This window comes from Methylosinus sp. RM1, assembly GCF_011378635.1.
In the GTDB taxonomy this organism is placed as follows: Bacteria; Pseudomonadota; Alphaproteobacteria; order Rhizobiales; family Beijerinckiaceae; genus Methylosinus; species Methylosinus sporium.
Genome location: NZ_WOVC01000025.1, coordinates 1 through 56,378, shown reverse-complemented (window position 1 = coordinate 56,378; position 56,378 = coordinate 1). Strand labels below are relative to the sequence as shown.

The 56,378-nt window shown below is 62.7% G+C and carries 55 protein-coding genes and 1 pseudogene (1 of these 56 running past the window's edge); 18 read left to right on the top strand and 38 right to left on the bottom strand.

The genetic code is table 11. From position 1 onward, the window contains the following. The 26 genes from FMZ75_RS15790 to FMZ75_RS15665 all read right to left on the bottom strand — a co-directional run. Positions 1-920, bottom strand: partial view of a hypothetical protein gene (locus FMZ75_RS15790; protein WP_166144104.1) — the 5' portion only. The gene continues 433 nt to the left of window position 1, outside the view; 920 of the gene's 1,353 nt are visible here — the first part of the coding sequence; its start codon is at positions 918-920; the stop codon falls past the left edge of the window. Positions 921-946: 26 nt separating this feature from the next. After that, entirely contained in the window at positions 947-1,567 is a 621-nt protein-coding gene (prfH, locus tag FMZ75_RS15785; protein WP_142863964.1) for a peptide chain release factor H, read from the bottom strand. Further along, positions 1,564-2,703: an RNA ligase RtcB family protein gene (locus FMZ75_RS15780; RefSeq protein ID WP_142863963.1), complete on the bottom strand. Its 1,140-nt coding sequence runs from the start codon at positions 2,701-2,703 to the stop codon at positions 1,564-1,566. The genes prfH and FMZ75_RS15780 overlap by 4 nt, the downstream gene beginning before the upstream one ends. A gap of 354 nt (positions 2,704-3,057) precedes the next feature. After that, the gene (locus tag FMZ75_RS15775; RefSeq protein ID WP_142863962.1) at positions 3,058-3,756 is read right to left on the bottom strand and encodes a TIGR02117 family protein; all 699 of its coding nucleotides are present in this window, start codon (positions 3,754-3,756) and stop codon (positions 3,058-3,060) included. A 193-nt stretch (positions 3,757-3,949) separates the two neighbouring features. After that, a complete protein-coding gene (locus FMZ75_RS15770; protein WP_142863961.1) occupies positions 3,950-4,546 on the bottom strand; it encodes a phospholipase D-like domain-containing protein in 597 nt (198 codons plus the stop codon). Between the two features lie 43 nt (positions 4,547-4,589). After that, positions 4,590-5,120 (bottom strand): DUF2726 domain-containing protein, encoded by a 531-nt coding sequence (locus FMZ75_RS15765; protein ID WP_142863960.1) that lies wholly within the window; start codon positions 5,118-5,120, stop codon positions 4,590-4,592. An 8-nt stretch (positions 5,121-5,128) separates the two neighbouring features. Beyond that, positions 5,129-7,447 (bottom strand): type IV secretory system conjugative DNA transfer family protein, encoded by a 2,319-nt coding sequence (locus FMZ75_RS15760; protein WP_166144102.1) that lies wholly within the window; start codon positions 7,445-7,447, stop codon positions 5,129-5,131. Positions 7,448-7,475: 28 nt separating this feature from the next. Next, positions 7,476-7,895, bottom strand: a complete 420-nt coding sequence (locus FMZ75_RS15755) for a hypothetical protein (RefSeq protein WP_166144101.1) — start codon at positions 7,893-7,895, stop codon at positions 7,476-7,478. Between the two features lie 61 nt (positions 7,896-7,956). Continuing rightward, a complete protein-coding gene (locus tag FMZ75_RS15750; protein WP_166144100.1) occupies positions 7,957-9,090 on the bottom strand; it encodes a hypothetical protein in 1,134 nt (377 codons plus the stop codon). Next, positions 9,090-9,620, bottom strand: coding sequence for a lytic transglycosylase domain-containing protein (locus tag FMZ75_RS15745; RefSeq protein WP_166144099.1), 531 nt, complete (start codon positions 9,618-9,620; stop codon positions 9,090-9,092). Before FMZ75_RS15745 ends, FMZ75_RS15750 begins: the two co-directional genes overlap by 1 nt. Further along, positions 9,617-10,015: a hypothetical protein gene (locus FMZ75_RS15740; RefSeq protein ID WP_166144098.1), complete on the bottom strand. Its 399-nt coding sequence runs from the start codon at positions 10,013-10,015 to the stop codon at positions 9,617-9,619. Before FMZ75_RS15740 ends, FMZ75_RS15745 begins: the two co-directional genes overlap by 4 nt. Then, entirely contained in the window at positions 10,012-10,260 is a 249-nt protein-coding gene (gene icmT / locus FMZ75_RS15735) for an IcmT/TraK family protein (RefSeq protein ID WP_159729461.1), read from the bottom strand. The genes FMZ75_RS15740 and icmT overlap by 4 nt, the downstream gene beginning before the upstream one ends. Next, a complete protein-coding gene (locus FMZ75_RS15730) occupies positions 10,260-11,420 on the bottom strand; it encodes a type IV pilus twitching motility protein PilT (RefSeq protein ID WP_161915307.1) in 1,161 nt (386 codons plus the stop codon). The genes icmT and FMZ75_RS15730 overlap by 1 nt, the downstream gene beginning before the upstream one ends. Positions 11,421-11,433: 13 nt before the next feature. Further along, entirely contained in the window at positions 11,434-12,393 is a 960-nt protein-coding gene (locus FMZ75_RS15725; protein ID WP_161915306.1) for a type IV secretion system DotC family protein, read from the bottom strand. Continuing rightward, entirely contained in the window at positions 12,386-12,853 is a 468-nt protein-coding gene (locus FMZ75_RS15720; protein ID WP_166144097.1) for a DotD/TraH family lipoprotein, read from the bottom strand. Before FMZ75_RS15720 ends, FMZ75_RS15725 begins: the two co-directional genes overlap by 8 nt. Before the next feature lie 330 nt (positions 12,854-13,183). Further along, the gene (locus FMZ75_RS15715; RefSeq protein ID WP_166144096.1) at positions 13,184-16,237 is read right to left on the bottom strand and encodes an ATP-binding protein; all 3,054 of its coding nucleotides are present in this window, start codon (positions 16,235-16,237) and stop codon (positions 13,184-13,186) included. 3 nt (positions 16,238-16,240) lie between these two features. Beyond that, complete coding sequence (locus tag FMZ75_RS15710) at positions 16,241-16,750, bottom strand: hypothetical protein (protein ID WP_166144095.1); 510 nt, start codon at positions 16,748-16,750, stop codon at positions 16,241-16,243. Between the two features lie 247 nt (positions 16,751-16,997). Further along, entirely contained in the window at positions 16,998-17,408 is a 411-nt protein-coding gene (locus tag FMZ75_RS15705) for a hypothetical protein (RefSeq protein WP_142864704.1), read from the bottom strand. A 240-nt stretch (positions 17,409-17,648) separates the two neighbouring features. Further along, complete coding sequence (locus tag FMZ75_RS15700) at positions 17,649-17,999, bottom strand: hypothetical protein (RefSeq protein WP_166144094.1); 351 nt, start codon at positions 17,997-17,999, stop codon at positions 17,649-17,651. Between the two features lie 54 nt (positions 18,000-18,053). Next, positions 18,054-18,590: a hypothetical protein gene (locus FMZ75_RS15695; protein ID WP_166144093.1), complete on the bottom strand. Its 537-nt coding sequence runs from the start codon at positions 18,588-18,590 to the stop codon at positions 18,054-18,056. Positions 18,591-18,629: 39 nt separating this feature from the next. Next, the gene (locus FMZ75_RS15690) at positions 18,630-20,072 is read right to left on the bottom strand and encodes a hypothetical protein (protein WP_166144092.1); all 1,443 of its coding nucleotides are present in this window, start codon (positions 20,070-20,072) and stop codon (positions 18,630-18,632) included. Positions 20,073-20,082: 10 nt separating this feature from the next. Further along, positions 20,083-21,408, bottom strand: coding sequence for a DotG/IcmE/VirB10 family protein (locus tag FMZ75_RS15685; RefSeq protein WP_166144091.1), 1,326 nt, complete (start codon positions 21,406-21,408; stop codon positions 20,083-20,085). Then, positions 21,409-22,365: a DotH/IcmK family type IV secretion protein gene (locus FMZ75_RS15680; RefSeq protein WP_166144090.1), complete on the bottom strand. Its 957-nt coding sequence runs from the start codon at positions 22,363-22,365 to the stop codon at positions 21,409-21,411. Positions 22,366-22,381: 16 nt separating this feature from the next. Further along, the gene (locus FMZ75_RS15675; protein ID WP_142864553.1) at positions 22,382-23,008 is read right to left on the bottom strand and encodes a DotI/IcmL/TraM family protein; all 627 of its coding nucleotides are present in this window, start codon (positions 23,006-23,008) and stop codon (positions 22,382-22,384) included. A 295-nt stretch (positions 23,009-23,303) separates the two neighbouring features. Beyond that, positions 23,304-24,632 (bottom strand): hypothetical protein, encoded by a 1,329-nt coding sequence (locus FMZ75_RS15670; protein WP_166144089.1) that lies wholly within the window; start codon positions 24,630-24,632, stop codon positions 23,304-23,306. Positions 24,633-24,706: 74 nt separating this feature from the next. Then, positions 24,707-25,156, bottom strand: a complete 450-nt coding sequence (locus FMZ75_RS15665; protein WP_166144087.1) for a helix-turn-helix domain-containing protein — start codon at positions 25,154-25,156, stop codon at positions 24,707-24,709. Between the two features lie 641 nt (positions 25,157-25,797). Here FMZ75_RS15665 and FMZ75_RS15660 point away from each other — a divergent pair. The 7 genes from FMZ75_RS15660 (at position 25,798) to FMZ75_RS15630 (ending at position 33,560) form a co-directional block, all read left to right on the top strand. Then, a complete protein-coding gene (locus FMZ75_RS15660; RefSeq protein WP_166144085.1) occupies positions 25,798-26,286 on the top strand; it encodes a hypothetical protein in 489 nt (162 codons plus the stop codon). After that, positions 26,283-26,834, top strand: coding sequence for a hypothetical protein (locus tag FMZ75_RS15655; protein WP_166144083.1), 552 nt, complete (start codon positions 26,283-26,285; stop codon positions 26,832-26,834). Before FMZ75_RS15660 ends, FMZ75_RS15655 begins: the two co-directional genes overlap by 4 nt. Positions 26,835-26,846: 12 nt before the next feature. Further along, positions 26,847-28,055, top strand: coding sequence for a hypothetical protein (locus tag FMZ75_RS15650; protein ID WP_166144081.1), 1,209 nt, complete (start codon positions 26,847-26,849; stop codon positions 28,053-28,055). Between the two features lie 260 nt (positions 28,056-28,315). Then, positions 28,316-30,187, top strand: coding sequence for a hypothetical protein (locus FMZ75_RS15645; RefSeq protein WP_207783468.1), 1,872 nt, complete (start codon positions 28,316-28,318; stop codon positions 30,185-30,187). 55 nt (positions 30,188-30,242) lie between these two features. After that, a complete protein-coding gene (locus FMZ75_RS15640) occupies positions 30,243-32,630 on the top strand; it encodes a DotA/TraY family protein (RefSeq protein WP_166144077.1) in 2,388 nt (795 codons plus the stop codon). Between the two features lies 1 nt (position 32,631). After that, the gene (locus FMZ75_RS15635; RefSeq protein WP_166144075.1) at positions 32,632-33,183 is read left to right on the top strand and encodes a hypothetical protein; all 552 of its coding nucleotides are present in this window, start codon (positions 32,632-32,634) and stop codon (positions 33,181-33,183) included. 68 nt (positions 33,184-33,251) lie between these two features. Further along, entirely contained in the window at positions 33,252-33,560 is a 309-nt protein-coding gene (locus FMZ75_RS15630) for a hypothetical protein (RefSeq protein ID WP_166144073.1), read from the top strand. Positions 33,561-33,796: 236 nt separating this feature from the next. Here FMZ75_RS15630 and FMZ75_RS15625 read toward each other — a convergent pair whose 3' ends face one another. The 4 genes from FMZ75_RS15625 to FMZ75_RS21945 all read right to left on the bottom strand — a co-directional run bounded on the left by FMZ75_RS15625 (position 33,797) and on the right by FMZ75_RS21945 (position 36,300). Then, positions 33,797-34,345, bottom strand: a complete 549-nt coding sequence (locus FMZ75_RS15625) for a hypothetical protein (protein ID WP_166144071.1) — start codon at positions 34,343-34,345, stop codon at positions 33,797-33,799. After that, positions 34,332-35,450 (bottom strand): hypothetical protein, encoded by a 1,119-nt coding sequence (locus FMZ75_RS15620; RefSeq protein ID WP_166144069.1) that lies wholly within the window; start codon positions 35,448-35,450, stop codon positions 34,332-34,334. The genes FMZ75_RS15625 and FMZ75_RS15620 overlap by 14 nt, the downstream gene beginning before the upstream one ends. 62 nt (positions 35,451-35,512) lie before the next feature. Continuing rightward, a complete protein-coding gene (locus tag FMZ75_RS15615; RefSeq protein WP_142864541.1) occupies positions 35,513-35,944 on the bottom strand; it encodes a hypothetical protein in 432 nt (143 codons plus the stop codon). A 230-nt stretch (positions 35,945-36,174) separates the two neighbouring features. Beyond that, a complete protein-coding gene (locus tag FMZ75_RS21945) occupies positions 36,175-36,300 on the bottom strand; it encodes a hypothetical protein (RefSeq protein WP_255461820.1) in 126 nt (41 codons plus the stop codon). 184 nt (positions 36,301-36,484) lie between these two features. Here FMZ75_RS21945 and FMZ75_RS21360 point away from each other — a divergent pair, with 184 nt between their 5' ends. Further along, positions 36,485-37,231, top strand: coding sequence for a DUF1186 domain-containing protein (locus FMZ75_RS21360; RefSeq protein ID WP_207783467.1), 747 nt, complete (start codon positions 36,485-36,487; stop codon positions 37,229-37,231). A 396-nt stretch (positions 37,232-37,627) separates the two neighbouring features. Beyond that, positions 37,628-38,935 carry a plasmid replication protein RepC gene (repC, locus tag FMZ75_RS15605; RefSeq protein ID WP_166144111.1) on the top strand — a complete coding sequence of 436 codons (1,308 nt, stop codon included), beginning with the start codon at positions 37,628-37,630 and terminating at the stop codon, positions 38,933-38,935. A gap of 208 nt (positions 38,936-39,143) precedes the next feature. Here repC and FMZ75_RS15600 read toward each other — a convergent pair whose 3' ends face one another. Together FMZ75_RS15600 and FMZ75_RS15595 are read right to left on the bottom strand one after the other, a co-directional pair. Beyond that, the gene (locus tag FMZ75_RS15600; RefSeq protein WP_166144065.1) at positions 39,144-39,566 is read right to left on the bottom strand and encodes a hypothetical protein; all 423 of its coding nucleotides are present in this window, start codon (positions 39,564-39,566) and stop codon (positions 39,144-39,146) included. A 26-nt stretch (positions 39,567-39,592) separates the two neighbouring features. Then, the gene (locus FMZ75_RS15595) at positions 39,593-40,420 is read right to left on the bottom strand and encodes a hypothetical protein (protein WP_166144063.1); all 828 of its coding nucleotides are present in this window, start codon (positions 40,418-40,420) and stop codon (positions 39,593-39,595) included. Between the two features lie 258 nt (positions 40,421-40,678). Here FMZ75_RS15595 and FMZ75_RS15590 point away from each other — a divergent pair, with 258 nt between their 5' ends. The 4 genes from FMZ75_RS15590 to FMZ75_RS15575 all read left to right on the top strand — a co-directional run bounded on the left by FMZ75_RS15590 (position 40,679) and on the right by FMZ75_RS15575 (position 46,516). Next, positions 40,679-41,572, top strand: coding sequence for a ProQ/FINO family protein (locus FMZ75_RS15590; RefSeq protein ID WP_255461819.1), 894 nt, complete (start codon positions 40,679-40,681; stop codon positions 41,570-41,572). A gap of 347 nt (positions 41,573-41,919) precedes the next feature. Beyond that, positions 41,920-43,593, top strand: a complete 1,674-nt coding sequence (locus FMZ75_RS15585; protein ID WP_166144059.1) for a tetratricopeptide repeat protein — start codon at positions 41,920-41,922, stop codon at positions 43,591-43,593. 60 nt (positions 43,594-43,653) lie between these two features. Continuing rightward, positions 43,654-43,800, top strand: a complete 147-nt coding sequence (locus FMZ75_RS15580; protein WP_166144057.1) for a hypothetical protein — start codon at positions 43,654-43,656, stop codon at positions 43,798-43,800. A 550-nt stretch (positions 43,801-44,350) separates the two neighbouring features. Next, the gene (locus tag FMZ75_RS15575; RefSeq protein ID WP_142864238.1) at positions 44,351-46,516 is read left to right on the top strand and encodes an acyltransferase family protein; all 2,166 of its coding nucleotides are present in this window, start codon (positions 44,351-44,353) and stop codon (positions 46,514-46,516) included. Positions 46,517-46,684: 168 nt separating this feature from the next. Here FMZ75_RS15575 and FMZ75_RS15570 read toward each other — a convergent pair whose 3' ends face one another. Next, positions 46,685-47,530, bottom strand: a complete 846-nt coding sequence (locus tag FMZ75_RS15570) for an HAD-IIB family hydrolase (RefSeq protein WP_207783465.1) — start codon at positions 47,528-47,530, stop codon at positions 46,685-46,687. Between the two features lie 324 nt (positions 47,531-47,854). On the opposite strand from FMZ75_RS15570, the gene FMZ75_RS15565 reads away from it, so the two are divergent. Together FMZ75_RS15565 and FMZ75_RS15560 are read left to right on the top strand one after the other, a co-directional pair. Beyond that, positions 47,855-48,124, top strand: a complete 270-nt coding sequence (locus tag FMZ75_RS15565; RefSeq protein ID WP_166144053.1) for a hypothetical protein — start codon at positions 47,855-47,857, stop codon at positions 48,122-48,124. A gap of 473 nt (positions 48,125-48,597) precedes the next feature. Next, positions 48,598-49,509 carry a DMT family transporter gene (locus FMZ75_RS15560; protein WP_166144051.1) on the top strand — a complete coding sequence of 304 codons (912 nt, stop codon included), beginning with the start codon at positions 48,598-48,600 and terminating at the stop codon, positions 49,507-49,509. 132 nt (positions 49,510-49,641) lie between these two features. Here FMZ75_RS15560 and FMZ75_RS15555 read toward each other — a convergent pair whose 3' ends face one another. Further along, on the bottom strand, positions 49,642-49,902 hold the full coding sequence (locus FMZ75_RS15555; protein ID WP_142863723.1) for a DUF2164 domain-containing protein: 261 nt from the start codon (positions 49,900-49,902) through the stop codon (positions 49,642-49,644). 465 nt (positions 49,903-50,367) lie between these two features. Then, the gene (locus FMZ75_RS22185; protein ID WP_370464730.1) at positions 50,368-50,613 is read right to left on the bottom strand and encodes a hypothetical protein; all 246 of its coding nucleotides are present in this window, start codon (positions 50,611-50,613) and stop codon (positions 50,368-50,370) included. A 622-nt stretch (positions 50,614-51,235) separates the two neighbouring features. Here FMZ75_RS22185 and FMZ75_RS15545 point away from each other — a divergent pair. Together FMZ75_RS15545 and FMZ75_RS15540 are read left to right on the top strand one after the other, a co-directional pair. After that, the gene (locus tag FMZ75_RS15545) at positions 51,236-51,571 is read left to right on the top strand and encodes a type II toxin-antitoxin system RelE/ParE family toxin (RefSeq protein ID WP_166144108.1); all 336 of its coding nucleotides are present in this window, start codon (positions 51,236-51,238) and stop codon (positions 51,569-51,571) included. Then, entirely contained in the window at positions 51,568-51,846 is a 279-nt protein-coding gene (locus FMZ75_RS15540) for a DNA-binding transcriptional regulator (protein WP_166144049.1), read from the top strand. The genes FMZ75_RS15545 and FMZ75_RS15540 overlap by 4 nt, the downstream gene beginning before the upstream one ends. Positions 51,847-51,917: 71 nt before the next feature. Here the strand turns inward: FMZ75_RS15540 and FMZ75_RS15535 are convergent. The 3 genes and pseudogenes from FMZ75_RS15535 to FMZ75_RS15525 all read right to left on the bottom strand — a co-directional run bounded on the left by FMZ75_RS15535 (position 51,918) and on the right by FMZ75_RS15525 (position 55,270). After that, positions 51,918-52,630 (bottom strand): annotated as a pseudogene (locus tag FMZ75_RS15535) (IS5 family transposase). 461 nt (positions 52,631-53,091) lie between these two features. After that, entirely contained in the window at positions 53,092-53,724 is a 633-nt protein-coding gene (locus FMZ75_RS15530) for a plasmid pRiA4b ORF-3 family protein (protein ID WP_166144045.1), read from the bottom strand. A gap of 109 nt (positions 53,725-53,833) precedes the next feature. Continuing rightward, positions 53,834-55,270: a DUF6880 family protein gene (locus FMZ75_RS15525; RefSeq protein WP_166144043.1), complete on the bottom strand. Its 1,437-nt coding sequence runs from the start codon at positions 55,268-55,270 to the stop codon at positions 53,834-53,836. 160 nt (positions 55,271-55,430) lie between these two features. Between FMZ75_RS15525 and FMZ75_RS15520 the strand changes: the two genes are divergently transcribed. Then, positions 55,431-56,378 (top strand): Fic family protein (locus FMZ75_RS15520; RefSeq protein ID WP_207783463.1); only part of this gene is annotated, 948 nt, incomplete at its 3' end.

Here is a 56,378-nt window from a genome sequence, read left to right as displayed (position 1 = left end):
GCGCCCTTGACGATGGCGAAAAGGGGCTCGGGATTCAAAGGGAAATCGCGCGCGGTGAAAATCCGTAGATATGCCCGAATTTTCATTGCGTCGGTCTCGAGAATGAGATCAGAGGCCGCCGCCAACAGGTCATCGGCAGAAGCGGACTTGATCCAGAATAGGGAAAAGCCCTTCTTCGGATCGAGTCCGACTTTGGCCGCGGCATAGTCGACCGCATCGTTGGGCTGCTTGACGAGGGTGCGATCGACCGATGCGGTATCGACATCGAGCGATATCAACAAGTCCAATTCGGGGGAGCTCGATCTCGCCCTCTCCAACGCGGCGGCGGCGCTTTGAACTCCGTCTCTCACACTCAACGCTTCGACCCATGCGCGGTAGGCCCAGCCGCTTTGCGCCTCGAAGTTATCCAGCAGCTCAGCGTGATAGAGATGGATCAGCTCGAGAAAGGCGGCCAGTCCGTCGAGCCGAATGAGGTGCTCGCCGCATGGATGTCCGACATGTTCGAATTCCGCCTTTCGAATGGCTTCGCGCGCGAGAAATTCTTGCAAGGAATGATGGTCGTGGTCGGTCTGACCGCTCGCAAGGAGGCAAAGGACGCCGTATATTTGAGCTATGTTCTCCGTACTCGATTGGTCGAAGTTGTCCAAACAGCGCGATAGCTCCGTCCAGAAAAAATCGCTCCGCCGGGTCAAAGTGATGAGACGGTACAAATACGGCGCGCGTTCTTCCTCGCACTGAGGATCGTAAGTTAGGTTCGTCTTGCATGCCGATAGGAGCATAGACTGCAACTCTTCGTTCGTCGGGTCGGCTTCGAGCAGGAGGGCAGCACGTCCCGATCCTCTTCGCAATGAGGACTTGAACCGCGCCGCCATCTCGGAAGCAGTAACGCCGGACTGGGCCGGCCACTCTTCAAATGTCATGAGATCATCCCAAAGTCGTAGACGAACTACACTGGTTTGAATTCGACTCCCTCGAATCGCAGCGTGGCGGCGCCTCGTCGCACATCGCGATGCATTCCGTGGATCAGCCGTTCTTCTCCCGCCTCCCGCAGACGAGCGCGCAAGTCGAGCAACACGTTGAGCCGCCCCAATGCCAGCGCCTTATTGCGATGCTGAGAGCGCTCCTCCCGGGCAGTCGCACTGACGCCGGTCGGAACGTGTGTCGCGCGCACCGCGCTCTCGGTCTTGTTCTGATGTTGGCCGCCCGGTCCGCCGGCGCGGAACGACTCGAACCGCACGTCCGCGAGCGCGACGGCGGGAGGCGGCGGCAGCGACGGCAGCTCGAAGGCGTCGACGAACCAGTTCTTTCGTGGGTGGCGCGGGCGCAGCGGGCTTTTGCATACCCACACGATTCCCCCTGTCCAACGCCGAGCGAGTAGTGCGGCGCCATCGCCAGACAGAATTGCGATCGCGGAGCCTGGGCCAGCTCCGTCGGGGTGCTCGACCACGGCGATGTCGCATTCACAGCCCGTTGCTTCGGACTCGGCATGGAGGCGATGCAACACGTGAGCCAGCGCCATGCGGCACTCCGCTGGCCCATGACCAGATGTGAGGAGCAGTCGGATCATCGGCGGCCCTCCTTGCGTGACTCCGGTCCGATGACTTTCTTCAATGTCACCAGCGGTCGAAAGCTGGCGACGATCCGCACCAAGCCGAATGTTTCGAGATCGTTGATGACTGTCTTGATCGACTTGTAGGCCTCCGGCGCCTCCTCGATCAAAAGCGCGCGATCTTCGCATACGACCCGTCCACCATATGGATTGCGCGTCAAACGCTCCCGATCCGATTTGGTCGCGCCGACACGTCCCATCATCGAGGCGCGGTCGTATTTTCGACCCGCGCCATGCGCAATCGACGCCAAGGCTTCTTCAGGCGCGCCGGCTAGCGGCTCGACGAGATAGGACAAGGCGCCCCGGGAACCCGGAACGACGACTCGTCCCCGGTCAGCTGGCGCGGCTCCCTTGCGATGAAGGACGCCGGCGGCGCATAGTCCCGCGCAATTGTGGGAGCAGTCGCAGACCGGCTCGGCCTCGCACCGCAAGGCGTGCGCGGCCCGTTCGGCGATGAGCCGCCGGTTCGCCGTCGCCCATCGCAAAGCGTGGTCATGGGCCTGCATATATGCTCGGCCTTTCGCGCTGTCTGGGTCGAGAGGCGCTAATCCGGTCGACAATTCGCGCTCCAGTAAGGCGTAGCCGAGGCCGCGAGAGCCTGAATGAACGAGAACGTAGGCATGGTCACGATCGAGGCCGGCCTCCGGGACGAACACCTCCTCCACGGCCTGAAGCTCGCAGAAATGGTTTCCTCCACCGATCGTGCCGAGCGCGCCGTCGAAATCCGACACCGGAAGTCCCGCTCTCTCGATCTGCTCGGCGACGTCTCCATCAAACGGGCTCTCAATGGCGCGCAATCGCTCGGCGGCCTTATCGACGCGAATTTTGCGAACCGGAACGTCGAGCGCAAAGAGCGACATACCGCAGCCGACATCTGCCCCGACGAATGCGGGATGGATTTTGTCGGCGAGAATGGAGCAGCCGACCGGGCCATATTTGCCCGGATGCAGATCGGGCATGGCGGCGACAGCGATCACCCCCGGAATCGCCGCGACGTCTTCGAGTTGGCGCACGGCGGCGCCCTCGATCCAGTTGTTGGACGAGTAGTAGCTGTGGATCGGCGCGCAGCCGTCCACGGACAAAAGATTGCCCATGCAGAACTCTTCATTGAGAAACGTCTGAAGCCACGCGTCATGAAAGCGACGCGCGTCGATACGCCAATCTCCGCGTCTCGCAGGGACTTAGGCGGTCGGGCTCCTTAAGGAGCGGCTGATGATGGCTTTCATCGGTCGTCCTCTCATACGGCGGAGCGAATGCTCAACGCCTTTGTAAAGGTAGAGCACAATACGCGAAGGGCTTCAAGATCCCAGCGCAATAGATCTCGACTCTAGCGTCTCTCGCGGCGATCGACCGCTCGCTCCCGATCTCCTTTCCGCTGAACCCTGTCTTCCCCACTATCGGCGCGCACCGCTTTGATATGACGTAGGAAAGGCGCATTCACGCCACGCTCACCTATCCAATCTTGGAGCCCAGCGCATGACGCCGTCATCGAATGGACTCCACAACGCCGTGCGAACGCCGGCGTCGCTCAGAGCTTCGCTCGTCCAAGCGTTGCAGGTGCGAAACGCGCTATAATGGCCGCGCGCGCCGTAAAAGACGTCGTTCTGGCCATAGCCGTGAATGACCTCGCGCCGGTCTGCGAACGTCGCATCGATGAAGGTGGAGAGGCGGCGGTATTGCTCGGGTGTGAGCCGCAGCGGACGAACCATCTCACCCGGACGGACGTCCTCGAGGAGGTCCACATGCACCAGTGTCGCCCCCTGCCCCGTCACGGCCTTCAGTCCTCGGAGGAGTGAAAACTCCGCCCGGGTCGGCGTGTTGAGATAAAAGTCCCGATCGCCCCAGCCGAAAGCGAGCCAGCGTGGCGTGGTCGACCAACCAGCCGCATCGCCCGGGTGGACGCGATTGCTCCAATCGACGCCGGCGGCGTTCGCCGGCACGACGACGCCGGTGTGCACGCCATTGGTCTGCACGTAGATGGTTATGCCGCCATCCGGCTCGCGCCAGTCGTCGTTCACGGGCGTACGGCTCGCGATCGCTGCGACGGCGAGATAGAGCGCGGTGAGGACGAGCGGCGCGAGGAGGATGAGGGCGAAGGCCCGCGCAGCGCGGCGCATGGACCGTCTAAACCAAGGTTGCAATGACATGGCCGCTCTCGTCTACGCGAATTCTGCCGGCTTCGAAAAGCATTCCGTCGCAGGGGATCAATTGACGCGACCGTGTCTCCAACCCGCCGCGACCGCCTCTTCCTCCGTGCAGAACCAGCGCTCTCCGGCATTATGGTCGATTTTGACGCGGGCGTAGAATGGCTCCCCGGGCTTATGGAATATCCGCTCGCCACTACGATTGATGTTCCCTTTGATCTCGCAGTTCGCCGGCGCTGTCGATTTCGTCGAAGGGGGGAGCTGCGACCCGCGAGGCGAAAGCGGGGCCGGGAGGAATGATCGGCTTTGCGGCCGACCAGATTTGCTCGAAACGGGCCTCGAACGTTTGGGCGGCCGCTCGATCGCGGATGATGACGACATCATTGTCCTGCTGCTTCATCCCCGACGCGGTGAAATTCGCGGAGCCAGTTCGCAACAGCATGTCGTCGACGGCGTAGGATTTCAGATGCATGAAAGGACCGGGCGGGCTCGTGCGCAGGCTTTGCGAGACCTCTCGCAGCCGATCGAGATCGCTCGACTGGCTGGGGTCCAGAACGATTCTGATCGCGACGCCGCGTCGATGCGCGTCGATCAATGCGTCGATGACGGGCTGGTCCGTCAGCAAATAGGCGGCGAGATCGATCTTGACGCGCGCCGCGCGCAGAAGCGTTACATCCAAGCGTTCCAGATTCTCGGTGGGCGCATAATGGATTTCGGGCGCTTCGGCCGCCGAAACGAATGGCGGTGCTACAAGAGCCAGCGCGCCGGCAAAAAGCGACAGGCGAATGAACATTCGATAATGCTCCCGTCAATCCTAAGGTCTCGGGCGACGATTTTCATTCTAACGCGATCGTTCGAAGACCGAAGCGGGCTGTTTTAGCGACGCCGGCCTCACGCAGCAATGTCTGGAGCGCCGCAACGGTGTAGGCGCGTCGCGCTCTCGCGCGCAACAGTGGGATGCCGATCTCGCTGAACACGGCGTCGACAAATATGTCCCGCTCCCGGCGATGCGGCAGCGCATGCGTCCTGTCGTCCAGCTCGATGGCCGCGACGGGCTCCAGGCTGGCGGAATCGCAAATGACAAAATCGATGCTCTTCCCGAACACCTTGTTCATCGCCGCGCGTCGCTTCGCGCTGGTCGCGCTCAGATCGACGTCGACGAGTTCCGCGAGCCGCACCTGCGCAAAAACGCGATAGCCTCCTCCGACCGCCTCGTCCAAGACGGCGAGGAAGCGCTTCTCATTTGGCGTCAGAAATCGCCCGCGCAGATAGGCAGGCCGCCGCGAGCCGATGAACGCGACGACCGCGAGAATGAGCAAGACGACCAGCGCTGTCGCTACGACATGCTCGATATCGATAAGCCGCATCGACGCAATCACGGGGAAGCCTCCACTCGCCGCCGCGGCGTCGGCTGTTCCGGCACCGCCGCGTTCGGCGCGATCATCGACGTGATCGCCGCTAAATCGGCTCTCAGCTTCTCCCGATTTTCCCGGCTGGGCAATGTCCCCTCGGTCTCCTTCACGATAGCGTCGATCTTGCCGAGCAGCGCCGCGGCGCGCTCTCGGGCCGCCGGCTCGTCCTCGCCGATCGCCGCCTCGATCTCGACGATCTTCTCGAAGAGCGCCGTGTCGAAAGGCTCATTGGGCCGAACACCGCCCGGGGCCTCGCCGCCCGTTCCGTGCAGCGCCGATTTGAGCATGGCCAGGAGGCGAGCCGCCGCGCCCTGCCTCTCCTCGCCCGGCACGAACGGAACTTCGCCCGCGGCGCGGATCGCCGCGTCCACGCAGGCGTCCCGATCGCCTCCATTCGCCTTCGCGTCGCGAAAGGCTTCGTATATCGCCCTCAGCGTCGGCTCCATGGGCTCGCGGCCGCCGGAGAAGACCAGCCCATTCTCGATATGGGCTGCGATCACGCGGACCGCGTCGAGCTTCGCCTCCAGATCGGCGCGGGCGGGCGGAGCGAGAGACAAGCGCCTGACGAGCGGCTTCGGCCCGGACTTGTCGACCTTCGCATGAAAGACCTTGGCGTAGATCCGGCGGCCGCCGAACAGCATGATCGCCTCGCCTTCGATGAGGCTCTGCAGGTCTCGCCAGTTCACCCGAGACACCTGACGAACGTCGGCCTGACGGGTGTCGTGATAGACGCCGATGTCGCCGCCGCGAAAGCTCGTCGCCTGCGCCACATCCGTCTTGCCCGAGGTCTCCTCGATCCATTCCCGCGTGCGATTGGCGTCCTGCTGGCGCATGGCTGCGGTCAGATTGGCGTTGCCGAGCAGCGTGTAGGTCTTCTCGCCGAGCCGCGCGAATATCCCGGATACCTCCTGAAATCCGAGCCAGAAGGCGATATTCAGGCTGCGGCCTTGCGCCATCATCCGGTCGAGATCGCTCGTCGCATAATAGGCGAGCTCGTCCAAGACGATATGATAGGGCGCCTCCATCCCGAGCAGCTCCTTCGGCATGCCGAGCATTTGCGCCATCATGCCGCGCAGCGACGTCACCACGATCTTGCCGAGCCCCGCCAGAGTGTCGGAGGAGTTCTCCAGCGCCGGCAGGGAGACCACGAGAATGCGCCGGTTCAAGACCACGTCGCGCATGTCGATGTCGCCCTGCTCGACCTTGAATATGTGCCCGAGCGACACGCCGAGCTGCGTGAACATCTCGGTGAAATAAAACCGCGCATAGCCGTGCTGCTTGGACGGATCGTCCGACTTCTGCTTGTTGTAGTCGAGGTCCGTGTCATAGCCCGGAAGCTCGCCGAGATAGGCGAGCAGCGGATAGACGACATCCTGCGGCAGATCGAGCGGAATGTCCCTTATCTTCCCGGTCGCAGGATCGCGCAATTCATAGTGGCCTTTGACGGCGAGCTTCCAGATCACACGGAGCTCCAGCGCGTCGCGAATCTTTTCTATGTCGATCGGAATGCCGGCGTGATCTCTGATCCATGTCAGAACCGGGATCACCGCTCCGATCAAGGCGACGGCGCGGCTGCGGAACACGCCGTTCGAGTCATTAGCGGCCTGCTCGCCGAGTTGGCTGACCACCATCTCTCGGATCGCATCGGCGTTCCCTGTGGCGAAAGGGTTGAAGCTGTTGCTCTCTTTGCTGCCGCTGGCGACCAGGAGATTGAGGTGCAGCACATCGTCCTCGCGGCCGAACCGGCGCGCGAGAGCCATCACCTCGCCGAACAATGTGTGGTCGGCCTTGCCGTCGACGAGAACGAAGCCGCTCGCATGGGTCAGCGCATTGGAGACGAAGCCCAAAATGGCGGTGGTCTTGCCGGCGCCGGTCGTCCCCGGAATGGTCGCATGTTGGCGGCCGTCCTCGGCGGTGATCCATAATTCCCGGCCGGCGACGTCGCGACCGAGATAAATGATTCCGGCCGCCATGCGCGGCGCGCGGTTCTTGGGGTCGGGATAGTTCCAGTCGGCGACGCCGGCGCTCTCGGGAAGCCGCATCGGCAGCTCGACGCGCCGCGTCAGGACGAGGGCCGCATATCCGATCGCCGCGGGGACGATCAGATCGACCGAAGCTGGCTCCAGCAGCATGAGCCCGGCGCCGACGCTGAGCATGGCGCCGGAAAACTCGCTCATCAGCGAGCCCCAGACGCGCGTTGACATCGGCCGCAGATCGCGCAGCGCTTGCGCGCCGGACCGCTCGAACCGTTCCTGCGGCCCGGAAATCTCGCGTGGGATCATGCCGCTCTCCCCGATGTCGGCGCTTGCGTCATTGCTGCAGGCCGAAGGCGGCCGGACCGGATCGGCCCGCGTCCGCCGGCGTCCCCGGAGCGGGCGTGATCTGCGGGGGCCGCTGCAGGTCGCGCGCGAGAGCGTCCGGCAATGGCGCGACCGACGACGCGGCGTCCGGCGAGGCGGCCACTCGGCTCGCGACGAGCGGCTTTTGCTCGGAGGAGACGCTCCCCGCCCGGAAGCCCAAAAAGGCGACCGCCGATACGCCGAATGCGACGACGAGCGTCGTGAGCAGAGAACGTCTCGTTCCGCCGGTCAGGGCGCCGATCGGCGCTCGCCGGTCCGCCGAGACCGGGGCGCCCAGCGGGCCGTCCAAATGCACATGCAGGTCGATGTGAATGTGCGGCGTCTCGAAAACGATTCTTTTCTCGTCAGTGGAAATCGCCTCGTCCATCATGATCTCCTCGGTTCTTCCTGAAACGCATGGTCGAGGCGCTCTGCGCGAATGAGAAGGCGGGTCAGAGCTTCTGGATGGCCGCGAGCGCATTATCGATCGAGGCGACGCGCAACGCCGCGCCAGCGATCCGCTCCGCGGCCCAATGGTCACGCGCGCCGATCGCTTCGACGAGCGGCGTCGGGTGAAGGAGCGGGTCGAACATATCGGCCGGAAAGCCCAGGGAGTGCAGCGCGTACCAGAGCCGTCGATCGACGAGCTTCAAGAACCCGAATTCCGCAGGCGGGAGAACGCCGCCTTCCGTGCGCGCGGCGAGGAGGGCGCTCATCGTCGCCGTGGTCGTGAAGCCATGCGCCGATATCGCTTCCGCCAAAGGAAAGCGCAAATCTCGGTCGTCCAGCCAATGATCGGCTCGCTCGACCAGGGCGACCGGGAATGCGAGGGCGCGATCGGGGCCGGTCCGGCCTTCCTTGCCCGTCCCCCCCAGCGCCGAGGAGAGATCGCCCAAAAAGCGCCGCCCTTCATCGTGGCGCCGCGCCCGATGCAGGGCGAAGGCCGCCCATAGGCAGCGAATATGCGGCGGCGCCTCTGCCGGGTCGCGCATGGCCGAGCCGAGCTGGCGCGTCAGCTCCGCCCGCGCCCCTGCCGCATTGTAAGCGCCCTTGTCGTCCGTCGCCCAGCGCTCGATCCATTCGGCGCGGGTCAAAGCGCGATCGGCGGGACGCGGCTTGCCCGGGTCGATGTCGACGAGCCCCAAATGTCTGCGCACGTAGGCGGCGGGCGTCCGAAAGGATCGAAGCTGCTCGCGCATCAAAGCTTCGAGATCGAGCGGCCGGGAAAAGCGCTTCGCCCCTGCGCGACTCGCGCAGACCGCGGCGAGCGCCAGAACGAGGCCCATCGAGGGGAGGAGAAAGAAGCGCCCGATCTCGCGGGCGAGTCGAAGCAGCTGCGGAAACTTCACCGTCGCCGGATTGGTCGCGAGAAGCTGCGCGTCGGCGACGTCGTAGCGATCCGTGAACAGATGGATGACTCTCATCTGGCCGTGCAGGCCTTGCATGACGATCGCGCTGATCGCGGCGTGCTGCTCCTCCCAGAGATACCAGCCGCCGAAGCCGACGCCGACGACGAAGACGGCGACGCTCATCAAGAACGCGGCGCCGTCGCTCACATTGCCCTGTGACGCGTGCGAAACCGACATCACCTCGCTCCGACGGTGACGGCGCCTTTGTCGGCCGAGGCAATCTCGTCGGCGGCCTCGCGTTGCAGACGCCGGCCTTGCGCCAGGACCAGGCGGCGGTAGGTGGCCTTGTGCCGTTCATTGTGTGAATGATAGAGCCCGATCCCCTCCCAGAGATCGCCATCCGCCTCGTCGAGCGCCTGTCGCAGAATCCAGGCGCCGCCTTCGACATTGGCGCAGAATTCATCCCGGAGAGCGCGATAGGTGGCCTCCCGCGACGCACGCCAATGTTCGGCGAGCTTGGGCACCCAGATCTGGTTCACCTGCATCGGACCGATGTCGACGGTGTCGTTCGTGTTCTGGCTGACGGCGCCGAGCCGCCCGTTCTCGACGTTGAGAAGGATCAGCAGAACCTCGGGAGGGATCGAATGGGCGTGCGCGGCCGCGTCGATGCACGCCTTGACGTAATTCCCTTTCGCCAGATCGTCGGCCGCCCGCGCGGGCGCCGCGGCGGCGAGTGAGAAAGCCAGAGTTATGAAAATCCGTCTCATTGGCGCTGTTCCTTACCTCGCTGGTCGGCCTCGACGCGTTCGTTCGACGCCGACCAGACATCGCCGAGCTTCTCCACCACGATCCCGTTCGGCCCGCAGGCCTGCGAGATCGCCTCCATCGTCGCCAGCATCGCCATTGTGAATGAGCCGGCGTTGATCATCGCGAGCCGATAGCCGAGGAGAGCGCCTTCGTCGGGCTGCGTCGTCAGTCCGAAACCCTCGCCCTTGACTTCCCGCCACAAGGCTTCTCCCGTCAGGAGGAACAGCGGCAGCAATCCATCGGCTGCGGCGGCGACGTCGAAAGGTATGGTCACGCCCTCGAACAGCACCGGCCGTGCGCCTTTCCGCAGAAGCTTCTCGAGCACAGCCTCGACATCCGCTATATCCAGGATCATGCCGCCCTCCTGCGCTTCCAGGTCGGAACAGCGGTTCGCACCGGCCCGATCAGCATGCGCCGCAGGAGCCGCAAGACCGACGACACGGTGAGGCCCGCCCAGCTGACGACGATGAAAAAGGTCATGCCGCCGATCGCAATGTAGAAAGTGAGCCAGCTCCAATAGACGACGAAGACCAGCAGGGGCAGGCAGGCTCGCCCGTCCAGAAACAAGATACGAGTCGGCAGAGCGGTGTTTCGCCACATCAGGCTTCCTCCCTCAATTCGTGCGCCGCCGTCTCCTCGCTGATGCGGCCATCCCGCAAGGCCCTGTCGATCGCCTGCGCAAAAGACTGTCCCTGCTCTTCGATGGCGCGGCGCGTCAGGCCCGGCCATTGCGCCGGGTCTGTCTCCAAAAAGCGATTGCGGAGCTTGCGATCGAACACGAGGAACTCGCGCAGCGCCGTGCGCTTTCCGTCGAGAGACCGCGTCAGCCTCTGATTGACGACGAGCCGCAGCGACTGCGCGACGGCGCTGATCAAATTCTCGCGCTCGGCCAAGGGGCAGAGGCTCGCGATGCGCTGCATCGTCAGCGCGACGTCATTGGCGTGGATCGTCGTCGTCAGCGTATGCCCGGAGATCGCCGCCTGAATGGCGGCGCTCATCGTCACGGAATCGCGGCACTCGCCGACGATGATGTCGGTCGGCTCGCGTCGCATGCAGCCACGAATGAACAGTTCGAAAGTCGGAAGATCGCGCGGGATCTCGCTCTGGTTGATCGTCGAGCTGGGGCTCTTGACGCGATCGAGCAAAAACTCGACCGGAGCGGCGCCTTCGATTATGTCGTAATGCCCATCCGGGTCGAAAAGCTTTGCGACCGTCATGCCGGCGATCAGCGTGGACTTTCCCGAACCCGTGCCGCCCGACACGATCACCATGCCGTTTCGGGGACGAAACGCCTCCATGATCCCCGGCTCGACGAGCTGTTCTTCCAGCGACGGGGGCAATCCGGGAATCGGACGCAGCACGATATTGACGCCGGACCTGCGGCTGCTGCGCGTCGAGGTGACATTGAGCCGGTAGCGAAGCCGCTCGGTGCGGCTCAAGGCGATCTCATAGGTCGTATCGAGCTCGCCGCCGCCCTGCATATGCGCCATGCCGTCGGCGCCGTAGAGATGATTGACGATCTGTGCGATCTCCGCCTCGTCGACCGTCGTATCGCCGATCGCCTCGTCCTCGTCCGCCCCATCTCCGACCCTGCGATTGCGGCCGTAGATCCTCAGCCGCGGGCAATGCCCCGTTTGAAAAGAGACTTTCGAAGCGCCCGAGCGATAGGCCCAGGTCAGAAGCGAATCCAGGCCGGGCGCGCTCTTTCGCGGATCCGCGACCCAGCGAAGTCCTGCGCCATTCCAATATTCGTCGACCATAAGGACCTCCCCCTCACTTCGGACATGGTCCGTGGCGCTTGGGCGCCCAGCGGCGCGCGTCGGCCTGCAGGCCGGGCTGATCGGTGATGCGGACGATCCGATCGCCGGCGCGAAGCTCGTCGCGCCCGCCGTTCACGATGCTGTTCTGGAAGGCGACCTTCGGGTGTTCCACGAGACCCGCGCGCAACAGCACGCGGAACCGGGCCATGCCGACGATGTCGCGCTGTAGGCGACCGAGGTCGGAGAGAAAAATCTCCACCGCCTGCTTCTCGCCCTGCGCCCACCCTTCGGCCACCCATTTGTTCCAATAGGCGGCTTCCTGCTCGGTGCGCGGCAGCACGGCGTCGTGCGGCCGCGTCGGGGCTTTCCAATTGCGAACGAGATAGGCGCGCCAATTCGGCGGCGCGGAGGCGAGCTGCGCTTCGCGCGTGATCTGATAGACGCAGTCCGTCTCGCGAGCGACCTGCGCATTGTCCCCGAGCGCGAAGGCGAGCTGTCCCTGAGTCACGACCGGCGGGCGCATCAGCGTCCGGCCGCCGCCGAGCGGCAGCACCACCGAGCTGAAATCATAGCTCTTGTCGAGCGTCGCCTCATAGCGGCGCAGCATGTCGTTGATCGCGAAGGACCGCGCTGCGAGGCCGCCCTGCGCTCCGAAGCTCAGCGCCGCCGAATAAAGTGTGTCCTCGCGCCCCGGCTCCAGCCCGAGCCCGGGATCGCCGCGCCCGGCGCGCACCGCCTGCAGCGCCTCGAGCGACGGCGGACGTTCGCCCCCGACGACCGCAGGCTCCTGCGCCGCTCCGGTGATCGGCTTGTTCAACGGATTGCCGAGAACATGCGCCGCCGCGTCGATCTCCGCGGGCGAAGGGGCCGGAGGGACGGGATAGACCTTGATCCCTTCGGCGAAAGCCGCGGAGGCGAGAAGGGTCGAGGCCAGGAATGTCGAGACGAACTTACGGAGCGCGGGCTTAGACATGATAGATCACCTGTATGCGATGATGTTGCGCGTCGACCTGCACGGTCGCGCGGTCGCCGGCGGCGCGGCCGATGGCCTGGAAAATCTCATAGACGCGGCGAGGCCCGGATTTGACGCCGATCGACACTGCTTGGACGTTGAAGGCGGAATCGACGACGACCTCGTATCCGACCTCGCCAGCGAGCTTTTCGACCGCTCCCTCGATCGGCCCTTCCCATTCGAAGGCGACGATCTTCTGCAGCTCGGCGGGCACGACGGCCGGCCCTTGACGCGGAGCCGGGCGCATTCGACCGAGCTCGCCCATCTCGCTATCGACATGATCGACGCTGCGTCGGAGAGCGATCTCCGCATTCGGCATGCCCGCGGCGTCGACCGTCGTCGGAACATCATGCGCGCAGCCGCTCACTATGCTCGACGCCAGGAGCAGGACGAAACCACGACATAGATCATTGGCGTTCATGCGATCAGCTCCATATTTTTTGCGCGATCACGCTATTCGGCGTCGGCGCGAATGACGATGAAATCTCTGCCGCTCGAGCCGGCTTTTGATGAGACGCCGTAGCTCGGCCTCTTCGGCGATCGCGAGTCGTTCGAGATCCAGAGCCCCGCGATGTTCCATTCGAGCGACGTCGCGCGTTCCCGAGCCGAACATGACAACGCCATTTGGACGAAGCTGGATGCGAAAGCTGGGCATGGCGACGCTCCTCGAGCACGAAATCAGGCTGAAACGATTCCCCTGCTCTGCGCGAGTTTCAAATCTTTCCGCGCGGACAAAAATCATTGGATGACTCTATCGCGCCGCCGACGCGGAGAACTCCGAGCCGCTGTCGCCATATCGGAGCTTCGCGCCGATCCCGCGCGCGTCGGCCAGCTCGTCCGCCAATTCATCGACGACGCCGGTCTCTGCGCGCGCGTCGAGCTCGCCCCGCCGCATGCGCTTGGCCTTGCGCTCCTCGATCTCTTTTTCCGCCGACCCGCCCGGGAATATTTTCGCGAGACGCCGCAGCGCCTCGCGAAACCCGATGCGGTCATACAGACGATTGCGCAGCGCTCTATCGCCAGGCGTCGTGGACAGCGCCCACAACTCGATCGGACCGAGCGTGTTGACGAGCATCTGCTCATATTTCGCGTTATCCGCTTGCAGCACGACCAGGAACGGCGCGCCGGCCGGACCGGGTCCATGAAGGCGGTGGCGGACGATGTCGGCGCTCGCTTCGGAGAGATTGAAGCGCTGCACGATCTCTTCGGCTTCCGCGTCGTCGCCGGCGCGCAGCACGAAGCGCCCCGTCGATTGGCTGACGATCGCGTCGCCCATGTCGCTCAAGCGCTGACTGGCGAAGCCGAGCTGAACATTGTGCTTGGGGCCTTCGCGCACATCGAGCTCGGCCTGGGCGCGGACTTGCGGACTGCCTTGCGTGCGGTGCCACTCGTCATAGTCGAGCCGCTTCACCGATTCGTAGATTTCCTGGAAGCGGGGCTGGTGAAAGCTCCGCGCCTCTTCCGGCACGAAAGGCAGATAGTCGGGCTTCAGGAAGAAGTTGCGCGCGATGATGTGGCGGGCCAGCATATACATCATCTCGGTCTGCCGATTGGCCGCCGCCGAGCCGGTCGGCGCGACTTCGGCGAGATCCATGACGATGATGCGCGCCGCCCCGAAATCGAGCCGCGTCGGACTGTTCAACGTCGGAAACTTTCGGATGACGTCATAGATATAGCGCTCGAAGAGGTCCGAGGCCTGCTCCGCCGTCATGGCGATGGTGAGCTTGCCGAACATGTCCTTGACCTGATCGGTGCGCGCGGCTCCGACCAGATCTTGCAACAGCGGAACCGCATGCCGTTGCGCCACTTCCGCGAGACGATAATCTCCCACCGCGCACAAGGCTTTCACCACGTCTCGCCAATGCGGCTCGTCATGATGCAATTCGACGCCGCGCCGCTCGATCGCCGCGTCGACGAGTGGTTCGACCCCGCGCCGATAGCGCTTGGGGGACGCCCCCGGAACATCGGTGCAGAGCCGATAGGCTTCGTCGATGACGATGCCGATCATCTGATTCATGCCCTCGAAGGGCGTGCTCTGATCCGGCGGCAGCGTGATCAGCGCGAGAAAATTCTGCAAGAAGGCCTTTTCGAGCGGCAGCGGATATTCGCAGCCGACCTGCAGATCGAAGACGTTGAACTCGAAGCCCGGCGCGAATTGCATGCGCGTGTAGATCGCCTCGTGCCGGCGCTGCGGTCCGAGCGCTTCTTGAATGAGCAGCACGAAGCCTTCCGCCGAATCGCCGATATCGACCTTGCCGATCAGCGGCAGCTTCGCGCCGACCGCCCCCAGCGCCACGGAGCTGAGACAGAGGCCGAGGTTGATCGTATTGGCGAGCACCGATTTGCCCGAACGGGGCGGCGCGACGAATGTGTCGAGCACCTGCGGACGCTTCGAGCCGCCGGAGGGGTCGTAGGGCCACATGGCGCCGTTCGGCTGGCGAAACAGGACGCTGCCCCGGTCCCAGGGGGAGGCCGTTCGTCCCCAGGGCAGCATCGTCAGCACGTCCCCGATGAGCGCGACCGACGGAGGCGCCGTGGACGCCAGCGCCAGCCCCGGCACGCTGCTCATGACGCCTTCGAGCGGATCGCCGATGACGGTCGTGCCCCGGCAATTGCCCCAGGCCTCGAGGCGCTGCTTCAATGTCGAGAGCCGCAACCGAAGCTTGCCGACTTCGCCGAACGGCGCCCAGGTGGCGAAGGACGCTCGTAGGCGCACGGCGATATGGTTGTTGTTTTCGCGCTCGCGCTTCAAAAGCTCGAAGGCGCGGGTGATGTCCCGGTTGCTGGGGAACATCCACAAGAACTGCGCGCCGGCGCTCTTCAGGAGCATGTCGGAATTGCCGCCGCCCTCGATCACGAAGGAGACGCGCCAAGGGACGCGATCCTGCCCGAGCCGCGACGACAGCTCGACGAACGGCCGCGGATCCTCCGGCCCCATCGTCATATCGACGCAGCCATAATCATAGAGGCCGATCTCCACCCTTTGCCCGTCATGGACGACGGCGTCGGAGTCGAAGAAGAAATCGCGGATCGCCGGCCACATCAGCGTTTCCAGGATCGGACGCTCATCCTTCTCATCCGGCCAGCGCGGGCGAAAAGCGTCTCCGACCAGGGTCGGACGCCAGGCGGAACCGACCGTCTCGCGATACATGGCCTCCCGCGCGACCACCAGAGCATCATGGGCCGAGATTTCCGTCGCGGCGACATCGAGCCCCTTCAGCGACGATACGACGCGAGAGACAAAGCCGGTGTGCCGCGCCGCCATGACGTCGCTGCGCAGATAGAATTTCTGGGCGTCGCCGATGTTCGGGCATTTCTTGGCGAGCGCCCCTTGCTCCTCCTTCATCTGCTTGCGCTCTTCCTTGGTGAGCGTCGTGGCGCGCGTCCACAAGATGAAATACGCGGCCTCCCAGCGCATCATGCCGGTCCAGAGCTTTTTGCGTTCCTCGAAAATATCGCCCAGCTCTAGCCCGATTTCCTTGGCGATCTCCCGGCAGGCCGACATGTTGACGCGCTCGATCTCGACCGCCGCGAGATCGGGATCGGAGGCGTACCATCCGACGATCGCATGCCCCCTATTCTCCAGCGTCCCGGAGATGTCGATGCGCATGGCGTTGGCCAGGCGATCGATATCGGCCCGCGTCGACATGCGGCGCATGCCGCCGAGACGGAGGAAGCTCACATAATCGCCGTGCTTGGTGACGAGCGCGTCGCCATGCGAGGCTTCGATTTCGCAAAAGCTCGCGAGGGGCTGCTTGGCCATCAACGACACTGCGGCGAGCCCGCGGGAAATCCAATGGAGCATTTTCTAACTCCTCAAAATCGATGCGAGCCGCTCCTTGACGAGCAAGCGCGGATAAATGTCGCGGCCGTCGACAAAAAAGCGTCCGAGCGATAGCAAGCGCGCGCCGCCGAGCAGCTCGTGGCGACGGGCGTAGGAGCTCGGTGAGACGAACGACAGAGCTTCGGCGAGATCCCGTGGCGCCGACGTGCCGAGGCGCTGCTTCGCGATCCCACTGCGCTCGACGAGGGCGGCATAGGCCGATCTCGCTGCGAGCAGATCGTCGGGACTGTTCGCGGGAAGGGGATCGAGAGGCCACGACACGGATTTTCCGTGTCTGGCGAAAGAGGAATGCACACGATGCACGAGCGCATTGACGGCGCCTTGCGTGAACTCCGGTAACCAGATCAGCGCGGCCTCGTGGTCGATCTCGGGTCGATCGAGGTTTTGCGAGAGGAGACAGAGAGCACAACACGTTCGCTCGCCAGAGAGCGGGACTGTCGATCTGGTGTCTGGGCCTTCTTCTGGCCAGCTCACGATCTCGCATCCACAATGCGGGCAGCGATCGGCGAATTCTCGTGCGCGCGGCTGCGCCACCGCGAATGCGGGCCGTTCGCTATGTATCGCTGCCGATAGGGAAAGAGTGAGCATCGCGGCGCGCCGATTTTCGAGATCGAAGCATCCTCGCCGGCCTTCGGCTCTACGACCGAACGACCGGCGAGGACCTTTCTCTCCCCTGCCCCTCGCCGCGTTACGCCGGCGCGGGGCAGGAGAGCATTGGGCGTCACTGGAAGGTGATGACGCCCGCCTGGTCGGTCACTTTCGCGCCCGCGCCAGTGGTCGTGTAGGAGGCCTTCTGAATCCACGAGCCGCCGGCGACGAACAGGCCGGTCAGCACGAGACCCGTGAGACCGGCCGCGACTTTCCCGCTCTCGCGGTTTTCCGGCTGACGCGACTGCCACAGGAACCAGACGCCGGCCACGAACGTCACCAGAGCGGCGACATACATAGCGGTCGAGCCGGCGAAGCCGCCGGCGGTCGAGAACTCCTTCGAAATGCTCTGCACCTGCGAGCCGAGCGTCTGGCCAGCCGCCTGAGCAAAGGCGCTCGTCGCTCCGAGAGAAACGGAGAGCGCCGCGCCAGCGAGCAGGGACGACACGCGGGATTTGATATTGGCGATGGTGTGCAAGTTCATCTCCTTCGATTGAGAGAGCGCCTCACGCCCTCGAAAAAAAGATTCGGACGAAGTTGTGCGAATATCGAGCGACGCGTTCGCGCGCCGAAAATATTTTTTTCGCCTATCACTGCCGAGCGCAGAGATAAGCGATCACGAACACCCACACGGCGGGGTTCATCGCGATCCCCCAAAACAAACCCTTCGCGACCTTCTCGCAAATGGTTGTTCCGGGGGCCGCTAGGCGATGGAGGAACAGCCTCATTGCGGGCCTCCGAGGAGAAGCGCGCTCATTCCGGCGAGGCCGACGCCGACAGCCGGAACCATTGCGATGTCGGCGAGCCGGTATTGACGCGCATGGGAGAGAAAGTGCCGCGCCCAACTTGCGAACACGAACAGATAGACAGCGCAGCTCACGAACGTCGCTAGCACGAGATAGAAGCTCATCGTCATGGCGAAGCGCTCCACCAGCTCCTGCCGCTCAGCGAGATCGAAGACCGTCGTGACCGACAGTCCGAGACCCGCCATCGAAAACAACCACGAATAGAACAACGCCCAACCGACCAAGGTGATCACGATTGGAAGCTGCTTCAGCTTCTCGACAATCTGCATGATGTTTTCTCCACCCTGCGTCGCGAATTCAAATCGACGGACGCACTCGACGGTTCACGTTCGAAAGACGGAAACCAGCCATGTCGCGACGGTCACGACATTGATGAGCATGATCCCGAATACGAACTGCACGCCGCAGCCGCCAGGACTGCGATTGCTGCGGCCTGCGATCACCGCATTCCAGGTCAGCATCGCGAAAAAGCAGGACATTGCGCCTACCGCCTGAAAGAACCCCTGAAACAGCGTCACGACATTGACGACCGCGTCGCCAGGCGTCTGTCCCAGGAGATTTCCGTTGACGGTCGGCGCCGTGTAGCTCGTCAACGCCCCGATCGATACTTGCAGATTGGTTCCGGCCGTATTGTTCGCCATCGTCAGGATCGATGGAAACGAGGCGAAGGCGCCCGACAGGACGAGCGCCACGAACGGAACCCAGGGACGGCCTCGATAGGGATTATGGGTCTGCGCCTGCGTCCAAAATCCCCATCCAGCCGACATGAACAGCGCGAGCGCCGTCAGATAGCAAAAAGTCGGCAACAGCGTCGCAATCGCATTGCCGATCTCTCCTGCGAAATTGACCAATCCTTGCACGTTCAGCCCCCTCTACCGAATGCCTCGAAGCCGACCCGCTCATCGGATCGGCCCCTTCTCCGTCTGCACGACCCATTCAGTTCCGCGTTGGCTGATCTTGGTGACGCGCCCATAGCCCGGCACATGCGCTCCGATCCCGATTTGCAGCGGAGCGATCTCGTCGCCACTGCGATCGAGCTCGGCCAACATGGCGAGACCCGGCGAGGCCGCCTGCACGCGATATCGGGCGGGCGGCATGGTGGCGTCGGCGCCGCTCTGCGTCGACAGCGACGCCGGGACGACGCCCTTCATCCCCGTCGCCGGCCGAGCGGCGGGCGGCGGGCTCGCCGGTTCCGGCGGAGACGTCGGTGTGGCCTTCGCCGCGTCGAGCGAGCGTTGCGCCTCGCCGAGGTTCAGCCGGCGCTCGAAATCGTTCAGCTTCGCCTCGATCGCGCGCGCCGTTCTCTTGTCGCTGTCCTGCAGAGTGGCAATCTCCTCCCTGGTGCGGCGCAGCAGCGTCGAGAGTTCGGTGATCATGCCGAACAGTCTCGTTTCCATCTCCAGCTGCTTTTCTTCCGCCTTGATGGGCGCGTCCGGCGGCAATGACGCAACGCGCTTGACCCCCTCCTCTCTCGCCTTCGCGGGAGCTTCGCTCGCTGTGGCAGGCGCCGCGGTAGCGACGGGGGCGGCGACCGAAACGGGCAGCGCCGGCGGCGGCGCGGCCGTCGACTTTGCTGCGACGACAGGCGCGGCTTTCGGGCCTTCGGGAGCCGCCGGGGGCGCCGGCCGAACGCCGACCTCTCCGACGACAACTGGCGACGCGGCAGCGGGAGCGGCGACGGCGAGCGGCCCGCTCGGCGTCTTGCGGCTCTCCCGGTCTTTCTCTCTTTCGGGGCTCCAGAATGCCTGAACCTCCTCCGCGATTTTTTGAGGGGGCGCCGCCGCGGGGATTTCCAAGGTGGGCGCGCCGCGCTCATTCGGCGGGACGGAAGCGAGCTTCGACGCAGGCGCTATGAGCCCGGCGTCGCCGCCTTTCTCCATCACCCCGCCCTCGAAGGCTCCGCTGTTCGGCAAAAGAGCGACTGCGGCGATGGTCGCGACGCCGAGAGCCGCGAGAGAAACCGACGTCGCGAGCTTGTAGCGGTCGAACGGATCGAAGGCGTTCGTCCGCGACTTCTTTTCTGCGGCGCGCGGAGCCGGATCAGCCTCGGCGACGCGCGGGGCGTTCGGATCGACGTCCGCGCCCGCGCCCGTTTCCGAAAAAGGCCGCTCCTCCTTCGCCGCGGCGTCGATGGGCTTTCGTCGGGCGCCGAGGAACTCCGTGCGCATGCGCGCGAAGCCGGTCGCGATCGTCGCGGCCAGCGTTTTCTTGACAGAGCCCCCGTCCTGCTCGGACGCGGGCTTGCTCGGCGTCGTCTCGGCGTCCGGCTCCGGAAGGCCCAGCGCGAGCCCTTGGGCGTCTTCGCCGTCGACGAAATGCAAATGGGTGGCGACATCGCTCATTGGTTTGCTCCTACTTCGTGTTGAGACTCGCGGGATCGACGCTCGCCGTCTCCGGCGCCGCGACGACATTGGACAAGAAGATGACGCCGACGCCCGCATTGGCGGCGAGGAAGACAGTCGCGCCCTTCGGCGTTTGCTGTTGCAGCGTCTGTCCGATCTGCGCGGCCGCCGCGCCGCCGGCGATGCCGGCCTGCTCTCGGAAATTGAGCTTGCCGTAGCTCTGGATCATGCCGCCGAACGGCGTGTAGCCGATCGTCGAATTCGACAGCGCGATGGCCTGCCCGAGACCGGCGACGAAGGCGGCCGCCGTCGGCAGAGCGAAGCGCTCGATGTAATGCTGATCGACGCTGGTCGCGACGGCGGTCTCCATGCTGTCCGGCGCGATCACCAAGCCTTGCACGTTTATCGTTTGCCCGTGGTGCTCGACCGAATTGATCCGGACAATGAGCCGCTCGGTGTCGCCGAACAGCGCGCCGACGGCCTTGTTCTTGGAGAAGGTCCCGATCATTCGGTCGCCCGCCAGCGGTCCCGTGTCCGCCTGCAGGACGATCGGCCCTCCGGTGTCGGAATTGACCGAGAGCACCGTATGGGCGTAAACGCCGCGTCCCGCCGGGACCAAGACGTTTTCCGCCGCGCGTTGCTGTTGTTGCGCCGGCGGAGCCGAGCGCGCGCTCGTGGGGCGCGGCTCGACGCGGGTGCCCTGCCCCGGCGCGAGATCGTCTCGAACATCCGTCGCCGGCGCCAAGACCAGATCCGTGCGCGGTGGTCGTCCTTCCCACTGCTTGAACAGATCGCTCACAGCCTGCTTGAACTGCTCGTCGTTCGCTCCAGCGCTCGCGTTCGTGTTCGTGGGCTCGCTGGCGGCGATCTGCTCCACACGCGGCGCCTCTTCCTGTGGACGCTCCGGCGGAACGTAGATCGGCGGTGGTTCAGGAATCGGGACCACCGCCGGCTCGGGCGGGGGCTCCGACGCCGCGATCTCCTCGGGCTGACGCCGATCGACGAGCCGCAGCGGCGCGGCCGCGGGCAAAGGCGGCGTATAGGACGCCCCCGACGCCAGCGCTTTGTCCGCTTGGCTCTGCGCATGTCGCTTCAGCAGCGCGTCCTGCGCCGGATTGCTGTGCATGCCGCCCGGAAGTGGATCGACCTCCGGCATTTTGGCGACCGACGACTCGGGGAGAGCCGGATGTGAGATCGAAGAGACGCCGACGAGCAGCGCGGTCATCGACACGCCGACCACGGCGATCGTGACGATCCGAGCCGGACCGCCGCGCCCGCCTCGATTGAACCCACGTAGCTGCGACAGCAGCGGGATCTTGGAAAACAGGTCGGACATTCAATCCTCCGTCAAAGAGGCCGAAACGGTGCGTCCCTGATGGGAGAGCAGCACGACCGGCGTCGCGGGAAGCTGGTAGACGTTGAGGCCCCCTTCGGCGGCCTCGGACGCCGTCCACTCCGGGGAGATCAAGGTGAGACGCGTGCGCAGATAGACGCGATCTCCGAGCCGCCAGGCGCGCAGCTCGTCCGGTGAGACGCCGCGAACCGAGAGAGGCGTCGCCTCGGCCGGCGGAACGCCGTCGAGCATGGCGGTGAGGAACGGCGCCGCCGTATCCGGCGCGCTCGCGCGCACGGTCCCCGCCTTCGCGTTCGGCCCGCGCTCCGCCACCTGGATCGAAATATCGGCGTCGTAGCGACCGCCGCCGCCGATCAACAGAAAGCTGATCGGCTTCGGAGCGCCCTGCAGCGTCACCACGAGACCGCCGCGCGGCTGTAGCGACATCGGCGTGATCTCCAGGACGTTCGATCCTTTGGCCGGCGTGCAGACATAAAAGCCCGTAGCGGCGACCGCGGGACCGCTGGCGTTCTGCCCCGTGTTGCAATTCCCGCCGTCGGTCACGGCCGCGGGATTGCTGTTCGTGTCCCATTGGATCGGCCATGGCTCGCCAGTGCGGTCGAAGAAGGAGATCGCCGTCGGATAGCCCTTGACCGTCTGGATGATGTTGACCGCCTGCCCCGGCGCGAAAGACACGTTGACGCGCCGGCTCGCCGGCGCCGCGAACTCCGTCGTCGCCTGCTCCTGCGCGCGCTTGTTGTCGCCGAAGCGCTTGCCCAGATCCCGGATCATTCCGGGCGTCAGGGGAATGATGTTCGCGGCTCGATCGGCCGATCCCGTCGCCTGCACACCTCCGCCATCGGCAGTTCCAGGAAGGCTCGCCGATTGTTGCGCCAGGCACGGCGAAGCGCTCGCCAATAGGACGAGCGCCACACCAAATGATATTCGCTTGTGCTGCATCTTTTTGCCCTCGTTGCTATTGGCGAACCGCCACGAGCTCGTCGATCTCCAAGCCGTCCGGCCGATCCTCTTCGTTCGTTCTCGTGACGAGCGCTTTGATCACGAGATTTTGCGTGATGTTCTGCTGGCTGTTCTGGCAGGTTTGAACGATCGGAACCTGGATGCGGTAGGCGAGCGCGCCCGCGATCGTGGCGACTTCGCTGATGACGGCGGCGCGCTGTGCCTGCGCATAGCAAAGCAGCATCGACCGCTTCATCGTGTCGAAATTCTTGGTGTCCATCACGCTGGTGGCGAAACTGTTCCAGCCGCGCTTGGAGAATTTCCGGCTCGCAGCAGAGAGCTGCTGCGGATAATCATTGTAGTTGATGTTGTAGGGCGCGAGCGCGGCGCGCGTCGACCAGTCGAGCAGCTGCGCGTCGTCGACGATCGGCGTGTCGAGCGCCGTGACCTCGCGCGTTTTCCGTCCGTCGATCACGAAATATTTCGGGGTCGGCGGATGCGTCCACAGATACACGTCATGGACGACGAAGACCGTCGTCAGCAGCGACGCGCCGAGCGCGAGGCCGATTGATTTACTCAGGAGAGACGCCTGAAAATCCGGGTCGGACAATCGGCGGTTAATCGCGGCGTGCTCGTTTTGCATGAAACCATCCCTCTCGAAAATATTCGACGTTGACGATCATCGAGAGGGTGCGTGCGAATATGAAGCGACAAATTATCCTCGCGCTATGCTCGACCTCTCTCGCGGATCACGCACGATCACGCCTCCACGCAACGCACATCGTCGCGATCGTCGCGGTGGAGCGACATTCGCTTGCGCGCTTATTCGTGAGTCCCGCGCAATCGCGCACGCCGACTGACGCACAGCGCTTGCCGTTTGCGCGAAAGCATGCGCGCAAGAACGCCGCAATCTATCGGGAGGCTGGCGGCAAAATCGCCTAAATGTTCATGTCGAACGGTTTCGACAGGCATTTTAGGGCGCGCAGGCTTACGCCCCTGCGAATCTCGATGCCGGCCGCCAACGCACCGTCATGCCGCTTTTGCTCGGCAGCTTCAGCGTTCTTCGGACTCTTGCCTGCCGCTGCGTTGCGTCTTCTCTCGTTGCGCTTATCCACGACGGGGGCGCGATGATCTCCGGGCGCACGGAATATCAAGCGATGCGTCGCGCCAACCGCTTTCGGGGTCAGCACCTTCATGGCGTCTTCGAAGCGCTGCCGATCGAAGGTTAAGCTGCTCGCGCCCTTCGAACTGAGATGCACGCGTTCGAGATGACTGCTTATGCACGGAAGACCAAATCCGGTCGCTTCTTTTATCGCGGCCTTACTCATTCCGCCCAAAATCGCGACAGCCGAGGTGACGTAATTCTTCAGAGCGTAATGGTTCGTGTTCACATCGGGAGGTAGCCGGTTCTTCATCACGTCCTCGACCGCCGCATGCAATTCAGGATGCGTCTCGGGGGATAATGTCGAAGGCATCGCTTGTCGCGGAGTGCGTTGCTTTTTTCCTTTGGCGTCGGTGAGCGGCCCTTCGATTTGCGGCTCGGAGGGGCGATCGGAAGGAGACGTGGCGAACGACGAGTCCCCCGGTGTCACTTGCGGCGCTGGTATTTCCTCAGTCGTCGGAGTCGTTTCGGCCACGAGGCGAGCGGGAGAAACTATAGGCGTCAATGAGACGTCCAGCGCCGTCTGCAGCGTTTCCGACGTCGCATCCAGCGTCGGCAGTGCGACTGCTTCGCGGTTCGGCTGGCGGCGTGTTCGCTTCCGTTTTGTCGTCGCAGGCGCTGAGGCGTCGTCGTGCGTCGCCGCCGATGCGGCGGCGGATTTCTTTGGCGGCTTGGGCGTCCGGCGGCCATCGGCCGTCGCGACACGTCGTGTCGGCAGGCCGATGCGACGGCGCTTTCCATAGAGCGAACCCGCGGAACGCCCGAGTAATTCGGCCAAAGCCGGAATATGCACGCCGCAGGTCCATCCGACGATGAACAGCGTGTGATCCATCAGCGGCCACGCGTTCTTGCGCGGCCGGAATGGCTTGTCGAGCTGATCCAGGCCAATGGGAATCCCACGGTCCGAGATTTCGTCGAGGATGGTTGTTCGCGCACAGCCCAAATAGGCCGCGATGGCGTCGACGCCGATTCCGGCGCGCAACATTCCGTCGATGAGGCCTTCGGCGCCGGCCAATTTTCGGCCCAGTAGCGCCAAAAGCAATCCCGCCTCATTGGGCGCGGCTTTGAAAATGGATCTTTCGAATGAACGGTCGCAATCGAGCATGGCGTCTGCTCCGGTTCGTCCCGAAGCAGGCTACTCGTGTGTTATGGAATGTCAACCTAAAATGAGGGTTGGGCTTATCGAGGCGGCTTCCCTTTCGATCCCTCTTTGAGAAATTTCATGAGCTGTTCGTGAGATGCGGCCACTTTCTCAACCTCTTTGGTAAGCGCCTTGTCTTGCTCGTTGCGAGTGTTCATGAACTCATTCAGCTTATCGACCACATGCACCAATTGGTGAATGGAGCGATCCGTCGGAGCCGCTTGCAGTTCGGCGTCTGACAGCAAATCCTCGATCGGAGCCTTGAGACCAGCGGCGATTCGCCGAAAGACACTCAGCGTCATATTCTGCCGTCCGCGCTCCGCGAGATATATGTAGGCGGAACTCACGCCTGAAACATTTCCCAGATGCTCTTGCGTCATTCCCGCATCAACTCTCAATTTTTTGATGCGGCGGCCAATTTCGACCAGGAACGGATCAGACCCCAACTTCTCATCCGCCTTTTCGTTGACTTCTTTCTTTTTGGTCATCCTCGCCTTCCCCAGCGTCCAGAATTCGTGCGCCGCGACTGAGGGCATTCATTCTCCCTATCGGCGCCGGCCAATCCCTCGAAACGGCCCGCTTCGCTTCGATCGAATTCGGCGTTTCGATTTTCGCGTCGTCATTCGCGCACACCGATAACATGCTTCGCGGCTCACAAAGGAGTCATACCCCTATGCGAGCCCCGATTATCCTCCCAATCCTGCTTTTTATGACCATGTCGACGGCGGCCGACGCCGATTTCTCCATGTTGCCGTCGGAAAAAGGCGAAGACTCACCGGCGCCGCCGACTGCCGTCCCCCTCAGACGCGTCGAGAAGCGGGCGAAAATCCGCAAGGAGCCGAAGCCGATTGCGGCCCGCGGCTTCGGAAATCAGGTCCCCCTCTCCTTCGCAATACGGCAAATCGTCCCGGCCACGGTCAAGGTCAGGTTCACCCGCGAGACCGATCGAAGCGCCATCGTCGATTGGCGGGGCGGACGAGCATGGCCGAGCGTGCTCCGCGACGCGATCCATCCGCTCGGTCTCCGCGCCCTCGTTCGCGAGCGCGTGGTTTCCATCACCCACCGATAAATCCGTTCGTCATTCGCGCACAACGCTTCGATCCTGCCGTCAAGCGGAAAAGGAGGCCGAATGCCAGATCTCGTCACGACCCAAACTGGTAGCTGGCTCGATCCGAACCAGCTCGATCTATTGAGCGAGCTGCCCGAGGCGGCTCGTCGCGCCGAGTTGGATCCGAGCGTCGAGTCGGCGGTCGTCGCTCTCGGCGTCGCCCTGGACGACGCCGCGGCGTTCGACCCGCCAGGTCTTGCACGATGCATTCGGACCGATCCGGCTCGAACCTTGTTCCAGTCCGTGCTCGCGCAGCTCGGGAGCGAGCGTCTCCTGCGCATGCTCGATTGGTTGACGGAGCCCGACAAGCCGAACCGCAAGGTGATACTCACCGCTCTCTTCGCGCCTGAGGCGGGAGACGCCTCCGACGCGATCCGTAGAGCGACGCGTTTCGCGAGCAAAAACGCGCTGCTTCGTCGCATCATCGCTCAAACTCGGGTGCGCACTCTCATGCTCTGCGTGATGGAGCGCCATCGAAACAAATTCAATCAACGGGAATCCTATCGATGAAACGCACGATCATCTCGGCGACTATTTCGATCGCCCTCTCCACCGCCACCCTCGCGCAAACCGCGCCGCCGTCCGGTTCCGCCGGCGCCTGCGGCACGCTCTACCAGCAGGCCGCCAGCGCCGCGTCGGCGCGCATCGCGGCGGACGACAAGGACATTGCACCGCCCCAAACCGTCAAGTCGCTCACCTGTCTCGACAACATTCTGAAGGGCGTCGGCCTCAATGTCGTGGTCAATCTCCTCGACCCGACGAATCTTTTCAACGCCATCGAAGGTCAGCTCTGCAACGCCGTCACCAACGCCTGGAAGAAGGCCCTGGGCGGCGCGCAATGCGGCATCACGCTGAGCGGCTTCAATCTCGGCGCGTTCAACTTCGGCGGCAATCTCGGCGGTGGTCTTTCCTGCCCGAAGCTGAGCTTCGGCGGCGGAGGGCCGCCCATGGGCTACATCGGAATCGGCGGCGCCGGCGGCAGCGGCAGTCTCTACGTCAATGGCTCCGGCCGGGCGCCGACCGGATACTCGCTACCCAACACGATGGGCCTCTGGTGAGGAGCAAATCCAATGAACAAGACCTCTCATCTTCTTTCGGCGACGACGGGCGTCGTCATCGGAGCCATCGTCTTCGGCGCGGCTCCCGCAAATGCGCAATTGGCGGTAATCGATGCGACGTCGATCGCCGTTCAGCAGGCGCTGCAAAAGCTTCAAGATCAAGCCAACAATTTCTTGAACACGATCACGGGTCAGCTCGGTCTGAATGGTCCGCTCGCGAGCCTTCTCGGCTCCAACAGCTATGGAGACGTGACCACCCTGCTCCGCCAGGGGTTCACGCAAAACGCCAATTACTCGAAGGCGCAGATCTCGGCCCAGCGACAGATCGCCGACGCCTCGAACGCGGCCATGGCGAGATTCGAACGCGACAAGCGCAACGCCGTGATCCGCGACGAACATGTCGTCAGCCCATTGCATTGCGCTCATCTCGACAATGGCCAGACGATCACGGTCGGCGCGGGGCAGTCGTGGAAAGTCGCCACTGCGATCCAGACGGTCGCGGATCAACGCGGCGAAGCGGCGAAGGGAACGCCGTCCTACTATGGAGCCGCCCAGGCTGTCGAAGCGATCAATATGCTGCACTATTCGCGCTACTGTTCCGCGGACGAAGCGGCCGCGGGCCTCTGCAGCGCGTCGCAACGGGAAAATGCCGATCAACGCGCCTCGTCGCTGTTCGGAACCGGGACCTATGACGGCCAGGACGGCGTCAATTCCGCCAATGATTTCGTCACCAATCTGATCCAGCCGATCGTGCCGACGGCGCAGCGGGGCGCGCAAATGACGTCGCTCACCGCCAAGGAAGCGTCGGTTCGGCGACGCCAATACGAGTCGCGCGTCTCGCTGGCGCGCAGCGTGCTCAACGAGGTCCTCGCCGCTCAATCGCCTTCGATTCCTCTCAACGCCGCGCAGAAGCAGCAGATGCAGAACGAAGGCCTTACGGTCGTCGACACGGGTTCCTGGGTGCAAGCCCTGCAGCTCGACGTGCATCGCCGATACAGCGACGTCAATTGGGCTGCGCAGCTGCAGAGCATGACGCCTGCCGCGGTCGAACGCGAGATCGCCAATGAGCTCGCGGTCACCAATTACCTGCTTTTAGAGAACTACCGGATGGCGATGAAGAACGCGAGCGTCAACGCCACGACGCTGGCGGCGGTCGCGGAACGCGACCTTCAAACCCTGAAGCCCGCCGTCGAGTTGCCGACCCCGAACCTCTCCAACTGATCGACCCATGCTCCCCATCGCACGAATTCATTCTCCACTTCTCTGTTCCGCGAGACTAAAATCCCATGCCGACCAAACCCGAGAATTCTCCCCGCAAGCCCGATCCGACCTCTGCTTCTGACGAGCGGCGCCTCGACGCGCCCAATGCGCAACATGTCGAGGAGCTGCGCGCCGAGTTGAGCGGCGCAATGAACCAACGCGAGCGCAAGACGATCGGCGAAGAGCTGGCGCGCGCGCGTGACCATTTAGCTACAGCCAGGTTGCTCACGCAGATCGAGGAACGCCGGCCGCAGATCGCGGAGCGCGACCCACGTCTCGCCGCTCGCATCGACAGCGTGGCCGACGCGTTCCTCGATAATCCGATCGAGCGGCTCCGCGATCCGAATTTCAAGACCGATCTCGCCTATGCGGTGCAGGACGCAGAAAAAATTGTCGGTCCGCTCCGGGTCGACAAGGTTCTTCGCGACCAACTCACTCAACTGGCTGCGTCGAGCCCTGGGCTCAAAAACGAGCAGATGCGCAGTCTACTTGAAAAGACCCAGACGCTCGACGACCCCGATCTGGTCCTGCGGCTTCGCGAGAAGGCGGCGGAAATCGCCGCCAAATCGAACCAGATGACGAAGGCAGTCCAAGGCGAAATATTCGCGCTGTCCTTCGACGTGCTGAACGCGCCACGCCGAGAGGCGGGCGCGCAGCCGATCGCCGGCCCGTCGGTCGAGCCCGAACGCCCGATCGCAGAGTCTCCCGCCTCTGCTGTCGCGTTGGCCGGCGCGCAGCCGACCGCTCCCGAAGCGGCCACGGAAACGCGGGGCATTCCCGCGAGACAGGCCGAGATCGACGCCTTCGATGATCCGAGGGCTGGCTCCCCGTCCGCGAGTTCCGATCACGCTGCGGTCGAGGCCGCACGGCCATCGGAGCCCGAGGGCTCGGGAACGGCTCACGCGGTCGCCGATGAATCGCCTCGCAATGTGCTGGCTTCCGCTACGCCGGCGGAGCCGAGCGTAACGTCACGCGACACGCCGGCAGACGAAACGGCGAACACGCCATCCGCGCTCGCGGATCGAAGCAAAATCGAGATCGCGGCTTTCGACGCTGGGGCTCCATCCGCGGCGCGCGCGTCGACCGCTTCTGAGCCTGCCCACGAGACGCCGAACGCACAGGCGAAGTCTCCCGTAGCTCCTTTGTCCGAAGGCCCTGCGGCTGCTTCGCGCGGCGCTCCGGCTCTCGCGACGCCCGCCAATGACGACCGCAATCTTGCTGCCTCGGCCGCTCGGCCCGGCTCGCCGGCGACGCCTCCCAACGCTCCGAAAACCCCGTCGTCGGAAACGCCGGACGCGGACGAGTCTGATCCCACCACGAAACATGAAGTGCAATTTGTGCAGGAAAAGCTCGTCGTCGGCGGCGTGTTCGGGAAGGCGCTCGGGGCCGTCGGGCGCTCTGCCAGCGCCATCGGGCGCATTCTGGAGGCCGCCACGCCGTCGTCACAAGCGGCAATGCAGCCAGGCGCTCAACAGCCGCGCGAGCAATCGGCGCGCGAGAAGCAGGCGAACACCGAAGACATCCAACGGCGTCTGCAGAACTTCGAAAACACGCGCATGCAATCGAAACGCGACGACTCGCTGCTTCATGCCGCGGATACGTCTGGCAGAGCGGCCCTCAACGCAATGAGCGCGCTTCGAGACGCGCCAGGAGCTTCGATCCTCAATCGCATCCAGGACGCCGCCGCGAATAATAGGGGCGGCATGAGTGCGGTAATCGAAGGCATGAAGGCTGGAGGCCCGTTCGAAAGCCTGACCAAGGAGCTCAATCGAGCGATCAGTGAAAATAACGCGTTCGGCGCTGCTTATGAGAAAGCCGCAGATTCGCTGGTTCGCTACGGGAGCGATCGGGAGCGAATTGTTTCGGCGCTAGGCTCCCATCCCAACGCCTCGAACTGGACCGAACATTTCAAAAAGCTCGACGCCGCTGTTGGTGAGGCTGCGTCCTCTATTCCGAAGAAAGAGGGCGACGGCAGCATGCTGGAGCATCTCGGCGAAAAGGCCCGCGAGATCGTCGAAAAAGTCCTGGAAAAAATCAAAGCCGTGTTTCACCGCGATCCCGAAGCGCGGCCCTCCCCGAGCCCGGGACCCTGACGGGCATTTTTTCGCCACCCGCGATTGCTCTGCCCAATTGACACGCGAGGACACCATGTCACGCCGAATCTTTCCCACTCTCTCGATCGCCCTCATCGCCCTGGCTTGCGGCGCCCCGGCGCTCGCCCAATCCGCCGCCCCGGCGGCTCCGAATTACGACGTCAGCTGGTCCGCCCTCGATCCTGGCCTGGACTGGGCCGCGGAAGTCATCAAGGCGGTATTTCCGATCAACGGCAGTAGCTGCAACGGCGGCGCGCAGTCCGCGACCTGCACCGGCTCCGCCGCCACGGTGATCGGCGAGCTGCTCGGGCGCTTCACCGGCTTCTCCATGGCTCTGGGTATGTTCTACGTTTGCTATTTGACCATCTGGAATATCTACCGCACCGCAGAGACCAGCAATCTCCTCACCAACGCGATGACTTCCATGTTCGTCGTGAGGATCGGCTTCGCCGCCATCATGATGTTTCCGATAACGTCCGGCTTCTCCATCGGTCAGGCAGCGGTCGTCCAAACCTCCATGTGGGGCATCGGCATGGCGGGATCGCTCTTCAAATTCGCGATCAAGGCCATCGGACCCGATGCGATGGTCATCGCCACGCCGATCGTCCCCGGCACCAAGAACATCGTTCTCGGCGTCATGGAGAACGAGCTCTGCCGGGCGTTCGTCAACGAGGCGACCGCCAATCCGCAGATCGCGCCGGCCCCGACGCCGACGCTCGTCTCCGGCTCGATCACCTGGGCCTATTCATTGTCCCCGGGCAATCAGACCGGCTCGCCGAGCTGCGGCACGATCACGGTCAACCAGCCATCCGGCGCGCAGCAGCCGATCGCCGGGGTCAACACGGATATGACCGCCAAACAGAAAGAAATTCTCCAGAACGTCATCACATCGGATATTCGTCCCGTCGCCGAAAGCGTCGCGAAAAGCTATTGGCAGACCAAACAGACTTCCGCGCTCACCCCGCTGCTCGCCGCCTATCAGAATGCGACCCGCGACTACACGCAGCAGCTCACCTCTGCGGCTAGCGACACTCAGAAGCAGCTACAGAACGCCATCAAACCCCAGGATGCGCGGGCCGGAAAACTCGGTCTCATCAACAACACGACGACCGATTTGTCGACGCTCGGATGGGCTTCGGCCGGTTCCTATTATCTGACCTTCGCCCAATTGAACGGCCGCACACTGTCCCTGCTCAATGATCTGCCGATCGTCAACGGCCCGAGCTACAGCGGATGGAGCAATGCGCTCAAGACCGATCTCGCGCCGCTCATCCAGGCCAGCGACAATTTTCTCGCGCAGCTGCGCACTTATGTGAACACGGCCGACGGCGCTAACCCGCCGGCAGGCAACGCCGACACATTCGGCAACGCCGCGGCTCGTGAAGGCGGCTCTTGGATCGAGCGCGTTTTTCGTTCGATCAATCTCAACGAGCCGCTCTTGAACTATATCGCGAACAGCATCTCTCCGACGTCGAACCAGTGGTCTGACCCCTTCGGCTCGCTCATCACGCTCGGCCAATATCTCATGACCGCGGCGCTGACCGCTTATGGGCTCGCGATCGCCGCGTCATCTGGAACCGTTCAGACGGGGGCGGCCGCCTTTGCTCTTCTCACGGGCAATTTCGCGGGTGCCGCCGCCGCCGCGGGACTCGCCACGGTCTCCGACGTCTTCAAGGCGCTGTTGACGCCCCTGTTCTTCGGTCTCCTGGCGCTTCTCATTCCCGGGATCATGATCGCCTATGTCCTCCCGATGATCCCTTGGGTGATGTGGATCGCGGGCGTGACCGGCTATCTGATCCTCGTGATCGAAGCGGTGATCGCTGTTCCGCTCATGATGGTCGCCCATATGACATTCGACGGCGAGGGCCTGCATGGTCGCGCCGTCCAGGTCTATGAGCTACTGTTCAACGTGCTCTTCCGGCCGGTCCTCATGCTGCTCGGTCTCTTCGCCGGCTATTTCGTGTTCTCGTCGGTCTCCTGGCTCATCCGCATAAGCTTTGGAGTCGCCGTGCATTTTGTTCTCGAAAGGGGCTGGTTCGTCACCAATCTGATCGGGCTCGTGGTGCTCCTGGCTATCTTCGTCTTGCTGCATATCGTCGTCGCGATTAAAGCCTTCGGACTGATCTCACTCATCCCGCATCATGTCCCGAAGATGCTCGGCTTCTCGCCGGCGAACCGGGTCGACATGGACGAGTTCAGCAAGGCGGCCGCGTGGACCGGCACCGAGGGAACAATCAAGACGATCAATAGATACGCGAGAAATCAACTGTCTGGCTCGGCAGGACAAAGCAGCGAAAGCGGTGTAGGATCGTCCACGACCCCCGCGCTGTCGGCTCCGAGGAAGCAGCTCACTGCCCCCCGTGATGGCTCGGCGAAAGGCGGAAGCGTGGACTCGACATTGAGCGCGCAAACGGACATCGGAGATCATAATAAGGAGGCCTGAGATGAGTGACGACGACGAACCCGGCTCCGGGAGTGGCCTCCTTTGGTATGCGGCGGGCCGTTCTAGCGGCTATTCGAGTGGTGAAGCCGATGGCTTTGAGGATGGCAAAAGGCATGGCTTTCGCAATGGCGAACAAGCGGCCCTGCGCAATCTCAACGCCCGGCAAGATGCCGAGTATCGCGCCGGCTGGCGTTCGATCCATATCAAAGATTTCAACGCCTGGATGGACGTCCTCAACAATGAGCGGAAGCGCAATGCTCAGCTCACTGTAGAGGTCGAATCTCTGCGGGAATCGCTGGCGATCTCGGATCGCCGGGGCGAGGAGCACCGCAGGAAGCTGTCGAAGACGCAGGATTTCAGAAGGGGGATGGAAGAATCTCTCTGGACCCTGCTCAAAGCGTCTGAGCAGGGCAAAGCTGGGTGCCCGGAATATGCCGAGCTCAAGTCTATCGTCTATCAGATGGTCGACGCGTGGTCGAAGGGCGAGATCCTTTGCCGCGCCGAAGCTCTCGGGCCGCGCATCGCCTATCTTTGGAGAACGCTCGACAGCTGACCCGTCCAGATAGAGCACCAAATATGCGCAGCCTCGTCGCATGATTGGCCTCTCCAAAGGAGACCACCATGCGACTTCTCTTTCTTCCCCTACTTTGCCTCTCCATCCCGCTCGCGGCGTGTTCCTCGGGAAATGTCCACGCCCCCGCCGATTACGACGCGCCTCCCGCACCCACCGTCCGGCATCCCTTCTACGACCCCTATGCCGCCTATGGCGAAGCCAACGCCACATGGCGGCCGCCGGTGATCGATAGGAACGGAACCGTGGTCAAGCCGGCGGAACCCTCCACCCAGGCTACGCGGCCCAACTACGAATCGGCGCCTTGGGCGACCGGCGCGGCGGGAGGCTCCCGCAACGCTCCTCCCGGCACGTTCTGATCGTAGGACGCACGCGATCGTCGGCCGATCGGCCGACTCGCGCGAGCGAGCCGGCCTCGCTCGCCGTTGCTGGCCGAATGCGTCGAGCGATGCGCGGACAAAACCTGCGCACCGCCCGAGCCTTTTTCGTCATGCTGGAGATCGATCGGAATTTGCTGGGCGCCGTGCGTTTCGCTTCGCCGGCATCGACGCCGCCGGCGATTTCGGCGGCGTCGAGTCGAGAATGCGAGCGCGTTTCAGCTCGGCCAGAATTGCTCGGACGTGGTGAGATATTCCCACGCCGTCGCCAGCCGCCGCGTTCTGAGCTGATAATTTTGCAACGCGCTTTGGAACGCTGTCAGAAACAGAAATAAGCAGAACGGCGCAAACTCCAGAACCGGCGCTATGCTCCAGGACGCCCATGGCGTGATCGCGATCTCGAATAGCCAGTAGGCGAAAAGCGCCCACCCCGCGCCGAAAAAGATATAGGCCGAAAGCGCGGTCTGGCGACGACGACGCTGCATGAGGTTTTCGACCTGCCAAACCTTCATGCCATGGAGAAACGCAGTCGCCTCGAGATCGAAATGGCGATCTTCATCGACTCTGAACCGCGCATCGCCTCGCACGCCACGACGAACCTCCGCGAGCAACCCCGACAATACACGACCACCATCGGCCACTTCGTGTTTCGGGAACGCACGTCCCGGTATGGAGCCGATCCACTTCACCCCGCTCCACGCTCGGTGCAGCAGCGAGATCCGTTTTGGTGTCTCCGATCGCTTCGGCTTCCATCTATCGCGCCGCATGGCTTTCGCTCCCTATCGACGTGATCACCGCATCCCAATCCTCCGGCAGCCCGTCGACGCGCCCGTCGGAACCGTCCTGCTTGCGCCAGATCACCGTCGGCGTCCCGCGCAGTCCGATCGCTTCGGCGATCGCCATGTTTCGTCGAAGCAGCTCTTCCGCTCCGTTCAAGGGCGGCCCGTTCAAATCACCACGCGACCAGGCCGTCGCCATTTGATCGGCGGGCTTGCTCAACATCGCCAAGGCGCTCTTGGTGCTTCGGCCTTCATCCTCGTAGTCCAGCACCGACACGGGTATGAACGCGACGAGCACTCTCCCGGCCGCAACGAACGGCTGCAACTGCTGCAGGGCGCGGACCGAATATCCGCACAACGGATCGATGAAGACGTAGATCCGCGGCGCTGCTTCGGAGCCGATCGTTCCGAAGGTCGCGCTATGGGCGGCCTCCAATGCCGAGATGGCCTTGCTGCGCCCAGCGCTGCTTACGGCTCCAGTCTCCTTCTCGCCTCCGATCGTCACGGTCGGCGCCACCCCTGGCAGCGGCGCGACTTGTTCGCGCGTGATGTTTTTTCCGCTCGCGTCCCACATTACGCCCGGGATCACCCGCTCGCTATCGGGCGTGACGTAGAACACCTGGAATTGTCGTCCATTGCGCACGAATAGCCCACGCATCCCGTGGCTTATCCCGAGCTCCGTGACCCGTGGCTCGCCGCGCCCGGCGATCGTCAGCAGCAGATCTGCCGACAAGTCGGTCTGCACGCCCGCGACGATCGCCTCGCCGTCCGGCGTGACCTGCAAGATCATGAACTCTTCGCCCTGGCGCGCGACCACCGCGCGCAGGCCATGCGCGCCCCCCGCATCGAACAGCTGCGCGCCGGCTTTCGCGAGATGATTGAGCGCCGGCGTCCGCTCGACGAGTTCCGCTGCAAGCTGAGAAAGTTTCGTTGCGCCGAGAGTCACGTTCGTGGCGCCCTTCGGCAATTCGGACACGGGCAGGCCTCCTGACCCAACCGCGTCATTCTCTGTTCCAGCCAATGATGTCCCTGGTTCGCCCAGGGTAAGCGTCGCGGCGAGTATGGCGGCGATCGTAAGCGAATGCCACTTCATGGTGGTCTCCTTTCGACCACCTGACGCTAGGTGACTCCTGCGCGAATATGAGCCGCTAAAATTCAGTTCTCACCGGTCGGATGCTTCTTTAGTCCCAGGAGACGTCGCTCCAGCTCGCGGCTAGTGTCTTGCACCATGATTGCCAACAAATCCGGTTGCCTGTCGCTGAAGTTCGCATATTCTCGATAGACCGCCGCTTTGCACATCACTTCGTCCTCGTTTTCCGGGGCGGTCGCCACGATCTGCTCAATCAAATGCTCGATATCTCGAATATCATCGACGCCGCGTCGTTGGTCACGCAGCTTTCGTCCCTTCGAAGCCCGGTTAGTGACTCTTTGACGAGAAAGCTTCATCAACCGGAACACTGTTTCATCGCATTCTCGAAGCAGCCTCCCTTGAATGAGCGCTTGCTGCTCGTCTTCCCGTAAATCGGTGGGCTCTTGCGCGGCAATCGTAACGCGCGGCTGCTTGCGACGCGGCAATGATGCGGTCATTTCGCGGCCCCTTGCTCGAATGAAATTATATTGCGTGACGCACGTAGCGCCTCCGCTTTCATCGTCGCTGCATCGAATTCGGCGCGCACGCAAATAAGGGATGAAAACCGCGCGCCGCCATCGTCACAGCTCTCGATCTCGAGAATACAGCAAGCTCGCCCCTACGCAATCCCCCGCGGCTCCTGTGTCAGGAAGCGTCGCCACAGTCACGCTCGCGTCGTAAGCTCCTTTCACGACTCAAGCCTTTTCGGCGTCCGGCGATCGAGCGCGTCGAAAATCCCGATCGTGTCGAGTGAGTCATTTCGTCGCACCAAAAAGTTCCACATCGGCTGCGGCGCGCCGCCGTTCTGCAACATTCGCGCAGAGCCGCGTCAAAATCGGCGCGCTTCGATTCGCGACGACCGCTTCCGATGCAAAACGACTCTGATGGAGACGCGGAAAAACGAAAGCAGGGCGACGCCGTTTTTTCTCGTTGGGATTTTCGCTTACGTTTCAGAGGCCGCATCTTGTCCGGCGCGTCCTCGTTCATCAGGAGCATTCATGACATCTTCCGCCATGTCTCCCGAAAAGATTTTGCGATCACTCACTCGACGCCATCTTACCGACGGGCGCTTGCCGAAAGGCGCTCTCAAAGAAGCTTCGCGCCGACGCGACGAGATGCTTCCCCTCTTTCTGATTGCGATCGAGAAATATCTTTCTGCATCTGCGAAAGTGCGTGCTGAAAGCCCCACTCCTGTGATGCTCATCTTTTTCGTTCTCGGCGAATGGGGCGATAAGCGCGCCTATCGCCCGATCGCCCGCCTGATCCGCTGTCCCCAATTCACCGATCGTGTGGAATTCGAAGCCGCGTTCGACGAAATCGGCCACCGCGTCATCGCCGCCGTGTTCGACGGAGATCCCGAACCTCTGTTCGACGCCGTGCGCGATCCGAAGGCCCACAGAATCGCGCGCTACAATATCCTCGTCAACGCGATTGCTATGCTCGCGTATCAAGAGAAGATCGATCGAGAAGTCGTCGCCAATTTCCTGGTCGACATCTACGAGCAGCTAGATGATTACCCCATCGTCTGGCTCGGCTGGGCGTCGCTCGCGGCGCATCTCGGTTTGTCTGAGCTTCGGCCGCTCGTCCTCCAGGCGATCGCGGCGGAGCGATTCGACGGATATGAGATCGACGAGTTCGACGCGGATTTGAAGCGTGCGATCGCGCGACCGGACACTGAGTATATCAATGAAGATTTCTCGCCGTTCGAGGGCGCATACGAGGAGTTGAAAGCGCATCTCCCGTAGTCCGTTGATGTCCCACCGTTTACGCGGACGACGAGTGAGGCCTTGGAACGACGCGCATGAATCGTTTGAACTTCGGACGGCGCATGACCCGTGCTCGGGCGGTCACGCCCCGAGGATCGTCAGCCCATCATCGAACAAAGGAGACTGAGCGATAGCGTTCGATATTGACTGCATTGAATTCGCCGCGTCCGTCGACGGCGCATGCGGCCGAACCGTTTTCAAACCAAACGATCAGGAGTTTCATCACGCAAAAGATTAGGCCTCCGAAACGTCGCCGCTCCGGAAGCCCCTGAACCTTCGCAACGTCAGGGAATCATTTCGGAGCATCACTGTCAAGAGTCGGCGCCGTTTCGGCGAGCGGATTTCTTTTGCCTGAACGAGAAAAGGCGAAGGATCGTGCAGACACATTTAACGACGCCGTTTGGGCGGCGGCCGCTGTCGCTCGCCATGGTGGCCACTCAGATTGCTACCGGCGAATTTGCGAGTGAGCCGAGCGGAACAGACGCCGTCGTCCACAAATGGCGGCTGTTTCGCTCCCTCACCGAAGCGAAGAAGCTGCTCGGAGTCACCGATCGGGCGCTGTCCGTCCTACACGCTCTGTTGAGTTGCCACCCGGAGACCGCGCTCGCTGCGCCGAGGAACGTCGGCGCGGCCCTTGTCGTCTTTCCCTCGAACAAGGAGCTTTCGCTCCGCGCGCACGGCATGGCGCCGTCGACCTTGCGCCGCCTTCTCGCATGCCTCGTCGATGCGGGGCTCATCATTCGACGCGATTCTCCCAACGGCAAACGCTTCGTACGACGACGGCAAGGACAGATCGAAGCAGTCTTCGGTTTCGATCTCTCTCCGCTCGTCGCGCGGGCGACCGAGATCGAGCGCCTCGCCGAGGAGGTGCGAGCGGAGGACAGCGCGACCGCGCTCCTGCGCGAACGGATATCGCTGATGCGGCGCGACATCGTCAAAATGATCGCGACCGGCCTGGAGGAGGCCATTCCTGCGGACTGGGAAGGCTGGCGCCGACAATATCTGTCAGTAGCCGGACGCTACGCGCGGTCTCTGTCGAGAGCCGATCTCGACGCCCTCGCGAACGAGCTCGCCGTGCTCGCCGAAGAAATCGTCACGCAGTTGGAAACGCGCGCTAAAGAAGGAAATATGAGCGCCAATGACGCCCCGAATGAGCGCCACCTACAGAATCAAATCACAGACCTGAATGATATTGATCTCGGCCGTCGTGAAGGCAGGCCCGAAAGGACCGAGCCGAGCGGTTCAGATCCCGGCGCCGCGAGAGCCGAGCGCAGTGATCCCTCCCTCATCCACGGCCGGGCAGCCGGAGAGCAGCGCGCGGCGCCACGCGTCTATTCGCTCCCAATGACGCTCGCCGCCTGCCCCGATATCGTCGATTACGCCAAGGGAGGGGCGATCGGCGACTGGGCCGACTTTCGGGCCGCCGCCGCGATCGTGAGACCCGCGCTGGGCGTCTCGCCCGACGCTTGGGCGCACGCGCTGGACGTCCTGGGCGAACGTGACGCAGCGATCGTCGTCGCGGCGATTCTGCAGCGTGGCGATGAAATCAAATCCGCCGGCGGCTATCTGCGCGTCATCACGGCGAAGGCCGAGCAAGGCGACTTCTCCATCGGGCCAGTGCTCATGACCTTGCTGCGACGCAGAGCGTCGAAATCCACGGCCTGTCGCGAAGCCGGCGGGTGATCGATATCACTACGTGGAAAATTGATTGGGCGCGCGGTGATGCGGCAGAGCGCATTTTGCTCGACCGCGTCGGCGGCGCTCCCCGGCGCCGGCGGCGCTTCGAGCCGGTCGCTGGTCGTCTCGAGACGCCATCGCCACGACAGCACGTCAGGGCGATGGCGCGGTTCAGAATTCCCCGAGCATCCGCGGACGGTGCTCGAGCGGACTGTCACTCATGCTTATACGGGAGGGCGTTGCCGACTCCGATTCTGCCGTTCGACATCAGCGTCGGCACACATTCGGATGCTGGGCCAGCCGGACTCACCTTCGTTCGCCAGGGGCGTAGGACGTCCTTGTGGATCCAGGCCTTTAATCCCTGACCTCCCCATATGATCTCGACGAAGCCATCGACCTCGTTCATCGGCCATTTTACGAAAGCGGCCACCCCGCTATGTCCAATCAGCTTGGAAGCCTCGGTCGGCGCCGCGAACACCGGAGGAACCGCGCTACGATCAAATCTCCGTTCTTCCGGGATGTAGACTCTGAAGCACTTATAGCCTTCGATCGGCCTCACCGAAGTGAAATCGCCGGCCCCTCCGGTCTGCGTCACCAGGAGGCTTGCGGCAAACATCGAGCTGAATAATGGTGTCATGATGCTTTCTCCTTCGCGTAATGCGGCTAATTCAGCACGGTCTGTCCGGCAGCGGGGCCGACGCGGTTGGCGATGGATTGCCGCCAGTCGCCGACCGTAGTCGTCGCAGTGATGCCGTTCGCCGCCATCGCTTGAGGCGACAAGCGGACAATCTCTTCGAGATTGTCGCTGTTCTTGGCGTCAGCCAAAGTGACGGAGGTCGCCGGTCCGAATTGGTAGTAACCTCGCACGTCGGTGAATGTGGGATCCGGGATGCCGTTCTCTTGGAGATAGGTGGCACCATTGTATTCGTATTGCGCTGCGCCCCAGGCTTCATTGGCCGGATCGCTCTTGCCGGCGAGGCTCGTGTCGATTCCGGCATTTGGATTATCGGCCGCGGCCTGATTGATCGTCTCCGTATAAGTCGCGTTGGTCATTTGAAACGCGCCCGAGACTGTACCAGTCCCTTGCACGTTTCTGCAGTTGGATTCCATGACGCAGGTGGCGGCAAGCGACGCGCAGCTTACACCGACCGTCGTCGCGGCGTCGCACGCCTGGCCGCCCCAAGATTGAGCGTTCATAGTTTGCAACGGATCGCAGCCGCTGCAAGCGGTGTAGTCGACGTTGCCGCCGCCGGGATTATTCCCTCCCCCGGAGCCGACATCGGTCGAGCCGGTCGGATAGGAGAATTGCGGCGCGCCCTTCTCCGCATACGTCGGATGAACCGTCTGTGGGAGCCCTCTTTCCGTAACCGGAACAGGATCGCCGGCGAAGGCGGGGACAGCGAACGCCAGCAAGAGAGCGACTGCGAGCCTCGTCACGTTTCTACGTGGCATGTCACCGCGATAGGTTGGATGAAATATGAATGTGGACATGGGACCTCCTTGTGTCAGAAGACGTCCCGAGCCGAACATGGAGGTGCGCGTATCTCTATCGAAACTTCCCGATCACGGGACGCTCTTGCAATGCCGGGAGAATTCGGGCGAAACTCTCCGGCGGCGCGTGACCTTCGCGGCGCCGCGCGATTGCGACGGGGACCGGCGCGTCCTGCGCGCTCGATCATAAGGAGCCGCAATCGAGCGAACCCGTTGGCCAGTCACTGAAATTTTCACCAATCTCGAAGACGGGTCCTAATGACCGACACGACAGAGCGTCAAGCAGCAGACCAACCGCGGCGCTCGATCGATAAGGAGGCGCAAAAGCGCTCCCATGCCGAAGTTCGCGCGCTCCTCGATGAATTGATCGACGCCTTCCCCGCCTGCTTCAAACCGCATGGCGCAAAGGACCAACCGCCGCTCGCCATCGGGGTGGAAGCGGACATCCTTCTCCGCCGGCCTCACATCGATCCCGACCGGCTGAGCCGGGCTCTGCAGGTCTACACCACCGGCCCGGAATATTACCGCAGCCTGATCGCCGGACTACCGCGCGTCGATCTCGATGGCGTCGTGCGAGCTGCGATCACATCCGATGAGATTCGGCAGGCAGAGCGCCTCCTTCTCGAGTTCGAGAGCAGAGCGCGATCCCGCAAGGTCCCGGCGAGCGAAGGTCATGCCGTGCTCACTGAGCTGGTGACGAGCTTTCCCGCCTGCTTCAAACCGCGCGACGTCCGCGGCCGGCCGGCGGTCGCGATCGGCATACACGGCGATATCCTCGAACGCCGCCCCGACCTCGATCTGGCGAAGGTGCGAAAGGCTCTATGGGTCTATGTGACCGGCCTCGATTATTTGCGCGGGATGATTCCCGGGGCGCCGCGCGTCGACCTGGACGGCTCGATGACGCAATTCGTTACCGAGCAGGAAGCGATCAACGCGAAACGCCGCCTCGCCTTTCTTCGCGATAGGATCAAGGCCGCGCGAGTGGCGGCGGACGAAAAGGGGCAGCGCGAGAATGTCGGTTCTCAATCCCCGATGTCTGCCAAACCGAGACTCGCCGCCGAAGGCCCTACCGCTCGACCAAAGTCCGCGCCGGACCGGGCCTCCGCGTCTGGCGCCACTACCTGCCAAGTCGGCATGGGGGCGCCGACATAGGTTGGCGGACGACGCGCCGCGAGCTGAGGGGCTTTTCGGCGCGGACGAGAAGACCGAGCATATTGTCGTTCCTGGCTGCCTCCCCCCTCGATGACGACGTGCAGGTCCGCAAGGAATTTTCTTTCGGGCCGAACCCGCCAAATCGTCGGCATTCCGAGACGGAGTTCTCAATCGGCTCTCGCCTGGGTTCGGATTGATGGACTCGACTCCGAAGGAACCCGGTTCTATCAATGCGATTGGCCCGAATGGTCGCCCCGGAAGGTTTATACTTTCGTTTCGAGACGGCTCTCTCGTGGACGTCGACGCTCTTCATTTCGGACTAAGGAATCGGGGATGAAAAGATAGCGATGGCCGGGACGAGCACTCCGATTCCTCGTCTGACCGACAGGGCGACCGAGCAGGCCGTCGCGGCGCTTGAAAGGGGCGATGTGCCCGACGCGCTGGACAAGCTCGCTAAGGCGATCGCGTTCGATCCCTGCAACGCTTACGCATACGCGACGCGAGGATTCCTCCACCTCGACCTCGGCGATCGCGATCGCGCGATCGCCGATCTGACCAGCGCCATCGAGGTGGATCCCGAAAACGCCGCTTGGCCTTCCTTTCGAGCGCTTCTCTACCGACGCTTGGACGATCTGCCTCGTGCCATAGCCGACCTCGACAAAGTGCTGGAAATGGAACCCGACGACAAGGACAGGGTTCTCGAACGCGGGAAATTGTTGAGCTTGCTGAACAAGCTCGGCGCCGCCATCGCCGATTTCACGCGGGCGCTCACGCTCGACCCCGGTTCCGACGAGGCCTATTATCTACGAGGGTGCTGCTGGCTCCAAAAGTCGCGATATGACAATGCTATAGCAGATTTGACCGAGTGTCTTCGAATCGCCCCGACACGTGTGGAAGCTTATGTAGCGCGCGGTGAGACGTTTGCGCGCCGAGCGGATCGACTGAAGAATAAGCCAACGAAAAGGCGTCTTTATTCGAACAGCGCGATTGCCGACCTCGATCGCGCCATCTCGCTCGCCCCGAGGAATTCCGACGCCTACAAGTGGCGCGCCTGCGCTCATCGCGCGGTCGAGCGCTTCGACGCTTCCATCGCCGATTTTACCAAGTCGCTGAGTCTATGCTCCGAAGCGGCGACCCCGGATCTCTACGCCGATCGCGCCGAGACCTATTACGCCAGATGGATAAAATCGCGAAGAGAGGAGGACTTCGACCTCGCCATCGCCGATTTGAGCGCCGCAGTCGCGCGCGATGACGATCGCTGTTTTTGGCACGATCTGCTCGTTGGGTATCATATCGATCGAGGATCCTTGCGTTACGGCGCCACGCAATATCACGCAGCGATCGCCGATTTCAGCAAAGCGATCGAGCTCGGCGAAAAAGCCGATCCCCATTTGGTGGCCCAAAGCTTCTTGCATCGGGGCGGCGCTTATTTTTTTGCGGGTCTCCATGATCTTGCCATCGCCGACTTCACCGAGACTCTCGCACGCGAACCTGGCGAGGTGGAGGCCACTCGCTATCGCGGCCGGGCATGGCGCGCCAAAGGCGATCACATCAGAGCCATCGCCGATTTCACGGCGGTCATCGAGCAGCGTCCTGCCGATCTCGACGCCTATCGTTTGCGGGCTTTGGCCTGGTTCGCGATCGGAGACCGCGCCGCGGCCACCAGAGACCTGTGCGAAGGCATCAGTGTCGCGGATCGAGGACCTCTAGAGACGCATCGGACGAGACGCGATATCGCCGAGGCCCATATGCTCATGTTTGCCGGGAGGACGGACGAGGCGCGGCAGCTATATTTGAAATGCCGCGGCGAATTGCGCAATGAGGATATCGGATATCTCGTCTTCGTGGCGCCGACGTGGGAGCAGACAATTCGCGAGGAATTCAGTGAATTCTGCGAGGTCGGGCTCCATCATCCTTTGATGGATGAAATCGCCGCCATTTTCCTCGATACAGTGCGGCGACTTAGTACAGGGGCTCCGGCGAAGCTCTGGTTGAGGGCGCAAACGAAGACGAGCTCGTGATGCCGGGCGATGCTGCGCAATTGATGCTCGTCGGTAAGAGGCAAGCGTGGCGGCGCGCGAGTGGTCTATTATTTTCTCGACGACGCGATCCCGCTCTACGCGCTGCTGGTCAATCCGAAGAACGAAAAACCGGATCTGTCCGCCGAGGATAAGCGCGCCGCCACGCCGCTCGTCGAGGCGATCAAGGCTGCGAGGAAAAGGAAATGAGCGCGTTCGGAAAAGAGCTGATCCAGTCGCTCGGCGAAGCGCTGGCGCATGTGAAAGGGCGATGGTCCGGCTGTTGTTCACGTTCCTGTGGATCCGCGCGAGATTCGCAAGCATGCCGGGCTGACGCAGGCGGAGATGGCTCCCCTCATGGGGATGAGCCTGTCGGGCTATCCGGAAATGGGAACAGGGCCAGCGCGCGGTCAGCGGCCCGGCCGCTATGCTGTTACGCGTGATCGCGGCGGAGCCGGAAGCGGTGAAACGGGCGCTCGTGGCGTGACGTTCGAACAAACGTCTTGCGTTCGTTAATGGCGAGGATGCGCCATGAGCCGACCTTCCCCAAGAGGATGAACAAGGCATATTCTCCCGGGTGCGTCAGGAGTGACCTATTCTCGAGCCTCCCGAGTTTCGATGACCTCGGGCCACGTTTGAAGATTTTGGAGGAAGCTCTGTCTTCGACTTTGCTTGCCAGACATGGCCCTGTGGCATTGCCAGGATTGCCTGAGTTGGCGTTCGGCGCGGCGACGTGAGGGCGCAACGCGTCCGATGTGTTATGAACGCCCGTTCCGGGGCGAGCGCCTCAGGCGACGGTGAAGCGGCGACAGTCATGCAGGAACGGGTCGGCGGAACATTGGAGCAGATTGCGTCCGCGCGGGGGGAGCGCCCCAGATCCGAACCGCCGCCGAGACCCCTATACCCCTACATTGACGGCATGCGAGCGATCGCGGTCCTTGCCGTCGTTGTCTTTCACGCCGCGCCCGATTTCCTGAGAGGCGGTTACTCCGGCGTAGACGTCTTCTTCGTCATTTCCGGCTTCATCGTCAGCGCCTCGCTGCATGACTACCGTTGGTCTGGGGCGCGACGGTTTCTCGCGTTTTTCTATGCGCGCCGACTGCGCCGCATCGCTCCGGCGCTGCTGGCAATGTTGGTTACGACCTTTTTTTTCATCGTTCTTTTCGTGCCTTACGGCCAGATTTCGGGTTCCTTTCGCGAGGTGTCGCTGGCGGCATGCTTCGGCCTATCGAACCTCGTCCTGGCGTATAAGGCGGACTATTTCTCCAACGCCGGCGAGATGAACCCGTTCACGCACACTTGGTCGCTGGCGGTGGAAGAACAGTTCTATCTCATTTTTCCTCTCCTATTCGCGCTGATGCGATCGCGGCTGCGACCGCATGTCATCGTTACCGCCCTGCTCGGCCTTGCACTCGTCTCGTTCGGCTCGGCGTTCGATTTCGGCAAGGGCGGCTTCGCCGCGAATTTCTATTCCAGCACCGCGCGCTTCTGGGAGATAGGCCTCGGCGTCGCACTCTATTTTTTTCTCGTCATGCGCGGGGAATTCGACATGCGCTCGAGAGAGCCAGAACGTTTCGCGGCGACCTATGCGGGCGCCGGTCTGGTCGGTCTCGGATTTGTCACATCGCACTCGGATGCCTTTCCCGTTCCGGGCGCCCTGCTTCCTGTCGCCGGCGCCCTTTTGATCATCGTCGGCCTGCACGGCCGCGCGCCGAATAGCCCGATCGGGAGAGCGCTCAGCTCCGCTCCGATGATTACGATCGGCGCAGCGTCTTATTCGCTCTATCTCTGGCACTGGCCGGTTCTCGTAATTTTCCGTTGGACGACGGGCCTGACGACGCTCTCCTCGAAGCTGGCGGCTTTGGCGATCGGCTTCAGCCTCGCAGCCTTCTCCTACTCCTATATCGAGCGGCCGTTGCGCTATGGCGCCTTGCTGAGCGGGCCGCGGCGCGCCATCGGTCTGTCGCTCGCCGGATGCGTTGCGACCGCGGCGGCGATCGGCGCCCTCTACCTCGCAACGCCATCGATATCGCTGAGTGTGGTGTCGCGGCATTCGGCCGATTGGTTCCCGAATTACAACGATGAAAAAGGACCGGACGCGCGGGGCTGCTTCGTATCGACGACGAAGAAGAAGTCCGGCGGAGAAACGATCAACATCGTCACTCGCGCGGGGTGCGATGGACCGGCGACGGCGCAGACGCTGCACATCGTCGGAGACAGCCATTCTTGGGCCTACATGACCATGGCGGAGCTTTATGCGCTGCGCACGGGCGTTCGGGTCGTGCGTCGCGATTTCAACGGCTGTCCGCTGCTTGCGACCATATATTTTTCGCTCGAATGCCCGATCTATTGGAAAGAGGTCGCACAGGCTCTCGCTGCGGAAACCAAGCCGGGCGACGTGATTTTCTTGCCGGCCCTGCGGACATTGCGCATGCGCAACCAGCTTGGCGCCGATCTCGAGCCGTCGTTTCCCGACATCACCGCCTTTATGGCGCAGCTGCATTCACTGGACCTAGCCCGCGAAACCTTGCGGGTGTTGACCAAGCCCGGGGTGGCCATCGTCGTCGAGGCGCCCAAGCCGCTATTCAAAACCGCGTCGCTGCGCTGCGCGGACTGGTTCGACCGTGGCAATCCCGTCTGCTCCTATGGCGACACAGTTTCACGCGCGGAGGAGGAGGCGCACCGGCGGCCAGTCATGGCGTTTCTCGCTGATTTGCAGCGCGAGTTTCCCACCGTGACGCTGTGGGATCCGATGCCTTTGTTGTGCGAATCCACAGAATGTCGAATCTATCGCGATGGGCGGCCATTGTTCTTCGACGGCGATCATTTGTCCGGCTATGGCGGGCGGGTGCTACTGCCCGCTTTTGCAGAGGAAATGGCGCAGCGTGGACTCCCGCCGCTGCCTGAGGCCGCCGATTCGCGCTGACCGAGCGCGGGAGGGGATTTAGAATTGCTGATACGAATTAGATCGCTTTGATAACGCAACGCGCCCAAACCGGAAGGCCGTGACGCGGACACCGTTTGGCCTCGAACACGTTCTGATCCTCGAGGAGTCTGCACGAAATTCTTATCGATATCGAATGACCGCTTGGGGTCAGAGTTCCTCGTTCGCGGTCCCGAACGCCCAAGCGGCGCCAGAAGCTTGCCCGCGGGCGCTTTGCAGATTCCTTGCGATCAGAACCGCGTCAGCGGCTTCGACGAAGCCGTCGCCCCCCGGCCCCTCGCTAATCCAAGTCGGAGGAGTCGGTATCTGTGGAAGGTCGCGCGTGATCGTGCTGACCCCGACTGTGTGCCGGAAGAAGCCGAACATGGGCGCGTCGTTGAACGAATCCCCAACATAGAGCACTGCATCGCGCTCCACTTCGATGTCGACGCCGTAGCTTGTCGCCAGAACGCGACGCGTCATGGCGAGCTTATCGTAGCCGCCGAGCCACCCCAGCACCCACAGATTATTGTCAGTCACATCGGCTCCGGCGGCACGCATCGCCGAAGCGATAGCGGCACGCGCGTCAGCGTCTTCCGGTCGGGCAAAGGCGATACTCGTCTGCCGGAAGGGCTGATCCTCGGCGAAAGTTGCGCCCGGAATGGCGGCAAGAACATCTCGCGCGATCTCGGCAAGGCGGCCCCACACGTCGGCCCTATCGTTCGCGCCGTGCCAAAAGCTGCGCACGAGGCGGTGACCTTCAGCGCGCTCGAAGAAGAATCCGCCGTTCTCGCCGATCACCCCGTCCACTGGCCACATCCGGGCCATCTGATCGCACCAGCCTGCGGGCGCCGCAGTAACGGGGATTACTTTCACCCCTGCTCTCTGCAGGCGCTCGAGTGCATCATAGGTGCGTGCGCCGAGGCGGCCGCGAAAGGTAAGGGTCTCATCCATGTCGGTCAGCACGAAGCGGACGTTGCGGAACTCCGAGATGTCGGCTTCGGCTAAAGGCCTCAAGGCTTTCTCCCGTCTGGCTTAATGTGGGCGCTTCATCTTGGCGCGAGGATCGTTTTCATTGGTGAGACGATTTTCGATTGGGACGTGGTCGCCCATTCGGCGGCGCCTTGTCGTTGTCACATCGAACGCCTCGAAAAGTGCTTTTACCACAACGTTGAGCCAGATTCGCGCCTATGCCGCCGCAGGGCACGCGCGCCGCCTTCCTATCGAACTTCCGGCATCTTCCGGCTCCTGCGATCCTCGACGCTTCGAGCGATAGGGCGGAGAAACTTGCGTTGCCGGAAAGTTCGTGTAGCTGTCGTCAACCTGATTCGGGAGTCGACTATGCCGCTTACCAAACGTCAAATTAGCCAGTTAGAAAAGATCGTCGGGACCGTGCAGGCGATTCTCGCGGCGGAGAAGAAGCAGGATTCCGGGCAGAGCAAACAGAGGAAGGGTCTCCGGGCTTCTGCCGGCGGCGCCAGCGGCCGACGGTCCGGAAAGGAACTCGCAGCTTTCCGTAAGGCGTTACGGGCGGAACGCAAAAGCGGCGTTCCCGTCGCCGAGATCGCCAAACGACACAAGGTAAGCAAATCCTATGTCTATCAGCTCTGACCAAGGATTCTCAGAGCCAGTGCCCACGCCGACTGGGATCCAATGTGGAGCATGACTGTTTGCCAGAGCCTATGAAAGTTCGCTGATTGCGCTCCTTTCGCGCTCATCAGCAATGTTGCCGCCATCGGAGAACTTGCACTGTGGCGCCGTAATTCGCGAGGTCGATCAATTCCGGCGCGTGCAAATTCGGACGTCGCGGACAGCCAGCTTCTGGCGATCAAATGGAATTATCGGAGCCGACGTGCCTTACCGCCGCAGGCGCGCCTCGTGGCGCGAACGGCGACATTGGTCTCGAGACATTGTTCGCTCTCTGCGAGGAGCTGCCGCGCAAATCCGAGGGGCTCTCGACCGGCGCCTATGCTACACCTGCTCGCGCGCGGATGAGCTCGGCGCCCGGCGCCCGGCGCCCATGGCGTCTTTGACCGCCGCTACGATCGAAATCTTGTCGAATGTCGAAAGGGCCGTGCAGAGCCATGACCGAGGCAAGCCTGGGAACAGATCGCAATTTCGGCGTCGCGCTGGCGGCGCTCGGTGCGGTCCTGTTCTCGACCAAGGCGGTTCTCGTCAAACTCGCCTACGCCTATCCCCTGACGCCGGAAGCTTTGCTCTCGTTGCGCATGCTTTTCGCCATGCCCGTGTATCTCGCTGTCGCGGCGTATCTGAGCCGCAGTGCCGTGCGCCTGTCGGCGCGGGATCTCCTCGGGATAGGCGCCTTTGGTCTCGTTGGCTATTACGCCGCAAGTCTCCTCGATTTTGCTGCTCTTGTCCGGATCTCCGTGGATCTGGAGCGGCTGGTTCTCTACACCTATCCGCTGATCGTCGTCCTGTTGTCCGCCTTGGTATTCGGCCGGCCGATCACGCGAAACGACGTGCTGGCGTTCGGCGTCGCCTATCTCGGCCTCGCGCTCGTGTTGCTCGACGATCGCGCCAGGGCCGGCGCGACGCCAGCCTGGGTCGACGGCGTGTTATTGGTGCTGCTGAGCGCAATAGCCTACGCGGTCTATCTGATCGGCAGTCAGAAAATCATCGGACGCCTCGGCGCCAAGCGATATACGGCGCTCGCCATGCTGGCGGCGACGGGCGGCACGCTACTGCATTTCAGCCTGACCGGGCCCGCCTCCCAGCTCCTCGAGCAGCCCGCGGTGGTCTATGGCTATGGTTTTGCGCTCGCGATCTTTTCGACGGTCCTGCCGAGCTTCTTGACCTCGGAAGGAATCGCGCGGATCGGCGCCGCTAACACGGCGATTATTGGCGCGCTGGGACCGATCGCGACCATGTTCATATCCTGGCTGCTGCTTGACGAGGCGATTACCGCCATTCAGCTCACCGGCACGGCCCTCGTGCTCCTCGGTGTGCGTGCAGCTTCCAGGAGCCCTTCCCGTTGAAGGTCGTTGAAGGGGAAGTGGATATGCCCGTCGCCGTCCGGAAGCTGAACCGCGGTTCACTGTCGGAGTTGAACGGGATCGTCGAGGAGGCGCCGGACGCAGCGTCACGGTTGACGGCCTATCATGTCCGGATCAGCGGCGCCGGCGCTTCCGCCAGTAGCCGAACGCGTCCTCATGAATCTCGACATCCAGCTCCGCTACGCGGGCTTGCAGCCTGCTCTGCACATCCGCGACGGCCTTGTTGTAGATAATCGGACCTATCTCTTCGACGAAGAATTGGAGCAGGCCCTCCGCCGCGAGATTGCCGATCTCGCTGTCCATATTCTCTTCGAAATAGCGTCGAATCGACAAGACCGCTTCCTTCGCAGACTCCTTCGGTATCTCGATCGCCACCGCGCGTTCCTTTCACGCATAGAGCTTCGCTTCTTCCGAGCCGATCGACTCACGGCCCTGGTCGACGCTGTTTGCCGCATCGCGCGGGAAAACGTCTGGCGCGTCGATTGGAGACCCGTCCTCGGCGGCCGGTCGCGCTGAGAGCCAGATTCATCAATCGGCCGATCGATGTCCATCCCCGTCGGCGAAGTCGGCGGCGTCTTCGTCCGTCTCCCGCTCTTCGTCGCGCAGTCCCAGGTTCCGGTCGAGATCGCCGTCGGCGCCCGGGCGCTGCAGCAGGCCCTCGTCCTCCAGCCGCTCGAGGTCGGGGAGCTCGCGCAGGCTGCCGGGGCCGAATTTCCATGTCGTGACATAGGCGAAAGGCGCGCCGCGCTCGGGCGCGCGCAACGCGCCATCGATGAGAACGAGACGCTTCAGCCGGCCGATGACGTCGCGGCTGATTTCTCGGCCGGCGAGCCGCGCGAGCTACGCCCAGATCGCGGGCTGCAGATAAGCGATGGCGGTCAGCGCCAGCAAGTCGGTGGGCGTCAATTCGGGCGCACCGCTGTCGCGCAGCACGCCCGAGCCCGCCGTGCGGATCGTGCCGGCGAAATGCGACTGCGTGCGAAACTGCGAGCAGCTAGCGACGGAGATGATGTCGTAGGGACGCCCGCGCAGTTCGTCGACGATGTCTGCGTGAAGATCGTCGAGATTGCACCTCTGCCCGACCAGCCGCGCGAACGTCTCGCGGGGTACCGGATCGCGCGCGGAAAAAATTGGCGCCTCGACGCGGCCTATTCATTCGCGCCAGCGCATGGGCTCGGGCAAGTCGGCGAGATCCCCGTCGAAAGACACATCGGGGCCGGGCTTCCGAGATCGGCTTATAGGCGGTTCTCTACAGCCCGGAGAGTGAACGCCTCCGCGACGGGACTAGGCGAAGCCGCTCGTTGAAACGCGCGAGGGCGTCCGACGCGCTCTCGAAGGGCGCTTACAGGCGCTCGAATGAAACCGAGCTGGGAAGACCTAAGCCCTTTTAATTCGGCGGGAATCGAATCGTTAAGCAAGTGAATATGATTATAGGTTAAGTGATAGGAGATGCCCATTCCTCCTTAGTAGACCGGACCGAAACCCGTCGCCGCAGCCGCTGAAATCAAGCCTCGGAACGGCTCTGGAGGCGAGCTTTCGGGCCGCAAATCGACAAAAAAGCTGTTTTCCCGGGCTTTCTCCTGCTCGCCACTATGAGGCGGAGGCGAACGTCAGCCTTCGGATGCACCGTCAAACGAAGAATTCAATCCCGCTTCAGCTCTCGATCCGGGCTAATTGACAAATACAACCCAATGGGTTACTAGGTTTGATGCAAACTGTGGCGGAAACCCCGACATTCACGCGGCAAGCGGAGAAGCTTTTCGACGAGAACGAAAAGGCCGAACTCATTTCCTTCCTCGCCGACAACCCGCTCAGCGGTGACGTGATCCCTGACACGGGTGGAGTGCGTAAAGTCAGATTTGCGGCTTCTGGAAGAGGCAAACGTGGCGGCGCTCGGGTGGTCTACTATTTTCTCGATGACTCGATCCCGCTTTACGCACTGCTGGTCTACCAGAAGAACGAAAAGGTCGATTTGACTCCCGAGGAAAAGCGGGGCGCCGCGGCGCTCGTGGATGCGATCAAGGCTGCGAGGAAGAAGAGATGACCGCGTTCGGAGAAGACCTGATCCAGTCTCTTGGCGAAGCGCTGGCGCATGTGAAGGGTGAAGGGCCGGCTGTCGTTCACGCTCCCGTAAATCCGCGCGAGGTCCGCAAACTTGCGGGGCTGACGCAGTCAGAGATGGCTCCCCTCATGGGGATGAGCCTATCCGGTTATCGCAAATGGGAGCAGGGTCAGCGTGCGGTCAGCGGCCCAGCCGCCATGTTGCTGCGCGTGATCGCACGGGAGCCGGAAGCCGTCAAAAGGGCGCTTGTGGCATGACGCGCGGCGAATTCTCGGCGGCGCTTTTGTTGTTTTGTCCGTGTTCAAAGCGCCCTAGGGCCTGTTGGGATTCACCGTGAGCTTATCACGGCGGCGGCGAGATAGATCATGGCGGAGAAGCTCTGATCTGTCTTGTCGGCTCGCATCGCGATGCGTTTGAACTCTTTGAGCTTACCGAAGAAATTTTCGATCAGATGCCGCCATTTATACATCTCCAGATCGATTTTGCGCGGCTGACTGCGGCGCGGGTGTTGTGAAATCGCGACCTTGGCGCCGCGCTCGTCGAGATCTGCGATGATGGCGTTGCTGTCGAAGGCCTTGTCGGCGATCAGCGCCGCGAAAGACAATCCTTCGATCAACGGAGGCACGTCGACGGCGTCGAAACGCTGCCCCGGCATCAGACGAAAGCGCACGAGATTGCCGAGCGCATCGGTGAGCGCCAGAATTTTTGTGGTCATGCCGCCTCTGGATTTGCCTATGGCCTGGCTCGAAGCCCCCCTTTTGCGCCCTGACCGTGGCGATGGACCTTCACGATTGTCGCATCGACCATGACATATTCCATGTCGGGCTCTTCAGAGACCGCGTCGAACATTCGCTGCCAGACATCGGCCTTCACCCAGTCGCGAAAACGCGTGTATGCGGTGCTCCAGTTGCCGAAGTGCTCCGGCAGATCGCGCCAGGGACTTCCTGTGCGCACGATCCACAACACCGCCTCCACGAAAAGTCGGTTATCCCTGCCGCTGCGGCCGGGATCGCTGGCCTTGCCGAGGCAGAGCGGCTCCATCTTCGCCCACTGCGCGTCCGTCAATACGAATCGATCCATCCAAAGCTTGAATCACGCCAAGCTAAAAATGGGAATCCTGAATCCCAACAGGCCCTAGTTGTCGAGCGGATTTTGATGTCCGATAATTTGAGAGCGGAATAGGCGTTTTCGAGATCCACCGGGCTCGGCCGTTATGCTGGCGAGGAGAGGAAGGCTTCGAATTCGCCGGCACAGCTGGTAACACCGTGATCTCGGCGGGATGGACGCGCGCCCGCCGATGGTCGGCAACGACAGCCGAAGCGAGTGAAAGAAAAGCTCCCGACTGGACCGCTACGGCGGTCCCCTCCCCGTTCCAATCCGCTCGTCGCTTCAGCGTCTCGACCGACGGGTGCCGTCACACGACGGTCTTTTCTCAATGGCTCGGCGCTATCAATTCCTGAAAGCGCGGGTTGCCAACTCGCGAGTGCGGGCCAGTTTAAAAATCACTTCGCTTTTTCTTTCCGCGGTTTCTGCTGATGAAGGCGACGTTTCACGCCGGGCCGCAGCGCACTCCGCACGCCCTTGTCGACGATCGGGAGATCGAACCACTCCGGGTCGAAATGCCCGCCGCACCAGGTCAGGATCTCGCGATATTCCGGGTGCTTACGGTCAGAAATGATCCCGAGGAAATTCTCATAGCCGTATCTCCCGCCGACATCCTCCGGCGGGCGGGCCCGAGCGCCAGCGACGCATGTTGCGTGCCTCGGTGAAACCGGGAGCGTGAGCTTGTCCTCGATCTCGACGGTGTGATCCCAACAGTCTCCAAAGTCGTAACGATAGCCGAAGGCAATTCGGTCTTCGCCGGAAAAGTCCGCCAGCCGCACTTCGCGCTCATTGAACACTCGGGGATCCATATCCGACCAGACGTCGTCTTCGATTTCCAAGTCGCCGTAGCGCAACCCGCCGATCCGAAACTCATGGAGATGGTAGTTCCACCAATTGAAGGCGGCCTGAATCGCGAGATGCAATTGGTGAAGGTTCCACGAAAGCGGAACAATGAGGCGTCGCCAAATCGGCGGCGAGACGCCAGCGATTTCAATTCGAACCTGAGCCGCGTTCAATTCTTCAAAGGGCATGACGAACCCGATCTCGCTGTCGATCGACTCTTACATCGCTCGATGCACGCGTTCTAAAGTCTGCTTTGATACCGCCTTTTGATCGCACGACCAACCGCTCGAGAGGCGCTCAGGCGGTGTTGGACCAGAACGAAGTCTTCTTGCCGTGTTTGCCGTGTATCCGGGCCACGAAGGCTTGGTGGGTCTCGTGCTTTCCGAAGTCGCCGATATTTGCGGCCAACCCGGCGCATTCCAGCAAATGGCGCGCCGCGTGCTTGTAGCGGCTGGTTCGACTTTGATCGAGCGCGAATTCGATCATGGCGCGCAGCGCTAGCGTCGCCGCTAATGCGTGTTTCCCGGCCAGGGCTCCTGCGACCGGCGTCAAAATTTCATAGCGATCTCCGTCGAGATCCTGAGAGCGTTGTAGGACGAGTTTCGCCGCCCGATCGAGCGCCGGCCATGACGCCAGAAACCACAGCGCCTGTTGGAAATTGGCGTGGCTTTCGACGATGTCGAGCGCTCTTGTTTCCGCCTCGATATCATCGAAGTCAGGAAGGCGTTTCAAATGCTCGCGCAAATGCCGCTCTGACAGAAAGCGCTCGAAGCACGACCAACGCGCTGCTTGCGCGTCTTCGCTTCGACCCAGCGCCTCGAGCGCCGCGATGCGCGCGTCTTCCCATTCGAACTCAGGGCGGTCGGCGCGCCCGCGCTCCGCGGCTTCCACCATCTGCAGCGCCTCGTCGGCGCGGCCGGCAGCGGTGAGCCGTCGGGAAATTTCCGCCGCGATCTTCGGAAACTTCGTCGCTCGCTTGTCATATTGCGCAACGAAGGCGTCGACGTCGCCCTGCGCGTCGGCAATGTCGCTCAATGCAAACCGGATGACGCTGGCCCGATGGCGGTTCTGGATCTCGTCTTCGAAGATAGGACCGCTCGCCGACCAGCCGATTTTGCGCCTCTCGTGATCCTCGATCCTTTTTATCGGCTCGTTGGACAGCGAGATGAGACGCTGCTTCAAATGCGCGAGACCGGCGCTGCCGAGCGAACCGCTCAACGTGGCGATGAGATGGTCGTATTGTCCATAGTCGTTGGCGAGCAGCGCCTGATAGGTGCGGTCCGCCAACTCCATTGCGTCACAACGCGCGGTCTCGGCCAAGCGAGCGAGATCCTTTGCGCCTCGGTGGAAAATCCCGATGATCGTTCCGCTACTGTCGTCGCAGCGCGCGAACACCGAAGCGGCGAGACCCGTGAAGCTCCACATGAGATCGAGCGCTTCTTTCGGATCGGCGGGTTCGACGTGATCGACGATTGCGCGTCGCTGCGTTTCCAGGTCGTCGACGAGCGCGCGGCGCTTCTGCCAATCGATGAAGGCGCCGGGCCGGGAGATCGAAGCGAGGCGCTTGCGAATTTCTCGTGCGGCGTCGGACGGACCGCGAGCGCCGGCGAGCGCAAGCCGTAAGCGACGCTTTACCGCGGCATCGCCACTGCTGATTTCCATCAACAATTCGGCGAGCCGCTCCGCGCCGAGCGCTTGGAGGTTTTGGGGGGTGAGTGTGGTTTTCGGCGGCATAACGGAGATTATAGCCGAATTGAATTTCGGGAGGCGTCCCACTGTGACCTGGACGGCGCGGGTGGGACGCCCGCAAAGTTGAGGCGTCTTAAAGCCTCAGGCCGACCAGTTAAGGCGATGCCGGAGTGCTCAAATACGAAGTCTGGATCATACTGCGCCCATGAGCGCTCAGAATTCCCGTAGGTTCCGGCTTGGTCGCTACGGAGAAGCGACTGTCGGCGGCGAAGTCGTGCGCGCCTTCGTTCCCCCTCCCCTGCCGCCGAGCCGGGACATCGATCTCCTGCCTCTTCTCGGTCGCGTCAGCGCCGCGGAGCGAGCGCTCGGCCGGCTCGATGGCGCAGCCGTCCTGCTGCCGCGACAGGAGCTTTTTCTCTACATGTATGTCCGCAAGGAAGCCGTGTTCTCCTCGCAAATCGAGGGCACGCAGTCGACCCTCGCCGATCTCCTTCGGTTCGAGACGGAGGCGTCGTCGGCCCAATCGATCGACGACATCCGGGAAGTCTCGAATTATGTCGACGCGATGATGTACGGGCTCGAACGGCTCGAAGAGTTCCCGCTCTCGCTTAGACTCATTCGTGAACTCCACGCTCGCCTCCTGCAGAGCGGTCGTGGTGAGACGAAAGATCCCGGCGAATTTCGGCGCTCGCAAAATTGGATCGGCGGTACGCGGCCCGGCAACGCGCTGTTCGTGCCCTCGCCCCCCAGTGAGCTCGGCGGCTGTCTCGACGCTTTCGAGCGCTTCATTCACGAAACCGGATCGCAATTGCCGCCGCTGATCAAAGCCGGGCTGCTTCACGTCCAGTTCGAGACCATTCATCCGTTTCTCGACGGGAATGGTCGTGTGGGGCGCCTTCTGGTCACGCTGTTCCTGTGCGCCAATGGCGTGCTGCGGACTCCCCTCCTCTATCTCAGCCTTTATCTGAAAACGCATCGCGCGGACTATTATCGTCTTTTGCAAGAGGTGGGCGAAACTGGCGCTTGGGAGAGCTGGCTCGAATTTTATGGAATGGCCCGCCCCTCCTTCCGGCGTAGTAGGCTCGCCGGAGATAGAACGGAGGGATTGGTCATGAAGACGAAGGTTTCCGTGCTCGGGATCGACATCGGCAAG

Excerpts from the sequence above, each read along its gene's own strand:
- prfH (WP_142863964.1), bottom strand. The coding sequence starts at position 1,567 with ATGATCCGACTGCTCCTCACATCTGGTCATGGGCCAGCGGAGTGCCGC.
- FMZ75_RS15780 (WP_142863963.1), bottom strand. The coding sequence starts at position 2,703 with ATGGGCAATCTTTTGTCCGTGGACGGCTGCGCGCCGATCCACAGCTAC.
- FMZ75_RS15775 (WP_142863962.1), bottom strand. The coding sequence starts at position 3,756 with ATGTCATTGCAACCTTGGTTTAGACGGTCCATGCGCCGCGCTGCGCGG.
- FMZ75_RS15770 (WP_142863961.1), bottom strand. The coding sequence starts at position 4,546 with ATGTTCATTCGCCTGTCGCTTTTTGCCGGCGCGCTGGCTCTTGTAGCA.
- FMZ75_RS15765 (WP_142863960.1), bottom strand. The coding sequence starts at position 5,120 with ATGCGGCTTATCGATATCGAGCATGTCGTAGCGACAGCGCTGGTCGTC.
- FMZ75_RS15760 (WP_166144102.1), bottom strand. The coding sequence starts at position 7,447 with ATGATCCCACGCGAGATTTCCGGGCCGCAGGAACGGTTCGAGCGGTCC.
- FMZ75_RS15755 (WP_166144101.1), bottom strand. The coding sequence starts at position 7,895 with ATGATGGACGAGGCGATTTCCACTGACGAGAAAAGAATCGTTTTCGAG.
- FMZ75_RS15750 (WP_166144100.1), bottom strand. The coding sequence starts at position 9,090 with ATGTCGGTTTCGCACGCGTCACAGGGCAATGTGAGCGACGGCGCCGCG.
- FMZ75_RS15745 (WP_166144099.1), bottom strand. The coding sequence starts at position 9,620 with ATGAGACGGATTTTCATAACTCTGGCTTTCTCACTCGCCGCCGCGGCG.
- FMZ75_RS15740 (WP_166144098.1), bottom strand. The coding sequence starts at position 10,015 with ATGATCCTGGATATAGCGGATGTCGAGGCTGTGCTCGAGAAGCTTCTG.
- icmT (WP_159729461.1), bottom strand. The coding sequence starts at position 10,260 with ATGTGGCGAAACACCGCTCTGCCGACTCGTATCTTGTTTCTGGACGGG.
- FMZ75_RS15730 (WP_161915307.1), bottom strand. The coding sequence starts at position 11,420 with ATGGTCGACGAATATTGGAATGGCGCAGGACTTCGCTGGGTCGCGGAT.
- FMZ75_RS15725 (WP_161915306.1), bottom strand. The coding sequence starts at position 12,393 with ATGTCTAAGCCCGCGCTCCGTAAGTTCGTCTCGACATTCCTGGCCTCG.
- FMZ75_RS15720 (WP_166144097.1), bottom strand. The coding sequence starts at position 12,853 with ATGAACGCCAATGATCTATGTCGTGGTTTCGTCCTGCTCCTGGCGTCG.
- FMZ75_RS15715 (WP_166144096.1), bottom strand. The coding sequence starts at position 16,237 with ATGCTCCATTGGATTTCCCGCGGGCTCGCCGCAGTGTCGTTGATGGCC.
- FMZ75_RS15705 (WP_142864704.1), bottom strand. The coding sequence starts at position 17,408 with ATGAACTTGCACACCATCGCCAATATCAAATCCCGCGTGTCGTCCCTG.
- FMZ75_RS15700 (WP_166144094.1), bottom strand. The coding sequence starts at position 17,999 with ATGCAGATTGTCGAGAAGCTGAAGCAGCTTCCAATCGTGATCACCTTG.
- FMZ75_RS15690 (WP_166144092.1), bottom strand. The coding sequence starts at position 20,072 with ATGAGCGATGTCGCCACCCATTTGCATTTCGTCGACGGCGAAGACGCC.
- FMZ75_RS15685 (WP_166144091.1), bottom strand. The coding sequence starts at position 21,408 with ATGTCCGACCTGTTTTCCAAGATCCCGCTGCTGTCGCAGCTACGTGGG.
- FMZ75_RS15680 (WP_166144090.1), bottom strand. The coding sequence starts at position 22,365 with ATGCAGCACAAGCGAATATCATTTGGTGTGGCGCTCGTCCTATTGGCG.
- FMZ75_RS15675 (WP_142864553.1), bottom strand. The coding sequence starts at position 23,008 with ATGCAAAACGAGCACGCCGCGATTAACCGCCGATTGTCCGACCCGGAT.
- FMZ75_RS15670 (WP_166144089.1), bottom strand. The coding sequence starts at position 24,632 with ATGCTCGATTGCGACCGTTCATTCGAAAGATCCATTTTCAAAGCCGCG.
- FMZ75_RS15665 (WP_166144087.1), bottom strand. The coding sequence starts at position 25,156 with ATGACCAAAAAGAAAGAAGTCAACGAAAAGGCGGATGAGAAGTTGGGG.
- FMZ75_RS15660 (WP_166144085.1), top strand. The coding sequence starts at position 25,798 with ATGCCAGATCTCGTCACGACCCAAACTGGTAGCTGGCTCGATCCGAAC.
- FMZ75_RS15655 (WP_166144083.1), top strand. The coding sequence starts at position 26,283 with ATGAAACGCACGATCATCTCGGCGACTATTTCGATCGCCCTCTCCACC.
- FMZ75_RS15650 (WP_166144081.1), top strand. The coding sequence starts at position 26,847 with ATGAACAAGACCTCTCATCTTCTTTCGGCGACGACGGGCGTCGTCATC.
- FMZ75_RS15640 (WP_166144077.1), top strand. The coding sequence starts at position 30,243 with ATGTCACGCCGAATCTTTCCCACTCTCTCGATCGCCCTCATCGCCCTG.
- FMZ75_RS15635 (WP_166144075.1), top strand. The coding sequence starts at position 32,632 with ATGAGTGACGACGACGAACCCGGCTCCGGGAGTGGCCTCCTTTGGTAT.
- FMZ75_RS15630 (WP_166144073.1), top strand. The coding sequence starts at position 33,252 with ATGCGACTTCTCTTTCTTCCCCTACTTTGCCTCTCCATCCCGCTCGCG.
- FMZ75_RS15625 (WP_166144071.1), bottom strand. The coding sequence starts at position 34,345 with ATGCGGCGCGATAGATGGAAGCCGAAGCGATCGGAGACACCAAAACGG.
- FMZ75_RS15620 (WP_166144069.1), bottom strand. The coding sequence starts at position 35,450 with ATGAAGTGGCATTCGCTTACGATCGCCGCCATACTCGCCGCGACGCTT.
- FMZ75_RS15615 (WP_142864541.1), bottom strand. The coding sequence starts at position 35,944 with ATGACCGCATCATTGCCGCGTCGCAAGCAGCCGCGCGTTACGATTGCC.
- FMZ75_RS21945 (WP_255461820.1), bottom strand. The coding sequence starts at position 36,300 with ATGTTGCAGAACGGCGGCGCGCCGCAGCCGATGTGGAACTTTTTGGTG.
- FMZ75_RS21360 (WP_207783467.1), top strand. The coding sequence starts at position 36,485 with ATGACATCTTCCGCCATGTCTCCCGAAAAGATTTTGCGATCACTCACT.
- FMZ75_RS15600 (WP_166144065.1), bottom strand. The coding sequence starts at position 39,566 with ATGACACCATTATTCAGCTCGATGTTTGCCGCAAGCCTCCTGGTGACG.
- FMZ75_RS15595 (WP_166144063.1), bottom strand. The coding sequence starts at position 40,420 with ATGTCCACATTCATATTTCATCCAACCTATCGCGGTGACATGCCACGT.
- FMZ75_RS15590 (WP_255461819.1), top strand. The coding sequence starts at position 40,679 with ATGACCGACACGACAGAGCGTCAAGCAGCAGACCAACCGCGGCGCTCG.
- FMZ75_RS15585 (WP_166144059.1), top strand. The coding sequence starts at position 41,920 with ATGGCCGGGACGAGCACTCCGATTCCTCGTCTGACCGACAGGGCGACC.
- FMZ75_RS15575 (WP_142864238.1), top strand. The coding sequence starts at position 44,351 with ATGAACGCCCGTTCCGGGGCGAGCGCCTCAGGCGACGGTGAAGCGGCG.
- FMZ75_RS15565 (WP_166144053.1), top strand. The coding sequence starts at position 47,855 with ATGCCGCTTACCAAACGTCAAATTAGCCAGTTAGAAAAGATCGTCGGG.
- FMZ75_RS15560 (WP_166144051.1), top strand. The coding sequence starts at position 48,598 with ATGACCGAGGCAAGCCTGGGAACAGATCGCAATTTCGGCGTCGCGCTG.
- FMZ75_RS15545 (WP_166144108.1), top strand. The coding sequence starts at position 51,236 with ATGCAAACTGTGGCGGAAACCCCGACATTCACGCGGCAAGCGGAGAAG.
- FMZ75_RS15540 (WP_166144049.1), top strand. The coding sequence starts at position 51,568 with ATGACCGCGTTCGGAGAAGACCTGATCCAGTCTCTTGGCGAAGCGCTG.
- FMZ75_RS15530 (WP_166144045.1), bottom strand. The coding sequence starts at position 53,724 with ATGCCCTTTGAAGAATTGAACGCGGCTCAGGTTCGAATTGAAATCGCT.
- FMZ75_RS15525 (WP_166144043.1), bottom strand. The coding sequence starts at position 55,270 with ATGCCGCCGAAAACCACACTCACCCCCCAAAACCTCCAAGCGCTCGGC.